This window comes from Rhodohalobacter sulfatireducens (genome assembly GCF_022012475.1).
Lineage (GTDB): Bacteria > Bacteroidota > Rhodothermia > Balneolales > Balneolaceae > Rhodohalobacter > Rhodohalobacter sulfatireducens.
In genome coordinates this window covers 1-47,861 of sequence record NZ_JAKLWS010000034.1, presented here as the reverse complement: position 1 = coordinate 47,861, position 47,861 = coordinate 1, and the positions used below count along the sequence as shown (strand labels likewise).

General features: G+C 41.5%; 48 protein-coding genes and 1 tRNA gene. 21 read left to right on the top strand and 28 right to left on the bottom strand.

Annotation, left to right across the window (positions count from 1 at the left end; all coding sequences use genetic code 11):
- Nucleotides 1–209: 209 nt before the first annotated feature.
- Nucleotides 210–1,382: a glycosyltransferase gene (locus L6773_RS18130; protein ID WP_237855940.1), complete on the bottom strand. Its 1,173-nt coding sequence runs from the start codon at nucleotides 1,380–1,382 to the stop codon at nucleotides 210–212.
- Between the two features lie 465 nt (nucleotides 1,383–1,847).
- On the opposite strand from L6773_RS18130, the gene L6773_RS18125 reads away from it, so the two are divergent.
- Together L6773_RS18125 and L6773_RS18120 are read left to right on the top strand one after the other, a co-directional pair.
- Complete coding sequence (locus L6773_RS18125; protein ID WP_237855939.1) at nucleotides 1,848–2,351, top strand: hypothetical protein; 504 nt, start codon at nucleotides 1,848–1,850, stop codon at nucleotides 2,349–2,351.
- A gap of 5 nt (nucleotides 2,352–2,356) precedes the next feature.
- A complete protein-coding gene (locus L6773_RS18120; RefSeq protein ID WP_237855938.1) occupies nucleotides 2,357–3,247 on the top strand; it encodes a hypothetical protein in 891 nt (296 codons plus the stop codon).
- 72 nt (nucleotides 3,248–3,319) lie between these two features.
- Here L6773_RS18120 and L6773_RS18115 read toward each other — a convergent pair whose 3' ends face one another.
- Nucleotides 3,320–4,408 (bottom strand): HTTM domain-containing protein, encoded by a 1,089-nt coding sequence (locus tag L6773_RS18115; RefSeq protein WP_237855937.1) that lies wholly within the window; start codon nucleotides 4,406–4,408, stop codon nucleotides 3,320–3,322.
- Nucleotides 4,408–4,890, bottom strand: coding sequence for a hypothetical protein (locus L6773_RS18110; protein WP_237855936.1), 483 nt, complete (start codon nucleotides 4,888–4,890; stop codon nucleotides 4,408–4,410). The genes L6773_RS18115 and L6773_RS18110 overlap by 1 nt, the downstream gene beginning before the upstream one ends.
- Before the next feature lie 87 nt (nucleotides 4,891–4,977).
- Here L6773_RS18110 and L6773_RS18105 point away from each other — a divergent pair, with 87 nt between their 5' ends.
- The 4 genes from L6773_RS18105 to L6773_RS18090 all read left to right on the top strand — a co-directional run bounded on the left by L6773_RS18105 (nucleotide 4,978) and on the right by L6773_RS18090 (nucleotide 9,308).
- On the top strand, nucleotides 4,978–6,093 hold the full coding sequence (locus L6773_RS18105) for a glycosyltransferase (RefSeq protein WP_237855934.1): 1,116 nt from the start codon (nucleotides 4,978–4,980) through the stop codon (nucleotides 6,091–6,093).
- A gap of 70 nt (nucleotides 6,094–6,163) precedes the next feature.
- Nucleotides 6,164–7,333: a CDP-glycerol glycerophosphotransferase family protein gene (locus L6773_RS18100; protein ID WP_237855933.1), complete on the top strand. Its 1,170-nt coding sequence runs from the start codon at nucleotides 6,164–6,166 to the stop codon at nucleotides 7,331–7,333.
- A gap of 38 nt (nucleotides 7,334–7,371) precedes the next feature.
- On the top strand, nucleotides 7,372–8,376 hold the full coding sequence (locus L6773_RS18095; protein ID WP_255727789.1) for a sulfotransferase family protein: 1,005 nt from the start codon (nucleotides 7,372–7,374) through the stop codon (nucleotides 8,374–8,376).
- Nucleotides 8,377–8,411: 35 nt separating this feature from the next.
- Nucleotides 8,412–9,308: a sulfotransferase family protein gene (locus tag L6773_RS18090; protein ID WP_237855931.1), complete on the top strand. Its 897-nt coding sequence runs from the start codon at nucleotides 8,412–8,414 to the stop codon at nucleotides 9,306–9,308.
- Here L6773_RS18090 and L6773_RS18085 read toward each other — a convergent pair.
- Nucleotides 9,305–10,741 carry a lipopolysaccharide biosynthesis protein gene (locus L6773_RS18085; RefSeq protein ID WP_237855930.1) on the bottom strand — a complete coding sequence of 479 codons (1,437 nt, stop codon included), beginning with the start codon at nucleotides 10,739–10,741 and terminating at the stop codon, nucleotides 9,305–9,307. The two genes, L6773_RS18090 and L6773_RS18085, sit on opposite strands and share 4 nt — an antisense overlap.
- Nucleotides 10,742–10,943: 202 nt before the next feature.
- Between L6773_RS18085 and L6773_RS18080 the strand changes: the two genes are divergently transcribed.
- Together L6773_RS18080 and L6773_RS18075 are read left to right on the top strand one after the other, a co-directional pair.
- Nucleotides 10,944–12,263, top strand: a complete 1,320-nt coding sequence (locus L6773_RS18080; RefSeq protein WP_237855929.1) for an inositol-3-phosphate synthase — start codon at nucleotides 10,944–10,946, stop codon at nucleotides 12,261–12,263.
- 27 nt (nucleotides 12,264–12,290) lie between these two features.
- A complete protein-coding gene (locus L6773_RS18075) occupies nucleotides 12,291–13,028 on the top strand; it encodes a phosphocholine cytidylyltransferase family protein (RefSeq protein ID WP_237855928.1) in 738 nt (245 codons plus the stop codon).
- Nucleotides 13,029–13,076: 48 nt separating this feature from the next.
- Here L6773_RS18075 and L6773_RS18070 read toward each other — a convergent pair whose 3' ends face one another.
- The 23 genes from L6773_RS18070 to L6773_RS17965 form a co-directional block, all read right to left on the bottom strand.
- Nucleotides 13,077–14,168, bottom strand: coding sequence for a hypothetical protein (locus L6773_RS18070; protein WP_237855927.1), 1,092 nt, complete (start codon nucleotides 14,166–14,168; stop codon nucleotides 13,077–13,079).
- Between the two features lie 22 nt (nucleotides 14,169–14,190).
- Nucleotides 14,191–15,711 carry an oligosaccharide flippase family protein gene (locus L6773_RS18065; protein ID WP_237855926.1) on the bottom strand — a complete coding sequence of 507 codons (1,521 nt, stop codon included), beginning with the start codon at nucleotides 15,709–15,711 and terminating at the stop codon, nucleotides 14,191–14,193.
- On the bottom strand, nucleotides 15,704–16,984 hold the full coding sequence (locus L6773_RS18060) for a glycosyltransferase (RefSeq protein ID WP_237855925.1): 1,281 nt from the start codon (nucleotides 16,982–16,984) through the stop codon (nucleotides 15,704–15,706). The genes L6773_RS18065 and L6773_RS18060 overlap by 8 nt, the downstream gene beginning before the upstream one ends.
- A gap of 67 nt (nucleotides 16,985–17,051) precedes the next feature.
- Entirely contained in the window at nucleotides 17,052–18,035 is a 984-nt protein-coding gene (locus tag L6773_RS18055; protein ID WP_237855924.1) for a glycosyltransferase family protein, read from the bottom strand.
- A 9-nt stretch (nucleotides 18,036–18,044) separates the two neighbouring features.
- Nucleotides 18,045–18,638 (bottom strand): Tgt2/MlaC family protein, encoded by a 594-nt coding sequence (locus tag L6773_RS18050; protein WP_237855923.1) that lies wholly within the window; start codon nucleotides 18,636–18,638, stop codon nucleotides 18,045–18,047.
- Between the two features lie 6 nt (nucleotides 18,639–18,644).
- Nucleotides 18,645–20,042 (bottom strand): TolC family protein, encoded by a 1,398-nt coding sequence (locus tag L6773_RS18045; protein WP_237855922.1) that lies wholly within the window; start codon nucleotides 20,040–20,042, stop codon nucleotides 18,645–18,647.
- A gap of 166 nt (nucleotides 20,043–20,208) precedes the next feature.
- Nucleotides 20,209–20,451, bottom strand: coding sequence for a GIY-YIG nuclease family protein (locus L6773_RS21810; protein ID WP_369431594.1), 243 nt, complete (start codon nucleotides 20,449–20,451; stop codon nucleotides 20,209–20,211).
- Between the two features lie 27 nt (nucleotides 20,452–20,478).
- Nucleotides 20,479–20,565 (bottom strand) — tRNA-Ser (locus L6773_RS18040).
- Nucleotides 20,566–20,622: 57 nt separating this feature from the next.
- On the bottom strand, nucleotides 20,623–21,516 hold the full coding sequence (gene atpG, locus L6773_RS18035) for an ATP synthase F1 subunit gamma (protein WP_237855921.1): 894 nt from the start codon (nucleotides 21,514–21,516) through the stop codon (nucleotides 20,623–20,625).
- A gap of 4 nt (nucleotides 21,517–21,520) precedes the next feature.
- On the bottom strand, nucleotides 21,521–23,140 hold the full coding sequence (gene atpA, locus L6773_RS18030; protein WP_237855919.1) for a F0F1 ATP synthase subunit alpha: 1,620 nt from the start codon (nucleotides 23,138–23,140) through the stop codon (nucleotides 21,521–21,523).
- 17 nt (nucleotides 23,141–23,157) lie between these two features.
- Entirely contained in the window at nucleotides 23,158–23,703 is a 546-nt protein-coding gene (gene atpH / locus L6773_RS18025) for an ATP synthase F1 subunit delta (protein ID WP_237855917.1), read from the bottom strand.
- Between the two features lie 3 nt (nucleotides 23,704–23,706).
- On the bottom strand, nucleotides 23,707–24,240 hold the full coding sequence (gene atpF, locus L6773_RS18020; protein ID WP_237855915.1) for a F0F1 ATP synthase subunit B: 534 nt from the start codon (nucleotides 24,238–24,240) through the stop codon (nucleotides 23,707–23,709).
- An 18-nt stretch (nucleotides 24,241–24,258) separates the two neighbouring features.
- On the bottom strand, nucleotides 24,259–24,474 hold the full coding sequence (atpE, locus tag L6773_RS18015) for an ATP synthase F0 subunit C (RefSeq protein WP_237855913.1): 216 nt from the start codon (nucleotides 24,472–24,474) through the stop codon (nucleotides 24,259–24,261).
- Between the two features lie 56 nt (nucleotides 24,475–24,530).
- Nucleotides 24,531–25,571, bottom strand: coding sequence for a F0F1 ATP synthase subunit A (atpB, locus tag L6773_RS18010; protein WP_237855911.1), 1,041 nt, complete (start codon nucleotides 25,569–25,571; stop codon nucleotides 24,531–24,533).
- Nucleotides 25,572–25,966: 395 nt separating this feature from the next.
- A complete protein-coding gene (locus tag L6773_RS18005) occupies nucleotides 25,967–26,182 on the bottom strand; it encodes an AtpZ/AtpI family protein (protein WP_237855910.1) in 216 nt (71 codons plus the stop codon).
- Between the two features lie 8 nt (nucleotides 26,183–26,190).
- Nucleotides 26,191–26,625 (bottom strand): bactofilin family protein, encoded by a 435-nt coding sequence (locus L6773_RS18000; protein WP_237855908.1) that lies wholly within the window; start codon nucleotides 26,623–26,625, stop codon nucleotides 26,191–26,193.
- A 7-nt stretch (nucleotides 26,626–26,632) separates the two neighbouring features.
- Nucleotides 26,633–27,481, bottom strand: a complete 849-nt coding sequence (locus tag L6773_RS17995) for a M23 family metallopeptidase (RefSeq protein ID WP_237855906.1) — start codon at nucleotides 27,479–27,481, stop codon at nucleotides 26,633–26,635.
- Between the two features lie 81 nt (nucleotides 27,482–27,562).
- Nucleotides 27,563–29,038: an IMP dehydrogenase gene (gene guaB / locus L6773_RS17990; protein WP_237855904.1), complete on the bottom strand. Its 1,476-nt coding sequence runs from the start codon at nucleotides 29,036–29,038 to the stop codon at nucleotides 27,563–27,565.
- 79 nt (nucleotides 29,039–29,117) lie between these two features.
- A complete protein-coding gene (locus tag L6773_RS17985; RefSeq protein ID WP_237855903.1) occupies nucleotides 29,118–29,441 on the bottom strand; it encodes a hypothetical protein in 324 nt (107 codons plus the stop codon).
- A 451-nt stretch (nucleotides 29,442–29,892) separates the two neighbouring features.
- Nucleotides 29,893–30,099: a hypothetical protein gene (locus L6773_RS17980; protein ID WP_237855902.1), complete on the bottom strand. Its 207-nt coding sequence runs from the start codon at nucleotides 30,097–30,099 to the stop codon at nucleotides 29,893–29,895.
- A gap of 146 nt (nucleotides 30,100–30,245) precedes the next feature.
- A complete protein-coding gene (locus L6773_RS17975) occupies nucleotides 30,246–31,130 on the bottom strand; it encodes a cell division protein FtsX (protein ID WP_237855901.1) in 885 nt (294 codons plus the stop codon).
- 13 nt (nucleotides 31,131–31,143) lie between these two features.
- A complete protein-coding gene (locus L6773_RS17970; RefSeq protein WP_237855899.1) occupies nucleotides 31,144–33,228 on the bottom strand; it encodes a putative porin in 2,085 nt (694 codons plus the stop codon).
- Nucleotides 33,228–34,496: a competence/damage-inducible protein A gene (locus L6773_RS17965; protein WP_237855898.1), complete on the bottom strand. Its 1,269-nt coding sequence runs from the start codon at nucleotides 34,494–34,496 to the stop codon at nucleotides 33,228–33,230. Before L6773_RS17965 ends, L6773_RS17970 begins: the two co-directional genes overlap by 1 nt.
- Nucleotides 34,497–34,660: 164 nt before the next feature.
- Between L6773_RS17965 and pgsA the strand changes: the two genes are divergently transcribed.
- The 10 genes from pgsA (at nucleotide 34,661) to L6773_RS17915 (ending at nucleotide 43,175) form a co-directional block, all read left to right on the top strand.
- A complete protein-coding gene (gene pgsA / locus L6773_RS17960; RefSeq protein WP_237855897.1) occupies nucleotides 34,661–35,278 on the top strand; it encodes a CDP-diacylglycerol--glycerol-3-phosphate 3-phosphatidyltransferase in 618 nt (205 codons plus the stop codon).
- Entirely contained in the window at nucleotides 35,275–35,748 is a 474-nt protein-coding gene (locus L6773_RS17955; RefSeq protein ID WP_237855896.1) for a phosphatidylglycerophosphatase A family protein, read from the top strand. Before pgsA ends, L6773_RS17955 begins: the two co-directional genes overlap by 4 nt.
- A 101-nt stretch (nucleotides 35,749–35,849) precedes the next feature.
- Nucleotides 35,850–36,491, top strand: coding sequence for an orotate phosphoribosyltransferase (pyrE, locus tag L6773_RS17950; RefSeq protein WP_237855895.1), 642 nt, complete (start codon nucleotides 35,850–35,852; stop codon nucleotides 36,489–36,491).
- Nucleotides 36,479–36,952: a hypothetical protein gene (locus L6773_RS17945; RefSeq protein ID WP_237855894.1), complete on the top strand. Its 474-nt coding sequence runs from the start codon at nucleotides 36,479–36,481 to the stop codon at nucleotides 36,950–36,952. Before pyrE ends, L6773_RS17945 begins: the two co-directional genes overlap by 13 nt.
- A 35-nt stretch (nucleotides 36,953–36,987) precedes the next feature.
- The gene (locus tag L6773_RS17940) at nucleotides 36,988–37,464 is read left to right on the top strand and encodes an FKBP-type peptidyl-prolyl cis-trans isomerase (protein ID WP_237855892.1); all 477 of its coding nucleotides are present in this window, start codon (nucleotides 36,988–36,990) and stop codon (nucleotides 37,462–37,464) included.
- A gap of 20 nt (nucleotides 37,465–37,484) precedes the next feature.
- The gene (locus L6773_RS17935) at nucleotides 37,485–38,285 is read left to right on the top strand and encodes an FKBP-type peptidyl-prolyl cis-trans isomerase (RefSeq protein WP_237855890.1); all 801 of its coding nucleotides are present in this window, start codon (nucleotides 37,485–37,487) and stop codon (nucleotides 38,283–38,285) included.
- Nucleotides 38,286–38,376: 91 nt separating this feature from the next.
- Nucleotides 38,377–39,735, top strand: a complete 1,359-nt coding sequence (gene miaB, locus L6773_RS17930) for a tRNA (N6-isopentenyl adenosine(37)-C2)-methylthiotransferase MiaB (RefSeq protein ID WP_237855887.1) — start codon at nucleotides 38,377–38,379, stop codon at nucleotides 39,733–39,735.
- 391 nt (nucleotides 39,736–40,126) lie between these two features.
- A complete protein-coding gene (locus L6773_RS17925; protein WP_237855886.1) occupies nucleotides 40,127–41,287 on the top strand; it encodes a peptidase dimerization domain-containing protein in 1,161 nt (386 codons plus the stop codon).
- A complete protein-coding gene (locus L6773_RS17920; RefSeq protein ID WP_237855885.1) occupies nucleotides 41,280–42,254 on the top strand; it encodes a glucosyl-3-phosphoglycerate synthase in 975 nt (324 codons plus the stop codon). The genes L6773_RS17925 and L6773_RS17920 overlap by 8 nt, the downstream gene beginning before the upstream one ends.
- Before the next feature lie 18 nt (nucleotides 42,255–42,272).
- A complete protein-coding gene (locus L6773_RS17915; protein ID WP_237855884.1) occupies nucleotides 42,273–43,175 on the top strand; it encodes an HAD family hydrolase in 903 nt (300 codons plus the stop codon).
- On the opposite strand, the gene L6773_RS17910 is transcribed toward L6773_RS17915, so the two are convergent.
- Nucleotides 43,165–44,913, bottom strand: coding sequence for a sugar phosphorylase (locus L6773_RS17910; RefSeq protein WP_237855883.1), 1,749 nt, complete (start codon nucleotides 44,911–44,913; stop codon nucleotides 43,165–43,167). The two genes, L6773_RS17915 and L6773_RS17910, sit on opposite strands and share 11 nt — an antisense overlap.
- A 170-nt stretch (nucleotides 44,914–45,083) precedes the next feature.
- Between L6773_RS17910 and L6773_RS17905 the strand changes: the two genes are divergently transcribed.
- Genes L6773_RS17905 through L6773_RS17895 form a run of 3 tightly spaced genes read left to right on the top strand, consistent with a single transcriptional unit; the run spans nucleotide 45,084 to nucleotide 47,538 of the window.
- On the top strand, nucleotides 45,084–46,370 hold the full coding sequence (locus tag L6773_RS17905; RefSeq protein ID WP_237855882.1) for a sigma-54 interaction domain-containing protein: 1,287 nt from the start codon (nucleotides 45,084–45,086) through the stop codon (nucleotides 46,368–46,370).
- Nucleotides 46,357–46,878, top strand: coding sequence for an LPS assembly lipoprotein LptE (gene lptE, locus L6773_RS17900; protein WP_237855880.1), 522 nt, complete (start codon nucleotides 46,357–46,359; stop codon nucleotides 46,876–46,878). Before L6773_RS17905 ends, lptE begins: the two co-directional genes overlap by 14 nt.
- Before the next feature lie 27 nt (nucleotides 46,879–46,905).
- Nucleotides 46,906–47,538 (top strand): hypothetical protein, encoded by a 633-nt coding sequence (locus L6773_RS17895; RefSeq protein WP_237855879.1) that lies wholly within the window; start codon nucleotides 46,906–46,908, stop codon nucleotides 47,536–47,538.
- The last annotated feature ends 323 nt before the right edge of the window (nucleotides 47,539–47,861 follow it).

Here is a 47,861-nt window from a genome sequence, read left to right as displayed (position 1 = left end):
GTCCGACAGGTCCTCGCAGAGTTCGACTTCATGGCAAGGGACTCTTTCAGGAGCTATCGCACTCTGAAAGGACCCTTTTAATCATAATCTAACCGGTAAACGCGTTCATTTAACATGCTGTTATTAAACTTCTCTACGAACTTTAACGTCTTCGGATACACATTCATATAATTTACAATAAAGTTATTCGCACTGAGGGTCTACGTAAATCAAACACCCTCTTTCTCATCAATCAGCTTTTTATAAAACGAAAAAAGATGGTTGAAATGTTCATCAACTGTTCGGATAGATTCTATTGCAGCGTTCGCGCAACAATTAGTTAGATGACTGCGATCGCGCCCGGTAACTCTCAACAAAGCTTCAGCAAGGCTGGTATTATTACCGGTTTCATAAATCTCTGCATAATCCGGATCCGCCAGGTCTGTACCTCCACCGCTGTCGGGTACAACAATCGGGAGTCCGCTGCAGATAGCTTCTGCAACTACAAGCCCGAATGTTTCCGCGGCAGATCCATGAACAAAGTAATCGCAGCTAGCCATAATATCAGCAAGTTCGGACCGATTGGACGTAAAACCCATTAACTGAATGTTTTCAACATCTTTGACTTTAAATTCAATCCATTTTTTAATCGGTCCGCCTCCAAAAATAATCAAACCCATCGGCTTATTTTCTGATGCGATTTTAAAACCATCAATAATCGTGCTGAGTCTCTTTTCGGGGTGATGACGACTGACAGAAATCAACAGGTGAGCTTCTTCAGGTAATCCCAGCTCTTTTAAAATTTTAGATCTTAATTCTGAGTCTCTTCTTTCCGGAGAAAAAAAGTTTTTATCAATCCCAAACGGAATTGAAACAGGATTATGGATATTGTATTTCTTCAGCCTGTTTTCAAGCCAGTCTCCGCTAACAATCGTTGCATCATATTTATTGCTCAATTTCTTCAAGAACCGCCAATAGAAGCTAAAAAGCCGATCGATCCGATCTAAAGAAAAGAAGTTACCGAGAAATGTGTGTGGATAAACTGCAACGGGATCTTGGTGAAAAATAAGTGTTTTAACCGCATCACCCTTCCACTGTCCTGCAAACCATCCACCGGTCCAAGCCGAGGATCCTTCTACCACATCCGGTTTTTCGCGGTCGATAATTTTGTGAACTTCCTTTTGCCGCCATAAGATCGTATATCGTGGATCTAATGGTAATCGTGGTCCCTGAACCCAGATAACTCGTCCTCCAAACCGTTCTTCCTCTCCTGGTTCTGTATTGGGAGCAATAATAACCATCTCATGACCCAATCGATTAGCCGCTTTAAGTTTTTGATTAATATAGGTTTTTACCCCGCCACCCTGATCAGTATAAAATTCAGCTACATCGATTATTTTCATCTACAGAAAACCTTATATGTATTGGAATAGTAAATACGTAGAGCCACGTTTTTAAGAGTAGCGAATATGAGCTTTTTCATTGCCCCCTTTTTAAACTCAAATTATAAATTTGCTTACTTAAAAGCTTAAACGAAAGATAACTGTTGACAAATATGATTAAATAAACTGCTATTTATGATAAATAAATCAACAATACTGACCTTTCGACTCAATTACATCGAACAATTTTGCAGCATAAAGATAAACTGAACTACAATAAGTGAGACAAATAAAATTAGCAAATGATTCTATTCATCATAACGAAGCATAAGATAAAGTAAAAAATCCCAATTGATTCATCCTGATATTGTGAGATAATCAACCGAAAGAATATATTTGTACTTGTAAAGATTTTAAACTGAAACGACGCCCGTAAAGTTCTACTCGTTCAAGGGTAAGAATTAACCACCGAAGTGTAAAAATCAAATGGATAATTCATTCTCTAAAAAAGGGATTAAAATCATCGGTGTAATATTTGTACTCTATGCAGTACTTGTTGCATCACACAAAGGGGAATTTTGGCCTTTTAGTATCTATCCTATGTTCTCCCAGGCCGGTAATCCATGGACACGCGCAATGGTTTTGGATGTAACAGATCTGCCGGACGACCAAATTTGGGAAACTCACTCCTTATATAATCGATTTGCAGAACCTGTACCGCTAAAAGAGCATGGTATTGACCAAATTGATTTTTCTAACTTTATATCTAAAACAGAAAACTGGACACCGGAACGAAGAGAAGCTTTGCGCTACATGTTTGGACAGAATAGACTCGGCTCACAACGCTGGATGGCTTCAAAAGTTCGTGGACAGCTTGTTCAAGAGGATTCCGTTATCGTGGAAATTAAACCGTTCCTGTTAGTCACTGCCGATACCGTTCGCATGAATCCAACTTTAGACAAATCGGAATATTTCAACGGAGAGGAATAGATACGATGCGCTGGTACGAAAAAATTGGCAATCAACTATTTGAACCCAACAGGAGGGTTACACCCGGAGAACTTATCTTTTTCAAGTTTTTTGAGCTTTTTATCCTTCTCTATACCATTTACTATTCATGGTCATGGGGACTCTATACAAAGCTTCATAACTCAGAAGTTGTACTGTCGCTTGGTCTTGCAAACTATTTCGATGTCTCCTACCTATTTGATCACAATATTCCACTTTTTATAGCATTTCTGACCTCAATCCTGGGAATTTTTGGATTTTTCAGAAAAGGGCCTAAATGGCTCTATGCAGTAGTCTTTTTCCTGCTGCATTTACAGTATGTTATTCGATATTCACAGGGTGAAATACCCCACAGCCAAAACATGATTGGTTTATCAGTTTTTTGCCTGGCTGTTGGTTCTATATTCTTCTCTGATAAGCAAAAAATGCCGCGTTTTGTTTTGGGGGCTATCATCTTCTTCGTAGGCTTAGGTTATACCTCCGCATTTTTTTCGAAACTGATTGGCACTGGTTTCAACTGGTTCGACGGCAGACACCTTTGGCTTTGGATTAGTGAAAAAAGTGTTGACATTCTTTCACGTGAGGGAAGCTTTCAATTGAATTTCTTACAACAATTAGCACTAAGCAGTACCCTGTTATCCTCAATGATTCTTCTTTTTGGATGGCTTACAGAGTTGATTGGTTTTACAGCCTGGTGGAAAAAATTGCGCCCCTATACCATCTCTCTTCTCATTTTAATGCATTTCGGAATCACGTTAAGTATGAATATCCGGTTTGATGCATTTGTCTTGGAATTAATTCTGATTGGATTTCCCTGGTACAAAATGATCGATCGGTCTGTAAGTTCAACACCCGCCTGGATTCAAAAAATGGTTTAATCCTCAATCAAACCTTTTTATAGACTTAAAGCGTTTACCAGTTATAGCTCTATCCCCGCCACCTGAAGGGGCCTAACTCGTAAAAGTGTTAGGCTGATAAATTTGTGAACCCAGGTAGTACAGCGCTATGGGTAATGCAGTGAGTAAGAGGTAAAATTCTGAAGTTCTTAGATCAGAATTCAGGTCCGGAACTCCAAAGCGGTTGGCTATAAATACTATTGCCAAAATTACACCAAAAAATAGAAAAATTAGTACTACCGGAGCAGACTTTGCAGATGAAAAGAACTCTTTTGATTTTTGATGAATGAATGTCCAGTTCAGGAAGACGGCATATGCTAAAAAGTTTGGAAGGAAAGCGATGTTCAGCAAAACCATCGTAGAAAAATGAAAGATCACTGCTAAGCATACAAAAACCCTGGTTGATTTGGGATGCATAATTGCCAGCAGGAAACCAGTTTCAAACACAACCGTCCCATAATCAAGCAACTCCCATGCAATTTTATTTTCAATGGCCAAGGCGTGTGATGCCAGCAGATCTTGACGTCCGTTCAGGAAAAACTGCTTGAAGTAGTGCCCATAAGTAGCCTGAGTGCCGACATCCAACCATCCACCTAAAATCTTCGGGAATCCAGCGGTAAACATCATAAAACCAAGCATCAATGCTAATAACACCAGAGGCCAATTTTGGACCTCATGATCAGTATAGGATTTTGATTTCATCAATGAATCTACAGAGAGTGATTTGCCCCACCCGCTAAATGCCATAACCAACGGCACAACAGCGATTAACAGATCGTGATTGATTTTACCAACGCTGTAGAAAAATCCTTTCAAAGAGAGGAACAAGACACCTGCAACGATTGATGAAAATTTAGTTTTAAATCCAACCAAGAGAGATATGAGCGAAGCAATCAGCAGATAATGCATTGCATAGAAAACCATTTCGGACGGAAATTCTTGAAACAACCCCATCGGGCCGGGAGGTGGGTTGAAGAAATCCGCAGGAAGTGACCCTAAAAAGCTATATATCTGAGTGGCCGGTAAGAGGAAAAGCAATAAAAACAGGGCAGCAAAAATCCTGTAAAGTGCCAACCCTTCTGCCGACACTGAAAACGAATTGAAAATCCAGTTCGAAAATCTGTTCTTTTTGGTCGATTCCATTACTCCGTATCCAAAGAGATCGTGAATGTTTCAGTAGTCTCCCGATCAATCAAACTCACGGAACTGCCCTCTTGTCGATAGGTGACAACTCCCCACTCTACACTGAGTGATGAAAAGGATTGGCCAGGGTACAACCGTTCAAGCTGATCCCGAAACCATTGTTTAGCTTCATCGCTGAACTCTTTTTGTTTGTTGAAATTGCTCCTCAAAAATCCCTGGAGTTGTGATGCCGGCAATCCCTCAAAAAGATGTGACGGGGCTATCTCTGTTCTCTTCTGCTGATCGTTATTTGTAATAGCAAAAAATCTTGCTTCATCTATCTCAACATTATCCTCCGTTGCGAAAACACTCTTAAATCCCGGGAAAACGAAAGCAGGCCAGGGTTCACTACCATTCAACCCAATAACTCCCACCAGTGCGTACTGAATCGGCAGGTATATGATAAAAAAAAGAAAAATGCGCTTAATGGTTTTCGGCTGCATCTGTTTTCTCCCGGTTTCCAGGTCCTAAGTGAGATTTTATAACCAAGTTTAATTGGCTATTTTTCGAAAACTACTCAAATATTCTTCTTGCCTGAAATTATTTTGCAAAAAGTACTACACTATAAAACAAATTTTCTGAATCCTTCGGAAACATTTATCGCCCGACTGGTGCAAAATCATGTCAGATATAAACCAGTTGCACTCTGTTACCGAGAGAGAGCATTCACTGAAAAATTAGAACTATGTGCGGTACCGAAAAATGGTCTTGAGTCCTGGATCAATACGGCTGCTTTTCATACCAACATGCCCCTGCCCTTTTATGATAAAACATTAAAAAATCTACAACCGGCCCTTATTCACGCTCACTTTGGGTATGATGCCTACAAACTCACAGGCCTGGCAAACAAGCACGAAATACCTTTGATTACCAGCTTTTACGGGAGTGATGTATCCCGTCTTCCTTCAGAGTTTGGCTGGAAACGACGCTACAAGAAACTTGCTGCCCGTGGCGATCACTTTATTGCAGCAACAGATTTTATGAAATCCCAACTGACTGCCCTTGGTTTTCCCCGCAATAATATATCCGTCGTTCGTTTTGGTTTGGATTTAAAGAAGTTTCAGTACCATGAAAATTCGCCGGCACCCCAAAAAATAATGATGGTGGGGCGAATGGTTGAAAAAAAAGGATTCAAGTATGCTATTGAGGCTGTATCAAATCTTTGCAAGATTGGTATGAATCCCCAGCTAAACATCTACGGATATGGGCCTCTCGAACAATCCCTAAAAAAATATTCAGAACAATTAGGCATCGGCCGTTCTGTACACTTTCATGGTTATCAACCCATTGAGAAGATTATGGAAGCTCACAATCAACACAGTATAATGCTGGTTCCAAGTACCACGGCGTCTGATGGTGATATGGAAGGCCTGCCTAACACCATTTTGGAAGCAATGGCAAAGGGAACTTTGGTAGTTGCCTCAAATCATGCAGCCATACCGGAAGCAGTTATAGATCAAGAAACTGGTTTTTTGTTTGATGAAAAAGATGTAGATGGCCTCACGAAAACTCTAAAATTAATTATAGAGGGAGAGTACGATCTAAATAACATTCAAAGAAATGCCCTAGCACTGGTGGAAAAGCAATACAGTGTTACACGGATGGTTGAGGAAGTGGAAAACATTTACGACTCCATAACAGCCTGACCCCACCTGTTTTGTGATAGCTTAATTTCTTAGCTTTATAAGCCATCAATTGTCATTCTAAATAGATTTAATGAAGATACTGATCTATGCTACCACCTTTGGGGCAGACTTACTGAGCTTCACAAAATATCTCACCGATAACACCCAGTCTGAAGTAAAAGTTATTTTAAACGATGCTGAAAAATTTACAAAAGAAGGGATCTTTGATTTCTGGAATATTGATATTGACTTAAAAAGTTCAACAAAAATGAGTCCCCTCCGGGGTATTAAGGGGTTTGAACCCGATATTACGATCATGGATAACAATATCCCGTTGCGTAAAATCAGTCCTAAAGCGTTGGTTCTATGGCACGGATATGGATGGAAAGGCCCTAATGATGAAGTGGAATGGAAGTGGATTCATCGAAATATCGGACTTACCTGGGGCAGCATGAAAGAACCCAACCCGAACATTAAATGGCAGTGCTTTGGCCCAATTGATTTTGAACATCGCAGTAATATCAGTGGATTTCATCCTGAGAACTGCCTAACACTTGGTTCCGCCAGTCATGATTATTTACAAAAAGATGTCCCAAAAGAAGATCTTCAACCCTACTATCCATTTGATGTGGTGAACCGAAAAACGGTATTAATTGCCCCGACATGGCATTATGGAGAGGTTTTTTCTCACTGGGGGGATGATGATACGCTTTTTAACAAACTACTCTCTGATTTACAGGAAAGGAATGTAAATGTTATTCTTCGTCTTCACGATTCTTTTCGTTTTGAACATCACTACCTGGAGTTTTTACAACAGCTTGAAACCAGCTACAGCAATGTAATGCTGAAATATAAAGACCATAATCCCGACAATTTTTTGGATCTACAGGTAGCCGATGTTCTGGTCACTAATTTCAGCAGCATTGCAAATTTATTTTATGCCACAAAACGTCCCACGGTTCATATTTATCCCGTAAAAAGTAAAGATGAATCGTTCATGTGGCTCAATAAAACACTCTTTGGAATCCGAAAGAAAAAAGTAGATTCGGTGAAGTTCATCTGGAAATATTCTCCCGAGGATAACGGCGGTTTGCTTGCCCATGATTTTGATACGATGATGGACCAGATCATTGAAGGACTGGAACATCCTCATTGCTGTGAACAGGCAGCAGAGGAATATCTTGATAAACATATGCTATCAGCCGATGGAAAAAGTTGCGAACGCACCTGGAATGCTGTTAAAGAGCTTGTCGAAAATTGATAGAGACCCTATCTGAACACTGAATGATTATTTGAAGTTTGACCCCCACAATTACATTAGAAGATTTACATAATACCAAGAACCGGATATTCTTTGTCCTGGGTACGAGCAGGTCCGGGTCAACCCTTCTGCAAAGCATGCTCAGCAGCCACAGCGAAGTGATAGTACCGCCCGAAACCCATTTCTTTAATTCCTATCAACACCTGCAAAAAGAATTTAAAAGCACTAACAGAAGAACCGACTTCAGAGAAAGAGTTATAGATTTCTGGTACGATCAAAAAACCCGAATTCGGGATTTGAATTTACAAAAGGGGGAAGTATTAAAACTCGCCGAAAATTTGAACCTCGCAAATCCTCTCGAGCTATTTACGCTCCAGCTCACCATGTACAGGGTTGAGCGTGATAAATTAATTATCGGCGAAAAAACACCGCGCCACATGCTTCATGTGCCTGATATATTGGATGCCTATCCAAGTGCAAAAATCATTTCCCTGTTTAGAGATCCAAGAGCCAAAGCATATTCAGAGATTAAAGCTCAATTTGGTTCCCCCTCTGTACTTGTATCAACGAAGCGCTGGAAAAAATATGTCCGGGTTCACGAACAACTACAGCAAGAACTTGATAAAAAACAGTACCTGATGATTCGTTACAGCGATTTAATTGCGGATGCCGAAGGTGTTCTTCAAAAAATTTGTGATTTTTTAGGCGTATCTTTTGAGAAACAGATGCTAAACTATTATGATCGGGATGAAACAGGATTTGCCGACGGTGAAACATCCTGGAAAAAGCGGACACTAAAACCGATTCAAAAGAACAGGAATGAGGATTGGAAATCTGCCTTAACGAATTGGCAAATTGCGTTGATTGAAAACACAGCTGGTGATTATCTTAAAAAGATGAATTTTAAAACATCGAACGTAAAGTCTCTTCCTTTTCCCATAAAACTGTTATGGAAAGCTGTTGATTACAGCAGATCTGCCCGGGCAGCTATTACCCGTTCAAGACAAGAAGGATATATAGATCCTCATACATTTAAATTTTAATTATAACGAACTCAAAAGAACAAAGAATTGACGACGTGGGTGTATTTCAAAAAATAGGTGAACAGATAACAGCCGCATCCGATGCTATGGGGTTTGAACGAAGAGACCTCCAAGCTGATCTCGGTGTGCCGTGGCATTATGTAAAAAGCAAGGTTTTAAATTCTCATTTCAAATGGGATTATGATGAAATTGAGCGTTACTGCATGTTTATTGGCTATCCCCGCAGCGGTCATACACTCGTGGGATCGCTTCTGGATGCTCATCCCGAAGTGGTTATCTCTCACGAACTGGATGCACTTCGCTACCTGAGAGCCGGCTTTAGCCGCGAACAGATCTTTTCGATGATTCTTCATAAGGACAAGGTCTTTACGGGAAAAGGCCGCGAATGGACCGGATACGATTATGCCGTAGAAGGACTTTGGCAGGGCCGCTATCGTCGATTACGAGTCATAGGTGACAAAAAAGGAGGAGGTTCTTCACGGCATTTGCAGGCTAAGCCGGATATTATAGAAAAGCTGCGAAAAAAAATGCAGTTGCCTATCAAACTAATACATATTGTTCGTCATCCGCTAGATAATATCGCCACTCATAAACGAAAGTATTCCGTCAAACCAACTCTCCAGGAAGCGATTGATGATTACTTCAAGCGTGTAGAAGCAAATGCGAAATTGAGATCCGAGGTTGCGAAAGAGGAATGGTGCGAGCTTACCCACGAGCAGTTCATTGAAGAACCGGAGCAATCCCTCACAACGCTGATTGAGTTTCTTGAAGTAGAGCCATACGACGTTTACATCAAAGCTGCGGCTGATAAGGTATTCAACTCTCCTTCAAACAGCCGAAATAAAATTGAATGGCCAAAAGAGATGGTTGACCAGGTTGCCGAGAGAAGTCAAAAATATGAGTTTCTGAAAGATTATGACTTTTCGGTTTAGCTTCGAATAGCCTGGATTGCATCTTTTTCACGAAACCAGATTACGGTTGCAGCCACTGCAAATACAAACAGGGATGCAAGTACAATCAGCAGCAGGCTAGCCTCTCCAAAAATTGCGTTTATTCCGTACCTAACAGCATAAGCCAAAGCCGCTAACGGTATTAGAGTTCCAAAAGCGGCAATGCTTTTCAGGCCGAAAGTCAAGGCATTCGTTTCCGTAAGTTTGGAACCGAAGTAGATCAAAACGATGGAGGCGAGGGGATATACCGTAAGCCAGACAAGGGCTACGGCCATCATGCTGAATTGTGCAGTTATTAAAAACCCGGCTGGCAGCAATATGGCATTGGCAGAAGTGTAATAGAAAATAAATCTTGCTTCACCTTTGGCATTAATGAGTTTCGGAAGAAGCGTTACAAGACATTGAATGATACCTACAACCACAAAAATTCTCATGTAGGGAACTGCCGGTAACCATTTTTCATAACCTACAAATGGCAGAAACCAGTCGATGTACACCCCGATAATTACCATCACCGTCCCTACCAGCAGCATACTGGCTCGGGACATCGTAAAGAAGTAGTTTCGAAGTCTTGGAATCTCGTACTGAAGTTTAGCAAAAGCCGGGTAAGCCACCCTGTTGATCACATTGGCCAATTCCTTAACCGTATCAAAAACAAGTCGGTAGGCAAAGGAATAGATTCCAACCAATTCCATAGAAAAGAACTTCCCGATAATCAGATAGTCGGCATTCATATAGAATTTTTGGAAAAAGTTTGATCCGGTAGTAAACATTCCAAACTCTATGAGTCCTTTCACCTGGTTGTAACTATAACTCAGACGCGGCCAATACGGCTTGAAGACCATACAGAATAGCATCTGCCCCACTTTATTTGCCAGTTCAGCAAGAATAATGGCCCATGCACCAAAACCGGCATATGCCAGGTAGATCATCAATCCCGCCGAGGAAGCCAGTGCCACATTATCACTAATGGCCAGTTTCTTAAACTCAAGATCCCGCATCAGGAGTTTGCTCGATATCATATAAAAACTGAATGCTATAATACCCAGCATGTATACCCTGATCATAGAGGAAAGCACGGGAGTATTATAAAATGAAGCGATAAAAGGGGAAGCAATGAACAGGATAAAGTACACGACAACGGATAGCAGAAAACTGGTCCAAAACAGTGAATCGATCTGAGTTCGTCCGATCCTTTTTTCTTGAACTATTGCCGTACCAAGACCCAGTTCCGTTAGCGCTTTTGTAGTACTAAAAAAGGCCAGTGCGAGTGCAGCAATTCCGAACTGTTCTTCAGAAATAACTTTAAGCGTATAGAAAAGAGCAACTGCATTCAACAGGCGGGCTGAAACAGAACCCACACCGCTGTATAACACCGATGACGCTACTCTGCGGGCAAAGGGGCGATCACTCATTTTCGTTTATAATCATCGATTCAGATGTTATTTCGTGAATTTTTTAAGTGTGCAAATATAGGGGGAAGTTGAGAGGAATAGAAATTCTGAGATAGCAAATTTCGACTCAATGTACAGATAAAATTTCTGCTGATATATTTAAATAACAAGCTCAAATTCTTTATCTTTGCGCAGCGAAAAAAACTTCACTTAAATAAATACGATGTCAGAAAACAACCAAAAATCACAATCACATGGGAAGCTCTTAGTTTTGACACCCGGCATGGGTGCTGTTGGTACCACTTTTATTGCCGGCGTTGAATCGATAAGAAAAGGACTTTCCAAGCCAATCGGGTCGCTCACCCAGATGCAGACGATTCGATTGGGAGCTCGATCTGAGAATCGGAGCCCACTGATTAAAGATTTTCTTCCACTGGTTGATTTGGATGATCTGACTTTTGGCGGGTGGGATGTCATTCCTGATAACGCTTATGAGGCTTGTAAACGTGCTCAAGTGTTGAAATCGGAGGATATTGAACCAATTTCTGATTTCCTGAAAGGAATAGAACCAATGCCTGCTGCTTTTGAGCAGAAATATGTGAAAAAGCTTATTGGCGATAATGTAAAAGAGTTTACAACGAAGAAAGACCTGACCGATCAGCTTCGAACGGATATCCAAAATAAAATTAAGGAGACCGGTGCCGAACGAGCTGTAATGGTTTGGTGCGGATCTACCGAGGTTTTTATGTCGCCATCGTCCTGTCATATGTCGATCGAAGCATTTGAAGAGGGTTTAAAAAATAATGATGAATCGATCTCTCCCTCTCAACTCTACGCATATGCAGCTATCATGGAAGGTGTACCCTATGCCAATGGTGCTCCCAATCTTTCAGCTGATGTCCCGGCGCTTACACAACTTGCCATTCAGAAAGAGATTCCAATTGCAGGTAAGGACTTTAAAACCGGCCAAACATTGATGAAAACAATCCTGGCTCCCGGCTTTAAAACACGAATGCTTGGAATAAAGGGGTGGTTTTCAACGAATATTTTAGGAAACCGGGATGGTGAAGTTCTCGATGATCCTGAAAGTTTCAGAACTAAAGAGGTTTCAAAAACAGGCGTTCTGGATACAATTCTACAACCGGATATATACAACGATCTGTACGAGGATCTTTATCACAAAGTACGCATCAACTATTATCCACCATCCGGAGATGAGAAAGAGGGATGGGATAACATCGACATTTTTGGTTGGATGGGATACCCTATGCAGATCAAAGTTAATTTTCTCTGCCGTGATTCCATTCTTGCCGCTCCGATTGTACTCGATTTGGCACTGTTCTTAGACCTTGCGAAACGAAAAGGTAAAAAAGGAATTCAGGAGTGGTTAAGTTTCTATTTTAAAAGTCCGCAGGTGGAAGACGGGCATATCCCCGAACATGATATTTTCATACAACATTTTAGATTGAAGAATACGCTTCGAGTTATGGGGGGCGAAGAACCGATTACCCACCTTTCAGAAAATTTTGAAAGTTACACGTAAAAACCGTTGTTCGGGCAAACATCTTATATGAAGAAGACAGGTATAATTTTAGCAGCCGGCTTTGGGTCACGCCTGGCAGGTACTGATGATGATACAGATCTAAAACCACTCACCAACGTAAATGGAATTCCTCTGATCTATCGCACCATCCGCAGTTTAAAGATTGCAGGATGCAGTCGCGTAGTAATTGTTCTCGGCTACGGATTCGAACAAATCAAAGAGGATATTCTGGAATCTTATACCGGTGACCTGCCCATAGAATTTGCCCGCAATGAACAGTATGATTTGAGTAATGGCATTTCTGTTTTGGCTGCAGAACCATTTGTTGAAGGGAATTTTATCCTCACAATGGCAGATCATATCCTTTCGGATGAAATGATGTTGTTGGCAAAAGAACACGTACCGCCCGAAAATGGTGCAACCCTTCTTGTAGATTTCAAATTGGATGAGATTTTTGACATGGATGACGCTACCAAAGTCGATTCCCAAAATGGCCGCATCCACTCAATCGGGAAAGAGATTACCGATTTCAACTGCGTAGATACCGGTGTTTTTGTATGTACACCGAGTTTGCTAAATGAAATCAAAAAAGTATTTAAAAAACAAGGTGATGCGTCGCTATCGGATGGGATTCAGGCATTAGCAAATAAAAACAAAATGCACACTCTCGATATTGGAAATGCATTCTGGCAGGATGTTGATACACCTGAAATGCTCGAACACGCCGAAAAGATACTTAATACAGAAATCCCCGCCGAAGTTTAAGAGATAGAGATTAATAATTTCAACCCTTCAATATAAAGTGATTAGGGTTTAATCTTTGGCTACCATGTAATAGAAGTAGCCTGGTTTCTCACCATCAATTTCAACCGTACCATTCATTTCAAGAAGTTCCCCGCCCGTCACGCGTTTGGCAAAAAATCGTTGAACCCGGCCGAGTTCACTCAAAAGAGAATAGGTGTTATAATGTTCCTGTACATTAACTTTAAGGGTACTGGCTTGATCGGTATAAATCATCACTTCTGAGTCTAAATTATCTTCACTGCTGACCTTCTCAATTGATGAGGGAGTTATCATTGAATGCCTTCCATTTTGGTAACGGATACCATAACCTATTGGAGGTTCGGTTTCATTATTCTTGAGTGTAATGAAATGCATATACATACCATTCTCCGCGTCTCCTTTTTTAATTCGGTAGCTGCGGTCAATTAGCTCGGTTGACAAGTTATTTTGATATATATGATCCATGTATCCCACCCCTTTCGCCTGTAGCGTATCTCCATTAATAGCCACATAACCTTTAACCTTAGCATGGGGTATCAAAAGTTGCATCCCGATTTCATTATCCTCCATTTTATAAACACCGTCTCCCAATTTCTTGCCCTGAGAGATCTCAAAGAATGTCAGGTTCAAATCGTACCGTACTCCATCATTCGTATTTTGAAAGTTGATAGTATGCTCATCATCAAAATTTCCTTTTGCCCAGTAGGGACGGTCATGTCTCAATCGGAGATAGGTACTATCAGCAATATTAATGAGGTCACCCGGATCGTACTGCTTATTAACAACATAGGTGTTACCGTCCGTCCAGCTAACCATCAATTTAACTCCGGTTACACGATCTTTAAAGGCACCAAAATCATTGATTGAAAATGTGTTGATGATTTGTACACCATTTTCCAATTTCACATGATAGGTCCAAAGTTCGTTATAATATTTTGATGGCAGATTTTTGGCAAGAAAATCTTCCGAATCAGTATTCTGAAACCTCTTCTCGGGAAATTCTATATTATTTTGCGCCCGAAGCTCAAATTGAAGTAAGGCAAGCGTGAAAAGAATGAATATTCCTAACTTCTTCAATTGATTGGAGTTGGCTGAAAAAAGCTTAGTACTTCTTGATATCATAATTTTAATTTAAAAACCAATGTCAGTTTCGAGATAAAAATTTAAGCTGTAACCAATTTTTCAATTGACTCCAATCGTCTGATGTTATGACTTTCAGAAGAGTGCCCAGTATCGAAAAAAGTAGTAAATAAGTTATTATACTTATCAATAAACCAAGTACAGAATTCGCTTCACTGATTAAAATATATCGTCCATACCAAATGGGTACCGCCGTCAATACAGAAACGCCCAGTACCTTCAAATAGTACGGAAACGGCAATACCTTACGGGCCGGCAGTTCCATATGCGTTCCAATTCTTCTGAGTGTGATATACCAATTGTATAGGTTCGCAATCAGTGTACCTAAAGCCGTCCCGTTGATCCCGTAAAGCATCGTAAGCGGGATACTTAATATTAAGTTTGCTACCACAAGGTTTATACTTAGATAAAAAACACCCCTTGTATCACCAAAAGCCTGTAGAATGCTGCCGTAGTGAGTAACCCGGACCAGAACAATGAGGTTGTATATTTGAAACGGCAGAACAGCATTTCGGTAACTTGTCCCTTCCGACTCAGCAATAATGGCAATCAGATCTGATGCAATTATGATTGAAAGTATTGTAAGCGGAACTACCAACAGACTCACTTTCTGAACACCCTTGTACCAAAGCTCTAACAACTCTTCTTTTTTTGACTCCAGCTGGAACTCAACGTAGCGGCTGATTAACACCGAACCGACAGCAAAAGGAATCACTCGAATAATCGGAACCTCCTGGGCACCAATTGTATACTCAGCATATGCCGTTACAGGAAGCAATATGGAGACCACAAACTTATCTACATATCGATTGATTTTATTTACTAAGGCGGACAGGCCGAGCGGCAATGAAAAATTAACCTGTCTTCGCACTGAAATTTCTGAATCACTTAGTTTGCCTTCGGGTAGAACTACTCTCATCCAAACCCATGATCCGATAAATCGAATCAAACCATATGCTACAAGGCCATAAACTGCGATATCTAATGCATAACCCAGTGCAAGCGGCCCTACCAAAAGCAAAAAGGTTAACAAGCTGGTTATCATCTCGTACCATGCAGACTCCTTCTGTCTGTCGAGTGCAAGCAGAATGTTTGTAACCGGCCATGTGGGTATTTCAAATACAGCTACAAGGGCCATAAAAGGTAACAAGTGCTGAACCTGCTCGATGCTGTCCGGGCTCCACTCTGTGAGGAACGAGGGGGCAAAATAACCCACCAATAGGATGAATATACCGGCTATTAATGCTGTTCCCAGCAGTATCAGTGTAGTTTGATTTACGAAAGCCCGCTTTGCACTGCCGCTCACTCTCTCGAAAAAGTAAAAGACACTGTCCGGGAATCCGAGAGTAGCCAGGTTTCTCGCTACCTCGTGAATCATCAGTAGGTAACCAATTATGGCAAAGTCTGTTTTTGATAAGATCTGTATCGTGGCAATAACTATCGCCAGGTCAATAACAGTAGTTACAATTCTTGCGAAAACAACTACCCCGGCCTTCTCCGATAAATTGGTAGATTTTTTACTCATTTTTTAAGAGCTCGTCAAACAAAGAGGCCAGTTCTCCTGATGTGTGTTTTGCATCATACATATTTCTGTCGGGGATCTCTTTTTCTGCAGACAGCAGAAAGGTTTCACCATTTTGTTTTGCCCTGGCAAACGAATGCAATAGTTCGGCAATCTCTTTCTTTTCCTCCGGATGGACCTGGATACCTGCTTTGCTACGCATTATAATATCCCCTATTTCCGGGTTGGCCGTGATTGAGAAGATCGGAATTTGCACCGCAAGGTAATCCCATAACTTTGCAGGGATCACCTGTTCTCGTTTCATATTTGTACTTAGCAGTAAAATATCCGCACTCTTCAAAACAGGCAGCATTTTTTCCGGTACAACCGGCTCATGACAAATAAAATTATTCTCCAATCCATACTTCCGGATAATCTGACTATTCTCTGCGTCGGGTTTTCCAAAACTATGAATATGGATGTATGATGCGTCTTCCGGGCGAACCCTTTTCAACATTCGTAACGCATCGGCAATGGGTGTTACGGGACTCAAGCGCCTGAAACGACCAAAAAACATTATATTCAGGAAATCAGGATTTAAATTTTCTCCCCATGTTTCATTCTCATACTCTTTGATCAAACGAGAATCGTAAGAGTTATAAATGGTCTTGGTTTTATCTGTTGATAGATTAAACTCATTCACATACCTTTTTTCAGTCAGCCCGGATGTAAAAACTACTCGCTCTGCATTCAGTAAGATTTTAAATTCTACATCTCTGTCTAATTTCATAGAAAACGGCGACCGATCTCTCAGGTTTACCTCAGCAAGCGTCCAGGGATCTCGAAAATCAGCAACGAATGGCTTTGATAAACTTCTTGCGAGCTTTTCTCCCAACCATAAACCTGACCATGGATCACCGGTTGCCCAAATGAGATCAGGATCAATCTCCTTCACTTTTTTTCTGATCTTAAAATACCTCAATAGAAAAAGGTAGATCCATGAATCGATTGGCGTTTGTTTATCCAGCCAATCTAACAAAGGAGTAGCTTTTTGCTCTGAATCAGAATCCCTTTTTGGATTGGTAGTTCGATCGAACGGTGGTTGAATTTCAATCACCGGAATCTCTTCAAGAAGTTTATTCTCTAACTCCGTATAACGGTCTCCCGGACTGGAAATGGTTAGTATAACCGGTTGATAGCCATGAGAACGCAGATGTATTGCAAACTTAAAAGGCCTTAAAGCGCCTACACGTCTTCTCGGAATAAAATAAGGCGCTATCATCAATACCGTTTTCATCAATAGGAAATTATTTTTTATTCCTTATTTCAATCTGAATGGGCATACCAACAGAAAAAAGTTGAGGCTACATTTGCTGAGATTTGACGAGTTTTTGCCAGCATCTTTCGGAAAAATCGTTAAGGGGACCTTTCTGATGATACCATCCAAAATGCAGGCAATATGGAGTAACGTACATATAATCACCTTTCCCGGGGATGGATGTAAGCATCCGAATTAACAATTTTTGAAGCCAGCGTTTCTTCAGTCCCTTTAAATCATAGATAAATTGATTTCCAAATAGCAGGCATTTTACGTTATGAAATTCTTCATCATATTCAGTAAAACTTTCAATAAAATCTAATTGCGGGCTTTCAAACCCATTTAACCATGGAATGACTTGAACTTCCAATTTTGCCATCGCCATTGCAAAACTCCATTCACAAGATTCCTCACTGCGTCCTTTTTCCTCTTTTCGGCTCCTGAAGTGTGTTTCTTCTCGCCTGTTTAACATCTCTTTAGCAAGTTCGCACACTTGCTTCGTTAAATCATAATCACCAGCGAATATCAAACCGGACTGAACCCGGCTCAAATAGGTGATATCAAAACGTCTTAGTGTACGTTTTCTCCGCCTGAATATTATATCTTTTAATACCCTGAACCCCTTTGGAGCTCCAAAAAACAGATCGGAGGTTTGATTTCCTGTAATCGTAAATTTATATGCACTAAACTGTTTCCAGAGGTTGTCTGGATTCTTGCACCACAGAATATCGCTGTCGAGAAAGAGGTTTTTTTTAAATACTAAAAACCGGTTTACGTTATGTTTAAAACCGGTTATAGAACGATAATCTTCCGGAAGGTGAAGGATATGTGTAAAGAGATTTTGAATGTTTGAATCTAATAGTATCTCTTTGTGTTCGTTTGAACAATAGAGAACCACCGGCCGATCCTGATCATATCTTCGCAGTGTTTGTACACTGGCAATGGCATGCTTGAGATATTTGAGATCTCCATACGTGGAATAAACATAGCCTTCATCTGCAAGTGGCTTGCCGGATAAGGATGTTTCCATGTATTCTAATTAAGTTGATGATCGGGAAGCGCGGCGTCTAAGGCTATCCATAAGTGCATCAAAACCCCGCTGTCTTATAATACTTTGAAACTGTCGATTATACGAATCGGCCGTTGATACCTCATCAATCGTCATATCTGTGATCATCCAGGTATCATTGAAATCTTGCAGATTATAATCTACAGACGTTCGCACATCTTCTAACTGTGCTGTTGTAGCCACATATGCCGAGTCTTGATTTACTTCGATCGAATTGTATGTAACCTCCGCCCGATAAATATCTAACCGGTTCAAAGAATTATCACGAATAATTGTTGAAAACAAAGATACAAATTCTTCTCTTTCTTCCTCGCTTATTTCATCATAAGTATCACCAAGAGCGTGCTCAGCCATGGATTGGTAATTAATTACATCATTAATGATATCCTTTAATCGATCTCGCTGATCTTGAGTGTAATCCGTTCCTTTTGGCCCCAATAATTCTTTAATTTCTTGATCACGCTCTTCAAGCATTGCCTGGATCGCATCAGCCTCTGTTTGAGCAAACGCAGATGGAATCACTAAAAGACCAATTATCAAAAATGTGTAAATGGTTCTAAACATATCAGGTTAATTTAAATTCAGTTGAGAAATAGGCAAACCGCCTGCTTTATACAGGGCTGCTATCTTCTTATTCAAATCAAATATATTTTGTTTCAATTTAACGCGCAGTTCTACTTCTTTTTGAAGTGCGTCCAGGAGATTTTCAGCATCACCAAAACCGATATCATAATTTAACTGTTCATTCCGTACCCATTTACGGGCGGTGGCAAGAGCTTCTTCCGTTTGCTTCATCCTGGTTTCCGCAACAGTTGCCTCACGATAACGTTCATTCAGGTCTAATATGATTTGGTCAGATACAGCCTTTTCAAGATCGTTGACACGTCTGTATTCAATCCGTGCTCTGTCAACCGTGGCACGCATCGATAAGAAGTTCAGGTTCTGCCTGATACCGAAACCTACACCAACCGAACCATAATTTGTATTATTCCTGATAAACGGATTGGTCTGGCGGGGTCTATTCGGAGTATTCGCAAAGCTACCTGTAATACCGAGAAAAAACATGGGGTATTGCTGAGCTTTTTCAGCCTCCAGCCTCTTTTCCAGTGCAGTAATTCCGAACTCCACTCCCCTCATCTCAGGGCGTTCCTGAATCGCTTTGTCGCGATAATAATTATATTCTTCAAGTTGATAAGGCACGGGATCCAGGAAGTTTTCATCCGGAATATACGTAACATTGGGCTCTGCCTGGAGAGCATAATCCCAAACTCGTTTTATATAATTTATGCTCTCCTGAACTTCTACCTGCCTTGTTGCAAACTCTGATTTAAAAATTTCAAATTTAAATACATCTGATTCCTGCAGGTCTGGATTTCCCTCTTCTCTCATCTTATTAAGTTCTTTTTCAGCGTCATCTAACTTTTCATTCGCATCTTCAAGGATTCTTGAAATTTCCATTGCCAAAAGGTAACTGTAGTAAAGTTCAAACAGTTGAATTTCGGCCTCTGCTTTTACTGCGCTAAATTCGTATTGTGCGGATTTAGCCCCCGCTTCTGCAGCTTTAACCGCACTTGAAACCGCTCCCCAGGTATATATTGGTTGAGTAGCAGAGAGTTCAGCCCGGGTAAATACAGCCCAGTTGTTCCAGTCATTTTCAAGGTTCGGGTCGAGGTAATACTCTCCTTCTCCCAAATCATCACGGTTACTTTCAACACCGGGAACAACTCCATGTTGTGTATTGAGTTCAAAACGTGGAAAAATACGGCGGGATTTAACAGTACGAACACGATTTTCTGCCAAATCCACCTTACCACTTTCGTAAGCAACCTGACCAGAATTTTCTAATCCTCTTTCAATAAATTCGGGTAACGTAATAGAAAGTGTATCCTGTGCAAAAGATGGTTTGAAGAGTACAAAAAGAAGCAGTAGAAGTACCCCTGTTCGATATAGTTCTTTACAGTTTTGCATTATGGCATGTTAGATTGAAAAGGTTTAAGCCATGAACGTACAACTATCATCATTATTTAATAGAAAAGCCCCAACACAATGGTTGAGGCTTATGCTATTAATGCGGAGGGAGAGGGATTCTCCCGAGGGGATCCCTTTGGGGGAACCCACCGGAGACCGCGAGGCCTCAAATAATCCCTTTCCTCTTTAAATATTGATATCCTTCAATACTTTTGAAAAACATTTCCCTTCTATATGCTTCGGATTTTGTTTTAAAAGTTTCCTTATGAATAATTTCAAATGGCCTGTGAGCTTTTGTGCTCCGTACACGGCCTTGATTATGTTGCTTTAATCTTTCCTCTAAATCCTTCGAATGACCGTAATAATGAAAGTCATTCTTTTTACTACACAAAATGTATGTGTAATACAAAATTCTGGAGGTTAACTAAAAAAAGAGCGGAGGGAGAGGGATTCGAACCCCCGGAGACCGCGAGGCCTCAACGGTTTTCAAGACCGCCGCATTCGACCACTCTGCCATCCCTCCAAAAAATGTAACTTGATGATGAATAAATTAATATTCAAAAATCATCAATCATAAATTTTAATTGTCCTCAAGTGCAGCCGCACCAGACACAATTTCTGAAATTTCTGTGGTAATTGCACTTTGTCGTGCCTGATTATACTCAAGCTTAAGATCTTGTTCCAGTTCTTTTGCATTTTCAGTTGCATTGTCCATTGCTGCCATTCGGGCACCTTGCTCAGATGCATTCGATTCAAGAACAGCTCGCCAAAGTTGCATATTCAAATGAACGGGTAACAATTTCTCCAAAATAGATACAGGATCAGGCTCAAAAATATAATCTTTATTAGTTGATGATTCCTCTTCCTCCTCACCTATCGATTCGGTTTTCAGAGGAAGTGCTTCCTCAATTAATCTATTTTGAGTGATTACCGTTTTGAACTCATTAAATGCGATCAAAACTTTGTCGTAGTACTCTTCTACAAATTTCTCTGAAGCAAAAGTCATTATCTCCGAGGTTTCTTCGTAATTCAGATCATCAAAGAAACCGGGAAATGCTTCAATAACGTTGTAATCTCTTTTCTTAAAATAACCGGACGCTTTTTTACCAATGGTGATCAATTCCAAATGACCCTGATCATTAAACGTACTGTATTCATCAGAGATTACGCCTTCAACTTTTCTAAAAAGATTATTATTGAACCCACCACAAAGTCCGCGATCAGATCCAACAACAATTAATAAAATACGCTTTGTCTCTTCCGGTTTTCTCAAGAGATCATTCTGTAGATCCTTTTGTGTTGAAACAAGTTTTGACACAACTTGTCCCATCTTTTTAGAATACGGACGTGTAGCATTCATACGCTGCTGAGCCTTTCGCAACTTGGCAGCAGCCACCATTTTCATGGCTTTTGTAATCTGCTGGGTATTCTTTATCGATGATATCCGATTTCGTATGTCCCGGAGATTCGCCATTCAGTTACTTCTCTTCAGTTGTTGCTAACAGTTGATCGATAGTACTTTCCGCAGTGCTGATCAGTTCATCGGCAAATGAATCATCCAATGTGCCCGTATCTCCCAAGGCATCCATTTTCTTTGAATATTTGGCCTGGACTGTTTCGAGAAACATCTCTTCAAACTCACCAATCTGATCAATAGAAAGTTTATCAAGCAAACCTTCATTATTAATTTTCAGAAGCGCAATTTGTTGTTCAACAGGAAGTGGTTTGTATTCACCCTGTTTCATCAGTTCTACTGTTCTCTCCCCACGTTTCAGCTGTCGTTGTGTGGCAGCATCAAGGTCTGAACCGAACTTTGCGAATGCTTCTAACTCACGGTATTGTGCAAGGTCGAGCTTCAACGTACCAGATAGTTTCTTCATCGATTTAACCTGTGCAGACCCACCTACCCGAGATACTGAAATCCCTACATCAATGGCAGGCCGTATACCGGAGTTAAACAGATCTGTATCGAGGAAGATTTGGCCGTCAGTAATAGAAATTACATTTGTTGGGATATAAGCGGATACATCACCCGCCTGAGTTTCAATAACAGGCAGCGCGGTGAGTGATCCTCCACCTTTCACTTTAGGAGCGAGTTCATCAGGGACATTATTCATCTGCTTGGCAACATCGTCATTCTCGATGATTTTCGCTGCACGCTCCAATAATCGACTGTGTAGATAAAATACATCCCCGGGGTATGCTTCACGTCCGGGAGGTCGTCTCAACAGAAGTGAAAGTTCACGATAAGCTACCGCTTGTTTAGATAAGTCATCATAAATTACAAGCGCATGTCGGCCAGTATCACGGAAATACTCACCAATAGCGGCACCGGCAAACGGTGCAATGTAACGCAATGGGGCTGATGCACTTGCAGGTGCAGAAACGACAACTGTATAATCTAGTGCATCGTGCTCCTTCAGAGTGCTAACAATATTTGCTACTGTTGAACCTTTCTGTCCTACAGCTACATAGATACAGTAAACCGGTTTTTTTGTTTTCTGCGTATTCTTCTGGTTGATGATAGTATCAATTGCAACCGCTGTTTTACCTGTTTGGCGGTCACCAATAATCAACTCGCGCTGTCCACGTCCAATCGGAATCAATGAGTCAATAGCTTTTAAACCGGTCTGCAGTGGCTCACTAACGGGCTCCCGATAGATTACACCCGGAGCTTTACGTTCCAATGGCAGCCGAAGTGTATCACCGGAAATTGCTCCTTTCCCGTCCAGCGGTTTACCAAGTGGATCTATCACTCGGCCAAGAAGACCATCTCCAACATTTAAAGATGCGATACTCTTTGTTCGCTTTACTGTATGTCCCTCCTCTACAACTTTGGAAGAACCAAAAAGTACAATACCAACATTGTCCTCTTCAAGATTCAGTACCATTCCGCGAATAGGGTTTCCGTCCCCGTCAACAGCATCAGGAAGTTCTACCAATTCCCCGGCTTGTACTTTGGAAAGGCCGTAAACACGTGCAATACCATCACCAACTTCCAGTACGGTACCCACATCATAAACATCCGCTTCACCGTCAAAACCGGTGAGTTGTTTTCTTAAAATAGCCGATACTTCGTCAGGTCTGACTTGACTCATTACTTATCCTAATATTTTTATTCAACTTCAGTTGAAGTAAGAAGGTCCTTCAACTGACTTAATTTAAATTTAACAGATCCATCTACCACGGTATCATCAATTCGGATTTTAAGACCACCAATCAATTCTTCCTGAACGTTTACCTCAAATTCAACTTTTTTACCTGTGGAACGCTCAATGTTTTTTCGTAATGCTTTCAGTTGTGAATCTTCCAACTTTTTGGCAGAAGTAACCCCTACTTTTATGATACCCTCATGTTGGTTGTATAATTCAATAAACTTATTTGATATATCCTCAAGCAGAGATTCCCTGTCTTTTCTAGATAAAAGTTCATAGAACTTGAATGTAATTTCCTGAATTTTTTCACCAAAGACCTGTTGAACCACTGCTTTCTTTTGATCTTTTTTGATGATTGGATTTTTCAGGAATAATTTAAGATCGGAGGATGCATCGATTGTATTTTTAATCAAGAGCATATCTTCCCGGATTACTTCGAGAATACCGTCCTCGATAGCTAAACCCAAAAAAGCATTTGCATAACGCTTTGCAGCCTTCGTACTCATTGATTAATTCATTTTTGGTAAATCGTTGATAAATGAATCAACGAGTTTTTTATTCTTCTTCTCATCAAGTTCGGAATGGATAATCATAGATGCAGATTGTACTGCCAGTTCTGCAACTTCACTCCTTAGCTCCATGAGAGCTTGTTTTTTTTCTTGCTCTATAGTATTGCGGGCATCTTCAATAATTTTTGAGGCGTCTTTCTTTGCCTGTTCAATTTTCTCAGTACGCAATACCTCGGCATCATCCAGGGCTTCCTTTCGAATTTTCTGGGCTTTTACCTCTGCTTCACGCAAAGCCTTTTCGTTTTCATTCGATATTTCCTCTGCTTTAGCGAGTGCTTTTTCCGCAGATTCCAGTGAATCTTTGATACGCTCCTCACGCTCAGAAAGAGCTCCCATAATAAGCGGTACTGCATATTTGCCCATCACCGCCAGAAATATAATAAGGGTGATGGCCACCCAAACAGCAAATCCACTGTTAAAGTTGAGGATTGCCCCGCCACCGCCACTTGCCGCTTCTGCAAAAATCAGCGTCATGATAGAGATGATTTAAAATTAAGCAAAGAAGACAAGAAGGATACAAACAATAGCTGCAATAAGTGCAACACCCTCAATAAGTGCGGCTGTCAAGATCATTGCACCACGGATATCTGCTGATGCTTCCGGTTGCCTTGCAATACTTTCAACGGCAGCTTTACCAATCATACCGATACCAAACCCGGCACCAATTGCCACAATTCCTGCTCCGATTCCTGCTGCTAATAAACCCATAATTTTACCTTGTTTTGTTTTGTAATGTTTAGAGTATATAGATGTTATTAAGTTCTTTATGCATGAGCTTCAATTTGCCCCTCTTCATGCTGGTGTTCATCAGAGGCCATGCCGATAAATACCGCTGACAAAAGGGTAAAAATATATGCCTGCAATACGCCCACAAATGCTTTCAATACGTATAGAGCCACTGTTAATGGTACTACTAGTACACTAGACCCTAATCCAAATGCCGGATTGAAATACTCTGCAAAGATAAAAATCAGCCCCAATATACAGATTATCATAATTTTGCCAGACAACATATTCGCAAAAAGACGAACGGCAAGGGCAAATGGCTTTGTGAACAAACCTAAAATTTCGATTGGGGTCAAAATAATTCTCAACCACCCCGGCACTCCCGGAAACCAAAAGACATGCTCCCAGTGATCTTTCGACCCATTCCATTGTGTAATGAAAAATGTAAATGCTGCTAAAATTCCGGTCACAGTAATATCTGCTGTTGCTGTGACCCCCCAAGGCAGCAATCCAAACAAATTCATAAAAGTAATAGACACAAAAACCGCAAAGAGATACGGTACAAATTTCTTGTATTTATTTTCCGAAATATTAGTCCTTGCTATATCATCCCGTATGAATACAAATGTTATTTCAAATAGATTCTGAAACCACCCTGAGGGTTCGGTCTCTCGTCCGGTCCCTTTTTTGTATTTTCTTGCCATCGCAATCGTAATCCAGAGAGTAAGGATGATACCAAACCAAAAGTACATTAAATGCGATGTGATGGACATATCTAGAACAATATCATTCCCCATTGTAGACACTAAGGAATGATCGGGAAGCTCCTCAAAATTACCGGATGTTACAGCAGATTCTGTTGAGCCGTATACGTAAGGGATAGCACTCCCCTCAACAAATAATATTCTTGGCAAGTATAAATGATAACCAGCTACATCCAGATAGTGATGGTCTTGAACTTTTCCGATCACATCGATGGGATTCTCACTCTCCTCAGATGCGTCTGCAGCTGCCAGTACGGGATTGATTGTCAAGAAAAAGAGAGCTGTAACAGCTATCCGACGCAAGATTCGACTCATTTTCTATAGTAATATTCTCGGTTAATTCGTGAGTTTATGATTCAGAAAAATCACTTCATTTACAGAATGGAAAATATACGAAATTATAAAACTAACAGTAAAACTAAATTCATGAATTTTTGTGGTTTTTAGAATAAATAAGAAGAGCAGACAAACGATTAGAAACCGGACAAACATTGAGATGAAATATAACTTTAAAAAATTTTGGTCAGCACTCTTATTAATCGTCGCTGAGATAAGGTGAATAATAACAGCAAACAGACCTAAAAAATAACCGGAAAACCACCCGATCTTCTCATACATTGGCAAGAGCGCAATTAAAATCAACGAAAGTATTGCAAAAACAAAAATGCTGAGTTTTAAATATTTCGGAACTTCTTTCAGCATAGTTATTGTCAATCACGGCTGTTAGTATCTCTTGCAATTTTGATAAAAATTGAGAGCATCAAGAGAATTCCCGTAAAAATTCCAGCCAAAAGCCACCATGGTGAGGTTTGATACTTTTCGTCAAGCCAGTATCCAAATAAAATCGGCACGCTGAACGAGGCAGCGATTTCAAAACCAAGCCCCGCATACTCCAGATATTTTCTATTTTTGGAATCCTTGATCAAAAAAATAATTAGCTTTTTTCTTTCACAGCTGTCGATTCTGCATACTCTGCATTAGTTCTGCTAACGGTGGATTTTTCCTGCTCACCCATTTTGCAATTTCCATTGAGCTGAGCACCTTCTTCAACAACAAAAACTTTGGTATAAATATCGCCGTACACATTAGCGGTTTGCCGTAAAGATAGTTTGTTTGATACTTTAATGGTTCCATCAACTTTGCCAGCGATATCCGCCTCAGTTGATGCAATGTTGCCATCGACATGAGCAGTTGAACTGACAATAACTTTACCCTTGCAGATCGCTTCCCCTTCCAGCCGCCCTGCAATTCGAATATCGTTGTTAGATTTTATCGTTCCTTTTATGGTCGTACCTTCGCTTATCATGTTAAGAGAAGGTGATTTTTGAGATGTACCGTTCACTTTATTTCCAGGTTTTTTTTTAAACATATTGAAATTACTCCATCAAATACATGAGTGGATTTTGTGGGACTCCGTTTTTCCAAATCTCAAGGTGCAGGTGCGAGCCCGAACTCAAAACTCCGCTGTTTCCTATCAGTCCAAGCAGGTCACCTTTTAAAACTACATCACCCTGTTCTTTAAGAAGTTTGGCACCATGTTTATAAACACTCATGATACCGTTCGAATGTTGCACGTATATTACGTATCCATAGTTAATTGTCCAACCCGTATTCACAACAGTTCCATCGGCGATTGATCTGAACTCCGTATTTCTATTTGCTGCCAGATCAATACCATAGTGTTCCTCTTCGGATGAAAAATTTTGGGTTAGTGAACCTTCTATAGGATAAAAACTGGGAAAATCGGGCGCACCCGCAAGCCTTGACGATGAGATGATCTCATTTTGGTTGAGCATTTCAAAGGTCGGGACCATCACCGGATCACTCCAGCTACTGCCCTGCCCTACCTCTTCTTCACCTGTAAAACTTCGGTTTGCTGCAAAATTTGTATCAGGAACGGTTCGAATGAACTGCTTCAGGTCATTTAGCTGAACCTCCCTGGCATAGAGCGAATCTTGTAAAGCTTCTACTCTTTGATTGATGGCAATTACCTGGTCACGGAACTGTTCATCAACTTGATCCTGATAGATGGAACTGAGAGGTGTGACAAAAAAAATACCTATCGATAGTACGATGGAAATAACTGCAACGATTGCAGCTATCTTTATAACATCAAACGACTTGAGTTTGAATGTACTGGATGAGTTCGGATCCGTCTCATCCAAAACCACAACCGTGACTTCACCTTCCTTCTCCGAAAAAATTTTTCGTAAAAATTTCCACATATTTATAATGGTACCAGAAAGTAGTTATCGACCAGAGATCGGATTTTACTTATAACCAGATCAAACTATTGGCATAAAAAATCAAGAGACAGAGTAGTTCGGTGCTTCTTTGGTAATTTGTACGGAGTGAGGGTGACTTTCTTTATAACTTGCTGCCGATATTTGAACAAATTCAGCTTTCTGTAATTCGTTGATTGTCGTCGCTCCCACATATCCCATTGCAGCTCGTAATCCACCACTCATTTGGTGAACCACCTCACTAAGATATCCTTTATAGGGAACGCGTCCTTCAATACCCTCGGGAACAAGTTTAAGATCATCTTCCACATCCTGGAAGTAACGATCTTTTGAGCCTTTGGCCATAGCGCTAATACTCCCCATTCCTCGATAGGATTTATATTTCCTGGACTCATAAATAATAGTCTCGCCCGGGCTCTCATCCACACCGGCAAACATAGACCCCATCATCACTGCATCGGCTCCGCCGGCAATTGCTTTTGGGATATCCCCGGTTTGTTTGATCCCGCCATCCGCTATCAACCCGATATTCATCTCCTTTGTATATTCCGCTATCTCCATGATGGCTGAAAGCTGAGGAACGCCCACACCGGTTACAACTCTTGTAGTACAGATGGACCCCGGGCCCACACCAACTTTTACAACATCAGCGCCGGCTTCCACGAGTGCTTCTGCGGCATCCCTGGTGGCTATGTTTCCACCCACAATATTCAAATCTTTGTGAACGGATTTAATATTTTTCACGGTTTCAAGCACACCTTTAGAGTGGCCGTGTGCAGTATCAACCGTTACAATATCAACACCGGATTCAACAAGTGCATCCACACGGTCCATCGTGTCGGGCGTAACACCAACCGCAGCCCCCACACGCAATCGCCCCATACTGTCCTTACAGGCATTGGGGAAGTTCATCTTCTTCTCAATATCCTTAAACGTAATCAACCCAACCAGGATATTATCTTTATTAACAATAGGCAGCTTTTCAACTTTGTACTGTTGAAGAATTTCTTCAGCCTCTTCAAGGCTTGTCTTCTCTTTGGCTGTGACAAGATCCTTCTTCGTCATGATGGTATCCAGCCTTTTATCAACGTAGTGCTCAAACCGAAGGTCGCGGTTGGTTACAATTCCAATCAACCGGTTGCCACTTTCAACAATAGGAATACCCCCAATTTTGTGCTTCTTCATCAATGCACGGGCATCTTTTACGGTGGCATCAGGCGGAAGTGTTACGGGATCTACGATCATTCCGCTTTCACTGCGTTTCACCAAACGCACGTGCTCGGCCTGGTCTTCTATAGACATATTTTTATGAAGCATGGCGATTCCACCCTCGCGAGCGAGAGCGATAGCCAATCGATACTCAGAAACGGTATCCATTGCCGCACTGAAAATAGGCGTATTGAGTGTTATGCTTGGTGTGAGATCAACTTTTGTTTCAACATCGCGAGGTAAAACCTGCGAATAAGACGGGACTAACAAAACATCATCATACGTAAGTCCCTGGCGGGTAATACTTGCGAAGGGGGAGGAGTTCGTCATGGAAAAATTTACTTTTTTTTCAGTTTGGTAAAGATAAAAAATCCATGTGAACTTCCTTACCTCAAATCGTAATAAATATTCAGAGTTTTGTCACTCTCAAAGCATCTAAAGCGGTTTTGAGTGAGCAAATTCCATCGAGGTAGCTGTTTACCCAAAAATCAACGCTTTCTCGCCTGCGTTGTACGCCTGCGCATGTGGTAGAGTACCGGCCATTCAGTTCATCGATATAACCCCGAACATCAGATTCTATTGCGAATTTCAATTCTTGAGGCAGATCTCCCCAACCAATCAACTGGAACATCTCTTCGAGCTCTTTGTACTCCTTCTCTGCTTTTTGAAAAATGGTCAGAAGAATGGGTTCCTGTTGGCGGGCTTTGTTTAATTTTTTTGCTGCATTTGTCATTGTGATATTTGGTTTGTTTGATGTTATATCACAATGTAAACAGGGGGAGTGACATCTATTTGTCACCCCATCATCAAAAATTTAATTATTCAAAAAATGGGTTTGTAAAATAAGCAAACTCAAAAAATTGAAATAACAAGGCCGTTATTGATCTTTTCTTCGCTTCCACTTCTCAGGATCTAATGCTGTATGAAATACAGCTCTTACGACAACCATCTCGTTTTTCTCGTCAATTGTGTAATGAATCATGTGAGAAAATTTACTCAAAGGCAGGCAGTGTACTTCGTCGTATCGCACCTGGAAGAAGGGATTCTCTTTTTAAAATCGATAAGTGCTTGTCCAGATGTTCTTCAAATCGTTTACCTAATCCGATTTTTTGCTCTTCATAATAATCAATACTCTCCTGGATATCTTCTACAGCTCATGGATCTAAGAAAATAGAAAATGACATCTATTTATCTTTAAACTCAAACTTTTGTCGTGCCTTTTCCCACGAAATCATTTCATATTGATTTTCTGATTCGATACGCTCTCTAACAATTTCTTTTTGTTCTTCAGGTATCTCTGTTTTTTCAGAAATCTCCAAACCCAACTCTTTAACGAGGTTCATAAAGAAATCAAATTTTTGATCCGGTATTTTAAGAGTTATTTCTTTCATGACTTGCTTAATGGTTTACAACTTAATACAAAAATAAAGTAGCTAAAAAGAACATCATAAGAAATCTCTCCCCTTTACAGTCACGAGATTCTACGATCGCTACCTCTCCTTCCGAATGACAGAATTTTTCAGGTATAGATTATTTCCTACGAAGAAACACCCATATCCTTAATAAACTTGCGAGCAGCCCAGCGGCTCCCCCACCATCCCAGAAAGATGGCGAGAACAACGACTCCCGAAATTAAATAGTACCATCGTCCAAACGGCCAGGAAAGCACACCAATTTGAGGCATAAAGTATGGAATGGCCCAATGGAAGAGTGAGTAGATAACCCCGGCGGCAACTCCTCCTGCAATGATTCCCTGCAAAACACCCTCAACCAGGAATGGCCGGCGAATAAATGCGTTTGTAGCTCCTACAAGTTTCATCGCTTTAATGAGGTCTCGTTTCGCATAGATAGTAAGGCGAATGGTATTGAACACGAGAATCATGGCTACCAAAAGAATAAAGATACCGATAGCACCCCCGACTATGAAAAGTGTCTCCGTTCGCGACTCGATCATCTGAAGCAATGCCATATTAAATCTTACTTCATTGACTCCCTCATATGTGTTGATTTCCTGAACGAGTGAATCTACTTGTGCAACGGAGTACTCCTCAGAGATACTTAACCGGAAAGAAGCCGGCAAGAAATCGAGTTCGGCTATAGCTTCACCCCCCGTTCCAAACTCCTGCTGGAATACCTGGGCTGCGCTGTCTTTTGAAATGTAGGTCAACCCGGTAATGCCCGAATTCTCCATCAGGCGTTCTTCCATCAGCTGGGTATCGGTACTGTTCATATCATCCAGGAAAACTTCTACCTCTACCTGTTGATTGAGCATCTGTGTAACTTCATAAGCATTGTATCCCAACCGAAACAGAACACCAATCAAAAGGACGGCAATAAAAAGTGAAAACATTGAGGTGAGTGCAGCGAGACGAGCTCGTCCCAACCCTGCAAATCCTTCTTTTAAAACATAACCTACACTCATCTGTGCTATCCGTCTAATTGGTAAAAAGTACTCGTACGCCAAATCGAAACCGCCTTCCGGGCATGGGGTATCCGACTGATTCAAAGTAGCCCAGTTGTTGAACCTGATCAAGTACGTTTTCCCATTTCAAGAGTATCATAAACCAACGTACCCTGGCAGATAGATCTACATCAACCCGGTAGTATGACGGGTTGATAAACTCATTTGTTCCGTGCTGCCATCGATTCAGGGGTGCAATAAATTCAGCAGTACGAAATGGATTTGGTGAAAAAACTCCTGAAAAACCGGCTTTTACAAAAGTTGCCCTGTCAAAAAGGTAATTCTTCCAGTAAAAATGACTCTTCAACCATATTCTTTCGCCGGAATTTGCCAATGTAGAATTCACCGGGTTGAAACTGTCTGATGAATATGTTTTCAGTGTCCCGGATATTTGCCCCTCAAAGATCCTTGAATCGAGTGAAAACCAAGCCGTACCGCTTGTCAGTGTGTATGGATCTATATTTTGAAATTGCCCCTCCTGCAAAAATACGGCATTCGTTGTATTCCGGATATCTCCCCGAACTCCAAATGTAAGGTCCCGCCAAAAATCGATCTCGGCCTGGAGCCCTATAAACTGAGAATCTTCATTGCTCAAATCGGACGAGCCAAAAAATTCATCCGACTCCCAGTATGCCGCCTGGATATCCGGTGCCCTGGAAATTGCTCCCCCGAACCCTGACAATCGAAATCCTTGAATTGGCCTGAATATCAAACGGCCGGAAAGTTCTGACGTTGACCTCCCGTCGTTCCAGGTTTTAAAAGATCCATGGCCATTCAACTCAAAAAGAGTTCCAATTTTTTGAGACGCATCCACGTTCATTTCTCCACCCAACCAACTGCTTTCTGTAAGATTTGATTTCTCCTGTTCCGACATTAAAGAAAGACGTCCTGTACCAATTACCTCCGCAGAAGAAATTGAGACCCTGTGACGAGCGAACATCTCAAGCCTTCGAAAATTCGTAGACAGCGTGTCAGCACTATATTTCAATGAGCGTTTATCCACCTGGTAATGTATACCCATTTTAGTTGAAACGGAACTTACAGTATCAGCTCGGTGATGTATTTGAACATAAAGGTCCTTGGCACCATACTCTGAGCTAGCGTTCGGTTCAACCGGAGAAGCTACAAATGTATTGAAAGAGAATAGCGCCGGATCGTTCAACTGGTAACCAAACGATTCCCCGAGATCCAATCCATTATTAATAAATCCTGCTTTTAGCAGCCAGCGATGATTCAGTTGATGATATACCCTTGCTGTAACCTGCTGGCCCCGAACAGCTTGAGAACGGTATCCCCCGCCATCCCTTCGATCCCAAAAAGAGAGTTCTAGGTTTGTAGTTTTTAAAAAATTCTGGGTGTATGAAAATTCGAGACTCCGATAATCAAAGTCACTCTCATCAAAATTCAGATAGGTTCTTGGTTGGATCAGGTAGTGCTCTCGCAACCTGATTCTCGATCGATAGGAGGCTCCGTAATCTGCCTCGTAAAATCCTGCAATTTTATGGATCGGCAGGCGATTCCAGTTCACATTTCCGGTGAGCGGATCGTTGTAATTGAGCCCCTCCATTTCAAGATTCATGTGCCGCGTAGAATATGCATGCAGTAATATTCCATCCATCCGTCCGACTGTACCCATACGAGATGTGACAGCTCCTTTTTCTTTGTGAAACTTATCGAACAGGTTCAGCAGGTTGACCCATCGAAGTGTGCTGTCCGTTTCGCTCATATCAAACGATTCCGGGAACTTCTGATCCCAAACATACACTGTATCGGGAATTTGTTCTTCAGCCTCCTGTTCTTGCAAAGATTGCGAGAGCGAATCCTGTTGAGCCGTTGATAGGGTATCTTGTATTCCTGATGACAAAGTATCCCGGGGAGTTGTTGATAAACTGTCCCTCGGTGCTGTCAACGATGTGTCCTGGGGTGCTGACGAGAGCGTATCTTGAGGTACTGTCGTCATGGTATCCACCGGTGCTGCAGAGAGCGTATCTTGTTGAGATTGAGACGGTGCCACCTGCAGCAAGCTAAATACAAGAGCAATAATCGAGGATAACAGCATCAGGTTTGTTGAGGTTTGAGTTCATACGGCAGACTGTCGACTCCCAGCAATCTCCTCCGTACAGATTCCAGTATTACCATCACCGTTCGTTCCTTGTTGATTAAGCGATCATTCGTAAAAACAGACCGCAGGGCAAAATGTTCTCCGTTGATCCAAAATCCCATCCATACCATGCCAACCGGCTTCTCCTCCGTGCCGCCGCTGGGTCCTGCAATTCCTGTTGAAGAAACGCCGATATCAGCTCCTACGTACTCTGCAACTCCTTTGGCCATCTCAAGCGCCACCTTTTTGCTAACTGCTCCATATTGCTCCAGTGAATTCTGAGACACACTCAACAAATTCTTTTTCACATCATTCGAGTAAGCTACAACCCCGCCCAGCATGTATCGAGAACTCCCGGGAATATCAGTTATTTCATTTGACAATAAACCGCCTGTACAGCTCTCAGCTGTTGCAATGGTCATGTTTTTTTCAATAAGAAGTTCACCTAATACTTCAGCCAATCTCAAGTTTTTACCTTTACCATAAATATATTTCCCGGCCCGGTCTTGCAGCATTTCACGAAGTTGGACCAATTTATCTTCTGAGTTTGCACTGATCCGAATCGTCACCCCACTTGGATTCGGCAGGAATGCAACCCTGACACCATTGGATGTAAATTGATCTAAATCCCCCACTTTATCACTAAGCGTACTCTCCGGAATTCCTGCGGTTCTGAAATATTCTATAATATTCGTATCAAGATCTTGAATATACTCCTCAACCTTTTTAGAAACCTGTTTATCCATTAGGTGCTTCATTTCGTACGGAACACCCGGCAATACAGCAAGATAATGGCCATTCCTCTCAAACCACATTCCGGGGGCGGTTCCTTGCGAGTTGAAGAGCACCTCACAACACTCCGGAACCAATGCCTGCTCCCTGTTGGATCGTGAAAAAATAAATCCACGTGTCTCAAAAATCTCTTTTACGTGATTGAGTACAGCTTCGTTCTCAACCAATTCTGAATCAAAAATATCAGCGACTGCTTTTTTAGTGATATCATCGTGCGTTGGCCCAAGACCTCCGGTTACAATGGTAAGATCAGCTTTTTGAAGTGAATCTGAAATTTCTTCAATGATCGGGGTATAATCGTCCGGTATCGAAATCATCTTATCTACCGAAAAGCCCGATTCTGTCAATTTACTTCCAATCCATGATGCATTTGTGTTAACGGTATCGCCGATTAATAACTCGTTTCCAATTGTGATGATATGTGCCTTTTTCATAGTGTTGAAAATAGGATTTTGCTGAACATGTATGAAATGCGGATATAATTCCTTTTTTTGTACAGATATTTACCTCAAATTTAATAGGAATAAGGTTGGGAGTCTTCATCCAGTTGACAATATTGCGGCTCTTGTGAAATTTTGAGTACACGAATAACAATTAATTGACAAGAATTATACCTTTAAGTGTGCAAAAAATTCCAAACATACTTAGCGGCTTCCGGTTACTGCTGGCCCCCATATTCCTATATCTGTTCATCCAGGATCAAATTTTCTGGCGGGCTATCAGTCTTGTAATCTTTTTTATTGCCGCAGCTACCGATTTTATTGACGGGTACATCGCCCGCCGTTTCAACGCAGAGAGTGACTTCGGTGTTTTTCTCGATCCGCTGGCCGACAAGTTTCTCACATTTGCCGGCTTTATCTGTCTTCCCTTTCTCGATCCGAGTCAATTCCCTCTGTGGGCAATACTGCTTATTGTAGTGCGCGATGTGGCTATCACAGCCCTTCGAATTTTTGCAAATCGCAAAGGGGTCATCATGCAAACCCGGTATATGGCAAAGGTAAAAACCGCCATTCAAATGATGTATCTCTATATAGCACTCATTTTTGGGCTTCTGATGTTGTTCAGGGGGCGTTTTGGTGAAATGATCCAGATTATTCTCGATTCGAATGTATTCTATACAGGATTAATGCTCGTTATGATCATTACTCTCTACTCCGGTATTGAATATATAGTTGTAAATCGTGCACTCTTTTCGAGCCAATTTAAAAAATCATGAACATACGACTTGCCATAGGTACACTTTTTGGAACCGGCAACCTTCCAATTGCACCGGGAACATGGGGAAGCTTATTTACCCTTCCAATGATTTATGCAGCGGAATATTTCATTCCGAACCTGGGAATTCCCCTGTTATTTGCTGCCTGTTTTGTGCTTTCTCTTTATTCTGCATCAGCTGCGATGAAGCAATATGGACAAGATCCAGCTCAATTTGTGATGGATGAATGTGCTGGACAAAGCCTTGTTTTTATTCTTGGTGGATTTTCATTCACCTTTACCGGTGATGTACTTCTGCTGGTTTTCGGTTTCCTTCTATTCCGTTTTTTTGACATCCTTAAACCGTTGGGTGTAGATAAGTTGCAAAATTTACCCGGAGAAATTGGTATATTAGCAGATGATTTGTTGGCCGGTGTATATGCATTTATTTGCCTGGAAGGATCCATCTATTTATACCAAACATTACTTTGACAGTGACCGGCTGAAAAACAACAAACAGGAAACTTGTATTGAACACATATTAATTCTGTTTACGATACGTTATATCTAATTTGATTGAATATTTTTGAAGCATGATTATTGATGAGACATACTCCAGAGAGCTTGCAAAATCTTTACTCGATATTAATGCGGTAGTTCTCAGGCCGAAAAATCCATTTACATGGTCTTCAGGTTGGAACTCCCCCATATATTGCGATAACAGGCTCACTCTCCGTTACCCTGAGATTCGAAAAGGAATTGCCCAGGGCTTTGTGGCTTTTATAGAAGAAAAGTTTCCGGATGTTGAAGTAATTACCGGAACTGCCACAGCCGGTATACCCCACGCAGCCTGGATTGCACAAAATCTTGATAAACCTCTCGCTTATGTTCGCGCGAAAGCAAAAGCATATGGCCTTGGAAACCAGATTGAGGGTGGTGTTGATAAGGGACAATCTACTGTCGTGATAGAAGATCTCGTATCTACAGGTGGATCGGCAATATCAGTGATTGAAGCACTCCAATTTATTGGAGCCGATGTACGGGCTCTGCTGAGCATTTTTACCTATGGCTTCGACAAGTCGATCAAAAAATTCGAAGAGAAAGAGGTACCATTTTACAGTTTAACAGACTACTCTACATTAATTGACGTTGCACTTGAAACTGGATACATCAAAAATGAAGATCTCAAATTGTTAAACGCCTGGAGACGTAGTCCGGACACATGGCCGAATTAAGCAGTAAAGCGCTCGCAAATTTTACCGCAGCAACCTCTGCACTCATCCTCACTGAAAGCCTGAGACTGATTCGAAACTATAGATATTACAATAATATTTGTGAGGATAGTGTAACCCGCAAAGAGCTCATAAAAAAAGTTCGCAACGTTCGAAAACTTGCGTTCACTCTCGAAAATCTGATGAATAAAGACGAACCCGAGGAAGCACCTTTCTTTGTCTCTGTTGCAGGATGCATAAATGATCTGCTTGAAGATATTCACAGGAAAATTCTCTTTTATGATGCTGACTTAATTGTAGAGATCATTCCGATTATCGATCAACAGAGGAAGTATTGGGAAGATTTTTCAGAACCGGAATTTTACGATGCTAAACTTCTCAGGGAATTAGATCACTCGGTTCCCGAAGCACTTTACACAATTGAAAAAAATCTAATAGGTCTTCCCTCGTTTGCACGTGTATAACTACCAAAATAACTGAAAAATATCATTTACGTTATATGAATCGACCTGTTATTCTTTCTGTAATTTTCCTGTCAATTATATTATCGGGATGCCTGGGATCTACCGGGCCGAATGAATCGTGCGAGGATTTCAGCCGAGAAGAGCAAGCAGAGTACTGGGAACAAAACCGGGATAAAGAAGGCGTAATTCAAACCGAAAGTGGATTGCAATATCGCGTAATTGAAGAGGGTGAAGGTGCCAGTCCATCGCTAGAATCCACTGTTCGTATAGAATATGAAGGGAAGCGAATTAATGGCTCCATATTTGATACAACCGATAATATTGGACCACAGGAAACCACCGTAGAGGGACTTCTTGAGGGATTGGAAGAAGGATTGCAATTGATGAAACAGGGGGCAACTTATGAATTTGTTCTGCCCTCCCACCTGGCATTCGGTGAAACTGCGGCCGGAGAATTTTGCCCCGGAACGACTGTTATTTTTGAAGTTACACTTGTTGAAATTGTTGAATAATTAATACGTATTAAATCTGTATGAAAATATTAAAACTATTACCACTTCTACTTACTCTTTTTTTCGCAGGATGTTTAGACACATCCACAAGCTACGATGACTCGCAAGATCAAGCCTTTCTCGAAGATTATGCTCAACGGGATGGTGTAACAACCACAAACAGCGGATTGATGTATCGAGTGATCGAAGAGGGAGAAGGTGAAATCCCTGAAGGTGACCAGAAAGTTATTGTTGATTATGAGGGAGAATCTGTTCGACAAGACAGACGATTTGGCCCGCAGGACCCTCAGCAATTTGAAATTTTCACTCCCGATGAATTGAATGTCTTTCCCGGCATTGGGGAAGGTGTACAGCTCATGAAGGAGGGTGCCAGATACGAATTCGTAATTCCCTCAAACTTAGCAGAAGGAAACGGACGGGTTTATGTCTTTGATATGAGATTACTCTCGTTCTTGCGGCAAGACCAAGAACAGTTTTTAATCGATAATGCAGCACTTGAAGATGTTGAAGAAACTGAAAGCGGCCTTCAATATCGCATTCTCGAAGAGGGGGACGGAGAAACACCAACTTTAGAAAGTTCGGTTCGAGTTAAATATAAAGGTACCTTTACAAACGGTTACTCATTCGATCAATCACCTGAGGGAGAAAGTGTCGAATTCAACGTAACGGGTGTTATCCAGGGGTTCAGTGAAGGATTACAACTGATGAAAGAAGGCGGCAAGTATCAATTATTTGTTCCGCCAGCGCTTGGATATGGTAATCAATATCCTCAATACAATAATGTCATAGTTTTTGAAGTGGAACTCGATGAAATCCTATGACCAGGGGCTTTTCTGAGTCCGATTCACGCTGTTAACATTCCTCAACATTGGTTATTTTTGATGGCTCAAATGAAAAAAGGAGTCTAATTCAATGAGTGATAAACGATTCTACATAGAAACCTACGGTTGCCAGATGAATTTTTCTGATTCTGAAATCGTAAATTCCATCCTGATGAAAGATGGAATGCAACCGGTACAAACCGCAGAGGAAGCAGATGTCATCTTTGTGAACACATGCTCTATCCGTGAGAATGCGGAAACTCGGGTTTGGAACCGTTTAAAGGAATTTCGATCACTCAAAAAAGAGAAAGACGATCTCACCGTTGGCGTTCTTGGCTGTATGGCCGAGAGAATCCGCGATCAGATTATTGACCGGGAGCAACTCGTTGATATTGTAGTTGGGCCCGATGCCTACCGCGATCTCCCGAACCTGCTTGCCGAAGTAGATGACGGAAGAAAAGCAGTGAACGTGCTTTTATCGCTTGAAGAAACCTATGCCGACATCAGCCCGGTTCGAACCAGCGATAACGGCGTAAGTGCGTTTGTGTCGATCATGCGCGGCTGCGATAACATGTGTGCGTTTTGTGTTGTACCATTTACACGGGGACGTGAGCGAAGCCGGCCGCTGAAAAGTATATTAAATGAAATTCAACAACTTAGTGATCAGGGGTATAAAGAGGTCACACTCTTAGGTCAAAATGTGAACTCCTATCAATATGAGGATGTCGATTTCACACAATTGATGGATCAAGCCAGTAAGGTGGACCCGGAAATGCGATTCCGTTTCTCATCTCCCCATCCAAAAGATTTTCCGGAACCACTTCTACACCTGATAGCCAAGCGGCCGAACTTGTGCAGTTACATACATATTCCTGCTCAAGCCGGATCGGATACGACCCTTGAACGGATGAGACGACCTTATACAAGAGAACAATATCTCAACCTGACCGACAAGATGCGGGAGATAATTCCGGATGTATCACTCTCAACAGATATCATAACAGGCTTCTGTGATGAAACCGAAGAGGAACACGCCGATACCCTGTCTCTCATGAAAAAAGTTCGGTTTGATTTGGCCTATATGTTCGCCTACTCAGAACGCGAACGAACCCTTGCTCACCGGAAATATGATGATAACGTCCCCGAGGACGTGAAAAAAAGGCGGTTGTCTGAGATCATCGAGCAGCAGATGAACATCCAGGAAGAGAATAATAAGCAAGAGATCGGTAAACGGCATCTTGTACTCGTTGAGGGTGAAAGCAAACGATCCAGCGAGCAACTCTCCGGCCGAACCGATACAAACAAGATGGTGGTTTTCGATCGAAAAGATTTCCAAAAGGGAGATTATGTGGAAGTTGAAATTACCGATTGCACTTCCGCAACTCTTATGGCCAAGCCCGTCAAGAAGAGCTCCATCCAGGAGTTCTATGCTGAGCCTGCTTTAGTTTAAGTAAATTTTTGAAAAGTTCTTTTATCAGCTGCTGAATCCACTTCAGTTATCCAATTCATGAATTGAAACACAGAGATTCGGCAGGCGAAGAGCCCAATCGGCTGACAAATCCACTCTGTCTGCCGAATTCATGGTGAGTAAGTCTGATGTGATTCTGTTTACCACTTGAAATCATCCGACAACTCTGTTCCATAAACCACAAGCTTACTTAATCTATTCTTCGGATCAATTTTCAAATCAACGAACAACTACTCACCATCAACAAACATTATCTTGTAAAGAAGCTGTTAAACTTCTTCACCCGATAAGGTTTATCAGGGAATTAGGTGATAAGTTTCGTAAATTTTGGCATCTTAAGTGAAAGCAAGAATATCATTCTCACTAATTAACCATGACGGACTTTAAACCACTCGAAAAAAAGTTAACCGGGTTAGAAAATAAACTTAAAAAATACCGGGAATTACTTTTAGCCAATTTGGTGATGGTCGGTGAAATCCCGGCTCCGACTTTTAATGAAGATAAACGAGTTCAATTTATTCTGAACCGGTTCGATGAAGCCGGTTTAACCGACTCATCGATAGATGATCATGGAAATGGTATTGGTGTACTTTCTGGCAAAGAAGGGAAAGATTCCATTCTGCTGAACGCACATGCCGATACCATTTTTTCCCAAAAGACTGATCACACCATGCAGGTTTCCAGTGACTCAATTACCGGAGCCGGCGTCGCAGATAACAGCCTTGGGCTCGCTGTATTGGCAACACTGCCATATATACTGGAAGATCTGGATATCGAGCTTAAAAAAGATCTTGTACTCTTCGCCGGTGTAAAAAGTCTTGGCCGCGGAAACCTTGAAGGCATCCGTTTTTTCCTGGAAAACAACCCTTTTAAAATCAGCGATGCAATTTGTATTGAAGGAATTCAGCTTGGCCGTTTGAGTTACTCATCCATCGGGATGCTGCGAGGAGAAATTACCTGTACCGTGCCCGAAAGCTACGACTGGTCCCGTTTTGGCGATGCGAGCGCCATTCTGACTCTCAACGAAGTCATCAACAAAATTAACGATATTCGACTACCAAAACGCCCGAGGACAAGTATTGTAATGGGATCAATTGTCGGTGGAACATCTTTTAATACCATCGCCCGTGATGCCACCCTTGGATTTGAGGTGCGATCTGAATCACAGGAAGTAGTTGAGGACACCGGATCAACGATTGGGGATATTGTTCATGAAGTTTCATCAAAAACCGGCGACCAGGTTGAGTTGGATATTTTTGCCAGACGGAGCCCGGGTGGCATTCCCTACGCACATCCGTTGAATGAATGCGCGAGATCTGTGATGGAATCGCTGGATATTGAGCCACGATTGGCACCAAGTACATCGGAACTTTCCGCTTTGATCGATGAAGATATTCCGGCTCTTACACTTGGAATTACGGTTGGAGAACGAACTTTTAAAACAAATGAAACCATCCAGATTGATCCGATCTTTAAAGGTTTGGCTCAACTGATTGGTATAATTTTAGCTGTTGACGGAGGATATTGTGAGTAATAAGTTGCAAAAATGGATTGATAAGAATACCTATCATCATTCCGAATTTTGGGACCTCAAGAAGTTAGTGGAGGCCAAAGAAAAGAAGAACCTTAAAATATCTCTTTGTCTTCCTACGCTGAATGAGGAGAAAACGATTGGAAAAGAGATCATCATCTTTAAATCCGAACTTGTTGAGCGCTATCCGTTGATTGACGAAATAGCAGTGATCGATTCCGGTTCCGATGATAACACCCTCGAAGTTGCCAAAAATTACGGAGCTGATACCTATCTCGCATCCGATATTCTTCCAAATCTTGAACAGAAAAAAGGAAAGGGAGAAAATCTCTGGAAAGCAATTTACCAGCTCGAAGGTGATATCATCGTGTATGTAGATGCGGATATCAGTAATATTCATCCGAGGTTTGTTTACGGATTGGTTGCTCCGCTTATCCACAGAGACAAGGTTCACTATGTGAAAGCTTTTTACGACCGTCCCCTGGCCTTTTCAGGAAATGTACGGGCTTCCGGCGGTGGGCGAGTGACCGAAATTTTAGTGCGTCCGCTCTTTTCACTTTTCTTTCCTGAACTAACAGGCATCATTCAACCGCTTTCAGGTGAATATGCAGTTCGCCGCGACGTTCTCGAACAGATCGCTTTCCCGATTGGGTACGGCGTTGAGACCTCCCACCTGATAGATGTATATCACAAGTATGGACTGGAGGCTTTTGCACAAACCGATCTGGACAAGCGTGTACACGAAAACAAACCAACCCAGGCACTTGGAAAGATGGCTTTCGGAATTCTGCAAACATTCATTAAACGTGCCAAAGCTCTCGGCGTGTTTGAAAAGGCCGAGCACGAGACGATCCTTCGCCAATTCCAGGTAAAGGAAAATCACTACGAGCAGAATCTTATGGAGATCATTGAAGAGGAGCGGCCACCGATGATTGAAATTGAAGAGTATCGAAAGAAGTTCAAGAAATAACTCTTCAGCATCTCTTACATGACTTCTACAGACCTCCACGAACGGTTTAAAAAGCTGTCTGAGCCGCTTGAACCGATAGACACAAAAACCATTTCAACACTCCGGGAATTAAATGACATTCGTGTCATTGCATATGATTTTTATGGCACGCTTTTTATTTCCGGTGTGGGTGATATAGGGATTGATGATGGCCACGCCAATGCCGATCTGCTGACTGAAACTCTTGAAAACTCAGGAATTGAAATCCTGGATAAATCAGCGGGTACAGCCGGTTTTAAAGTCTATAATCAGGTTGTCGATAAACATATTCAGTCTCTAAAAAAAGATGGAATTGAGTATCCTGAACCGGATATTCGAACCGTTTGGAAAGATGTACTGGATGAGATGGAATCTGAAGGGCTCATTAACTATTCAAACAGAGACTCCCTGCCTGATATTGTATCTGTAGAATTTGAAGCCCGGATGAATCCCGTTTGGCCGATGGAAGACGCGGTCGATACTCTCACATTTTTTAAGGATCGAGGATTGACGCAAGGCATTATCTCTAATTCACAATTCTATACCCCGATCGTCCTCGAGGCTTTAACCGGTCATACACTTTCTGAACTCGGATTCGAGAAAAAACTTCTTCATTGGTCTTTCGAGGAGAATCTTAAAAAACCGGGCCTTAAATTTTATCGGGATTTTATTGAAAAGCTGGATGATTTCGATCCGAACCTCTCCCCTTCAAATGTTCTTTATGTTGGGAATGATATGCTGAAGGATGTCTATCCCGCTCATCATTTCGGCATGAAAACCGCTCTTTTTGCCGGCGACAAACGCTCCCTAAAATGGCGCGAAGATGATGATCGCTGCAAAAATTTACTTCCCGACCTGATCATCACCTCTCTTTCTGAATTAAAAAAATGTGTTAAACTTTAATCCAGACTACTTTGAATGGCAAAAGCTTGGCCATACCGTCTGAAATACATTTTTTTCCTGAGATAATATCGTTGTAGTTCGCATCCAATTGAATCGGTAAAGAATGACCTGAAAGATCAACTGTTTTTGTCTCATCAGATACATTCGCCAAAACCAAAACTTTTTCAGTTTCGTCCGGGTCCCAACGAACAAGGCAGAAGATTTTGTCATCAATATTATAGGCTTCCTGCCCACCAAAGGGATGAAAAGCCGGATGCTTTTTGCGAACCGAGATAACCTCTTTCATACTGCTGAAAATACGATAAGTACTTGTATCAGGATCGCTCAATTCACTTGTCAGTTCATCGTAGTACCATTTTTTCCGGTTGATAGTTCGGTACCGCCCTGTAATGGAAACACCTTGTAAGTTATTTCGTGTTGCCGTCAGGTTATGAAAATAGATTCCCGGCACCCCTTTCAGGCTCAGTGAGATAATTTGTGAACACATATACCTGCGTTCTTGCAAAGATTGTGACCCATTCATCCCGCTAAATGCATCGAAATAGGTGATGTTAAGTTCGTAGGGAGAGAGTGAACCGTCCGGATTTTTCTTCTCTGAAACAAATCCACCTTTCGTCTTGATATCTTCCACCAGCTTGGTAAACTCATCATCGGGTACCAATCCCTCCAGCGGGCGAACACCAATACCATCATGCGATGAGGTGAAATTAAAATAGGTGCAATTTTCAGGCAGGCCTTTCAAAGTTTTCACCCATTCGGTCAGGTATGATGCGTTCTCCGTTAAAATTGCATGCAGAAGTAGTGGCGGAAGGCTGAACTGGTACACCATATGAGTTTCATCTCCTTCACCAAAGTAGCTGATATTTTCTTTATGAGGCACATTTGTTTCGGTGATAACGGTGGATTTAGGCGCAAAGCAATTCACCAATGTTCGCATCAATTTTACAATTTCGTGAGTTTCTTCCAGGTGAATGCAGGAGGTACCAATCTTTTTCCAAATGAATGCAACCGCATCAAGGCGAACGACCGACAGGCCTTTACTCAGGTAAAAGAAAAAGATATCGAGGTACTCAAAAAGAACATCTATGTTTCGGAAATTGACATCAATCTGATCATCGCTAAAGGTTGACCAAACAAATTTCTCACCGTTTTTTGTATGAACCGGTGTTAAAAGTGGAGAACTTCGTGGACGGGTAACATCTGAAAGATCTGTGGAAGGATCTATTTCAATAAAATATTCTTTGTACTCCTCCTCTTTTCTCAAATATTTTTTAAACCATTCACTGTATCGGGATGCATGGTTCATTACCAAATCTCCCATCAAACGAAAGTCTTTACTCATCTCTTCAATATCATCCCAACCGCCAAGCCGTTCATCAACCCGGCGATACTCCACAACAGAAAAACCATCATCAGAAGAGCTCGGAAAAAATGGTAAAATATGTACTGAACTGATCACATCATTCAACTTCTCCTTCAAAAATTGATGTTGCTTTCTAAGCTTTGATACAGGCTCGCCCTGGCTTGGCTGAACCATATCCCCATAGGTTATTAGAATATGATCTTTATGGGTCCAGACATCATGAAATGAAACCTTTTTAGAGGGTTGAAGGTTATATTTTCTGATTAGCTGTTTTGTTCGATCAATACATTCATCAACGCTCTCTTTTCCATAAATTACAGTGAAATGATGGATTAATCGATCGAGCGTATTCTCGCAAAAAATGTCGTCTGTCATCTACTATCAGGAATTTGGCTTCTGCAAATTAGAGTAAAGAACAACAAACGATGTTTTTTCTAAAAAGTAAAGGTTCAAAAAGATCGGTTCTATTCAATAAAAATTCCAAATGCAGTTTATGGCAAGAATCAGATCTTTCTTACATTTAGGGTTCAACAAAAAATAGAACTATGGACAGGCAAGCATTACAGGAACGTTATGGAATTATCGGCGAATCTGAAGCAATAAAGCAGGTTGTCGATAAAATTATGCAGGTATCCGGAACAGATATCACTGTATTGCTCCAGGGAGAAAGCGGTGTTGGGAAAGATATTACCGCACGCGCTATCCACTCTTTGAGTAAAAGAGATCGTAAAAACATTGTGATTGTTAACTGCGGCGCTATTCCCGAGGGCATCATTGAAAGTGAACTATTCGGCCACGAGAAAGGCTCGTTTACCGGCGCTCACGAAGCACGCAAAGGATATTTTGAGAAAGCTGATGGCGGAACCATTTTTCTTGATGAGATTGGAGACACCCCTAAGAACATTCAGGTAAAATTATTGCGAGTCCTCGAAAGCGGTGAGTTTTTCCGCGTTGGATCCAGTAAAATGTATACTGCGGATGTACGGGTCATTGCGGCAACCAACAAGGATTTATGGGAACTCGTGAAAGAGGGATCGTTCCGTGAAGATCTCTACTACCGCTTAGACACGGTAAAAATCAAACTGCCACCGCTTAGAGACCGCAAAGAAGATATCATTCCCATTTTTAGAAAATTTGTTACCGAATTTTCCTCCAAGTACGATTCGGTTTTCCAGGGTTTTTCTGATGAAGCTAAAGAACTTTTAATCTCTTACAGATGGCCCGGTAATGTACGCGAGTTGCGCAATGTAGCCGAACAGTTGGTTGTTCTGGAAAAATCACAGTTTATTGATAAAGACCGCCTCCAAAAATATTTGAAAGGCCGGCAGCATCTCGGTTCTACTGATAACCTACCCGTCCTCTCTCGAAAGGATCCGGAAGATGAACCAAGTGGTCAGCAGTCGTCCACAGATACGGGAATTATATACCGCGCTTTGGTTGAAATGAGAACTGATATATCTGATGTCAAAAAAATGCTCGCTAAATTTCTCTATTCAACCTTTAGTGAAAAAGAGATTAAGGCCCTGCCCAGCGCAGTCTCCCGAAATATTGATCCCAACGATATATCCGGACACATTCGGGATCAAATGGACGATTCTTCGCTCGGTATCCGCTCTGTGGATACTACAGTTGAGGAAGAGAATGAAGAAGAGATCGATGAAATTGAACAATTTTTTGCAGACAAGGAGATTCCCTCGATTGAAGAGGCTGAAAAATTCCTTATTGAACAGGCCCTGAAACGATTTGACGGAAATCGTCGAAAAGCTTCCGAAGCTTTGGGGGTCAGCGAACGAACACTTTACAGGAAACTGGATCAGTATGGACTTCAATAGGTCACTCGGTTTTCTTTTTCTGGTTGTTTCTTTTTTTATTTGCTTCAGTGGATGCATCACGTATAGTTTTACAGGTACTTCTATACCGGCGGATGTAGAAAATGTTTACATCCCATTTTTCCCGGATCAATCGCAAAGTGGTCTTGGAAATTTAAGTGATCGCCTGAACCGTGCATTAATCAACCGGTTCATCAACCAAAGCAGATTATCACTGGCAAACGACCAGGAAACATCTGATGCCTGGATGGAAGGAGCTATCCAAACGTATGTGAATCGTCCGTTTAGCATTGGCGGGAATGAACAGGCGAATCGAAATGAAGTTCAGATATCCGTTCGGGCAACCTTCCAGTTTGCATCTGATGAGGATCCCATTTACACAAAGACATTTTCCGGCACAGCAACTTACGATGTTATTGATAATCCCGTGGAGGGAGAGTTAGAAGCCGCTGAAACCGCGTTGCAACAAATTTCCGATAATATGTTTAATGATGCCGTGAGCAGTTGGTAAATTGGTATCACTTCTTTAAAATGTTTCATGGAGTTACAGCCTTTTCAAATACCAAAATCGTACCAAAGCTACCTGGAGACTTTTGACGACGATCCGGAAACTGCAATCAAACGATTAAAAAACCGCGTTGAAAAACGAAATGCCGGGGCTGTGGGATACTTCTTCCTGGCTTGGCTGTATCTAAAAAATGGCGATAAAGAAAACGCGCTGGATGCCTCCATCCAGGCAAAAATTATGGCCCCGGGCAGCGAACTGATGAGCCGGCTTCATTACTATATCTCGCATCCACAGTCGTTTAAGGCCTGGGAACCGAAAAAAAATCGGAAACCGTTCAAGCGAGATCATCACTCCTACGATCAGTCTCATCCTATCCATGATCTGGATGGCCTGATTTCTAAACTTTCGTCGGTTGAATCGAAACGAATCAAGCCGGACACAGAAGCCGAAGATGACAAACGCGATTTAAGTGAAAAAAGCGCGGATGTGGATGATATCGTTACGGAAACTCTTGCCGTAATTCACGAGAAACAAAAAAACTACCCAGCCGCTATTTCTACCTATGAACGGTTAAAAAATATCAATGACTCTAAAGCAGGTTATTTTGATGATCAGATCTCTCGACTAAAAGAAAAACTTGAAGAAGAAACAGCTGAAGAGTGAATTAAGCCTCTGTTTCTTTTTTAGAAGTGCATTTCGTCCTTCAAAGCTCATCCGATGCATGAATGTAGATCGGCTCGCCTGAGCCGATATCCAGCCAATCTTGAAAAAGGCAGTTTAATGAAAGATTCATAAGAACTGGGTCTTCAATCTGCCCTTCAGAAACAAGAGTTTCGGAATGAAATAAATATGTAAGTATGTCCAAATTTCTCAATACGGGCCCCCGCTTGTGCCGTACCCAAGACCTGATTACCTGACGCGTTCCGAAATATTGGGAGTGCCTTATTTATTCCACGACAACCGTATTTCTTTACAGCTCTAGCGAA

What these genes read in the sequence shown, in the direction of transcription:
- guaB (WP_237855904.1), bottom strand. Translation starts at nt 29,038, where the DNA reads ATGACGAACTCCTCCCCCTTCGCAAGTATTACCCGCCAGGGACTTACG.
- L6773_RS17935 (WP_237855890.1), top strand. Translation starts at nt 37,485, where the DNA reads ATGAAAATATTAAAACTATTACCACTTCTACTTACTCTTTTTTTCGCA.
- L6773_RS18080 (WP_237855929.1), top strand. Translation starts at nt 10,944, where the DNA reads ATGTCAGAAAACAACCAAAAATCACAATCACATGGGAAGCTCTTAGTT.
- L6773_RS17910 (WP_237855883.1), bottom strand. Translation starts at nt 44,913, where the DNA reads ATGACAGACGACATTTTTTGCGAGAATACGCTCGATCGATTAATCCAT.
- L6773_RS17915 (WP_237855884.1), top strand. Translation starts at nt 42,273, where the DNA reads ATGACTTCTACAGACCTCCACGAACGGTTTAAAAAGCTGTCTGAGCCG.
- L6773_RS18070 (WP_237855927.1), bottom strand. Translation starts at nt 14,168, where the DNA reads ATGATATCAAGAAGTACTAAGCTTTTTTCAGCCAACTCCAATCAATTG.
- L6773_RS17905 (WP_237855882.1), top strand. Translation starts at nt 45,084, where the DNA reads ATGGACAGGCAAGCATTACAGGAACGTTATGGAATTATCGGCGAATCT.
- L6773_RS18130 (WP_237855940.1), bottom strand. Translation starts at nt 1,382, where the DNA reads ATGAAAATAATCGATGTAGCTGAATTTTATACTGATCAGGGTGGCGGG.
- L6773_RS17970 (WP_237855899.1), bottom strand. Translation starts at nt 33,228, where the DNA reads ATGCTGTTATCCTCGATTATTGCTCTTGTATTTAGCTTGCTGCAGGTG.
- L6773_RS18055 (WP_237855924.1), bottom strand. Translation starts at nt 18,035, where the DNA reads ATGGAAACATCCTTATCCGGCAAGCCACTTGCAGATGAAGGCTATGTT.
- L6773_RS17955 (WP_237855896.1), top strand. Translation starts at nt 35,275, where the DNA reads ATGAACATACGACTTGCCATAGGTACACTTTTTGGAACCGGCAACCTT.
- atpA (WP_237855919.1), bottom strand. Translation starts at nt 23,140, where the DNA reads ATGAGTCAAGTCAGACCTGACGAAGTATCGGCTATTTTAAGAAAACAA.
- L6773_RS17895 (WP_237855879.1), top strand. Translation starts at nt 46,906, where the DNA reads ATGGAGTTACAGCCTTTTCAAATACCAAAATCGTACCAAAGCTACCTG.
- L6773_RS18085 (WP_237855930.1), bottom strand. Translation starts at nt 10,741, where the DNA reads ATGAGTGATCGCCCCTTTGCCCGCAGAGTAGCGTCATCGGTGTTATAC.
- L6773_RS17980 (WP_237855902.1), bottom strand. Translation starts at nt 30,099, where the DNA reads ATGAAAGAAATAACTCTTAAAATACCGGATCAAAAATTTGATTTCTTT.
- L6773_RS17985 (WP_237855903.1), bottom strand. Translation starts at nt 29,441, where the DNA reads ATGACAAATGCAGCAAAAAAATTAAACAAAGCCCGCCAACAGGAACCC.
- L6773_RS17940 (WP_237855892.1), top strand. Translation starts at nt 36,988, where the DNA reads ATGAATCGACCTGTTATTCTTTCTGTAATTTTCCTGTCAATTATATTA.
- atpE (WP_237855913.1), bottom strand. Translation starts at nt 24,474, where the DNA reads ATGGGTTTATTAGCAGCAGGAATCGGAGCAGGAATTGTGGCAATTGGT.
- L6773_RS18120 (WP_237855938.1), top strand. Translation starts at nt 2,357, where the DNA reads ATGCGCTGGTACGAAAAAATTGGCAATCAACTATTTGAACCCAACAGG.
- L6773_RS18000 (WP_237855908.1), bottom strand. Translation starts at nt 26,625, where the DNA reads ATGTTTAAAAAAAAACCTGGAAATAAAGTGAACGGTACATCTCAAAAA.
- L6773_RS18110 (WP_237855936.1), bottom strand. Translation starts at nt 4,890, where the DNA reads ATGCAGCCGAAAACCATTAAGCGCATTTTTCTTTTTTTTATCATATAC.
- miaB (WP_237855887.1), top strand. Translation starts at nt 38,377, where the DNA reads ATGAGTGATAAACGATTCTACATAGAAACCTACGGTTGCCAGATGAAT.
- L6773_RS17965 (WP_237855898.1), bottom strand. Translation starts at nt 34,496, where the DNA reads ATGAAAAAGGCACATATCATCACAATTGGAAACGAGTTATTAATCGGC.
- atpG (WP_237855921.1), bottom strand. Translation starts at nt 21,516, where the DNA reads ATGGCGAATCTCCGGGACATACGAAATCGGATATCATCGATAAAGAAT.
- atpF (WP_237855915.1), bottom strand. Translation starts at nt 24,240, where the DNA reads ATGACGCTGATTTTTGCAGAAGCGGCAAGTGGCGGTGGCGGGGCAATC.
- lptE (WP_237855880.1), top strand. Translation starts at nt 46,357, where the DNA reads ATGGACTTCAATAGGTCACTCGGTTTTCTTTTTCTGGTTGTTTCTTTT.
- atpB (WP_237855911.1), bottom strand. Translation starts at nt 25,571, where the DNA reads ATGAGTCGAATCTTGCGTCGGATAGCTGTTACAGCTCTCTTTTTCTTG.
- atpH (WP_237855917.1), bottom strand. Translation starts at nt 23,703, where the DNA reads ATGAGTACGAAGGCTGCAAAGCGTTATGCAAATGCTTTTTTGGGTTTA.
- L6773_RS18115 (WP_237855937.1), bottom strand. Translation starts at nt 4,408, where the DNA reads ATGGAATCGACCAAAAAGAACAGATTTTCGAACTGGATTTTCAATTCG.
- L6773_RS18065 (WP_237855926.1), bottom strand. Translation starts at nt 15,711, where the DNA reads ATGAGTAAAAAATCTACCAATTTATCGGAGAAGGCCGGGGTAGTTGTT.
- L6773_RS18045 (WP_237855922.1), bottom strand. Translation starts at nt 20,042, where the DNA reads ATGCAAAACTGTAAAGAACTATATCGAACAGGGGTACTTCTACTGCTT.
- L6773_RS17945 (WP_237855894.1), top strand. Translation starts at nt 36,479, where the DNA reads ATGGCCGAATTAAGCAGTAAAGCGCTCGCAAATTTTACCGCAGCAACC.
- L6773_RS18100 (WP_237855933.1), top strand. Translation starts at nt 6,164, where the DNA reads ATGAAGATACTGATCTATGCTACCACCTTTGGGGCAGACTTACTGAGC.
- L6773_RS17995 (WP_237855906.1), bottom strand. Translation starts at nt 27,481, where the DNA reads ATGTGGAAATTTTTACGAAAAATTTTTTCGGAGAAGGAAGGTGAAGTC.
- L6773_RS18075 (WP_237855928.1), top strand. Translation starts at nt 12,291, where the DNA reads ATGAAGAAGACAGGTATAATTTTAGCAGCCGGCTTTGGGTCACGCCTG.
- pyrE (WP_237855895.1), top strand. Translation starts at nt 35,850, where the DNA reads ATGATTATTGATGAGACATACTCCAGAGAGCTTGCAAAATCTTTACTC.
- L6773_RS18050 (WP_237855923.1), bottom strand. Translation starts at nt 18,638, where the DNA reads ATGTTTAGAACCATTTACACATTTTTGATAATTGGTCTTTTAGTGATT.
- L6773_RS17925 (WP_237855886.1), top strand. Translation starts at nt 40,127, where the DNA reads ATGACGGACTTTAAACCACTCGAAAAAAAGTTAACCGGGTTAGAAAAT.
- L6773_RS18060 (WP_237855925.1), bottom strand. Translation starts at nt 16,984, where the DNA reads ATGAAAACGGTATTGATGATAGCGCCTTATTTTATTCCGAGAAGACGT.
- L6773_RS17975 (WP_237855901.1), bottom strand. Translation starts at nt 31,130, where the DNA reads ATGAGTGTAGGTTATGTTTTAAAAGAAGGATTTGCAGGGTTGGGACGA.
- L6773_RS18125 (WP_237855939.1), top strand. Translation starts at nt 1,848, where the DNA reads ATGGATAATTCATTCTCTAAAAAAGGGATTAAAATCATCGGTGTAATA.